Genomic DNA, 55,609 nt, shown 5'->3' with positions numbered 1-55,609 from the left:
GCCCCAGAACCCCTGGTTCGAGACGGTCGCCGAGGCCCAGCGCCGGGCGAGGAAACGCCTGCCCAGCAGCGTCTACGGAGCACTCGTCGCCGGCTCCGAGCACGGCCGTACGATCGACGACAACGCCGCGGCCTTCGTCGACCTCGGCTTCGCCCCGCACGTCGTGGGCCATCATGCCGAACGCGACCTGACCACGACCGTCCTCGGCGTCGAGACGGCGTTCCCCGTGCTGATCTCTCCCACCGGTGTGCAGGCCGTGCACCCGGAAGGAGAGGTCGCCGTGGCGCGGGCCGCGGCGAACCGGGGCGTCATCATGGGGCTGAGCTCCTTCGCGAGCAAACCGGTGGAGGAGGTCGTCGCGGCCAACCCCGACACCTTCTTCCAGCTGTACTGGAGCGGCACCCGGGACAGCATGGTGCAGCGTATGGACAGGGCCAGGTCCGCGGGCGCCAAGGCGCTCATCGCCACCCTCGACTGGTCCTTCTCCCACGGCCGCGACTGGGGAAGCCCGCAGATCCCCGACAAGCTCGACGTGAGGACCATGGCGAAGTTCGCTCCCGACGTGCTGCCCCGCCCCCGGTGGCTGTGGACGTATCTGCGCTCCGGCCGGCTTCCCGACCTCACGGTCCCCAACCTCCGCCCCCCGGGCGGCGAAGCACCCACCTTCTTCGGCGCCTACGGCGAGTGGATGCAGACCACCCCGCCCACCTGGGAGGACGTCGCCTGGCTCCGCAAGGAGTGGGGCGGGCCCTTCCTGCTCAAGGGCGTGACCCGGGTGGACGACGCCAAACGGGCCGTCGACGCCGGGGTGACGGCGATCTCGGTGTCCAACCACGGCGGCAACAACCTCGACACCACCCCCGCCACCGTCCGGGTGCTCCCCTCCGTCGTGGACGCCGTCGGCGATGACATCGAAGTCCTGCTCGACGGCGGCGTCCGGCGCGGCAGCGACGTGGCCAAGGCGCTGGCGCTCGGCGCCCGGGCCGTCCTGGTCGGGCGGGCGTACCTGTGGGGCCTGGCGGCGAACGGCCAGGCCGGTGTCGAGAACGTGCTGGACATCCTGCGCGGCGGCCTCGATTCCGCGGTGCTGGGTCTGGGCCGCTCGTCCGTCCACGAGCTGTCCCCCGACGACCTGGTGATTCCTCCCGGGTTCGCCCTGACCCTCGGCGGCACGAGTGCCCCCGCCCCGGTCGCCGGATGACGACGGCACGGCACGTCCGGCTCGCGCACCGGGCCTGGCCCACCGTTTCCGCCAAGAGTCTGGTCCTGGTGCCGGTCGGCTCGACCGAGCAGCACGGGCCGCATCTGCCGCTGAACACCGACAGCGTCATCGCCGAGTCGGTAGCCGGTCGTGCCGCCGAGGAACTCTCTACCCGTCTCACCCCGCCGCCCCTGGTGGCGCCCACGCTCGCCTACGGCGCCAGCGGCGAGCACGCCGGCTTCCCCGGCACCGTCTCCATCGGACACGAGGCCCTGCACGCCGTGATCGTCGAAACCGTGCGCTCCCTGTCGTTGTGGGCCGGGCGCGTCGTCTTCGTCAACGGCCACGGCGGCAACACCGCCACCCTGGACGCGGCCCTGGGCGCCCTGCGCGCCGAGGGGCACGCCGTCGCCTGGGCCGGGTGCGGCATCACGGGAGGCGACGCGCACGCCGGCCGGACCGAGACCTCGGTCATGCTGTATCTCGCCCCTGATGAGGTACGGATCCTCGAGGCCGTCGCCGGCGACACCCGCCCGCTGGATGTCCTGATGCCTCTGCTGACGGCCCACGGCGTCAAAGCCGTCTCGCCGTCGGGCGTGCTCGGCGACCCGGCCGGCGCATCGGCCGAGGAGGGCCGCCGGCATGTGCGGACCATGGTGTCCCGGCTCGTCGGCCTGATCACTGCCGCAACGACGGACGAGCGCGGCCGCCTCCTGGACCCCGCGGCACGGGACCGACCTGGCACGAAGGCGGCAGGGAGATGACGCTGCCCCTCGGATTCGTCGTGGCGCTCGATCGTGACACCCGCGTCCTGGACGGCGGCCGCACCCTCCTCGGTGGTTCCCCTCTGCGGCTGCTGCGCCTGACCCGGCGGGCACGTCCACTGCTGACCGATCGTACGGTCCACGTACGGGACCGGGCGGGCGCCCTCCTGGCGGACCGGCTCCTGGAGGCGGGGCTGGCGCACCCGGTCGTCCGCGCCCTCCCCCTGCCCGACGACCCCCGGTACACGGTCGTCGTCCCCGTCCGCGACCGCCCGCGCGAGCTCGACCGCCTGCTCACGAGCATCGGGCCGGACACCCCGGTGATCGTGGTCGACGACGCGTCGACTCACCGCGCTCCGGTCGAGGCGGCCGCCGCGCGGTATGGCGCGCGCTTCGTCCCCCTGAGGGTCAACGTCGGTCCCGCCGGAGCCCGGAACGCGGGCCTTCGCCTGGTCGGCACGCCGTATGTGGTCTTCGTCGACTCCGACGTCGTCCTGCCCAAGGACACGGTGCCGACACTGCTGCGGCACTTCTGCGACCCGCGGGTCGCCCTGGCCGTCCCCCGTGTCACCGCTCTCGAAACGCCCGGCTCCTCGACCTGGATCGGACGGTACGAGCGCACACGCTCCTCACTCGACCTGGGCAGCCGTCCCGCCCTGGTACGCCCCGGGACACCCGTCTCCTGGGCCTCCACGGCCTGCGCCGTCGCACGCGTCGACGCCCTGGACGAGGGCTTCGACGAGCGGCTGAGAATCGGCGAGGACGTCGACATCTGCTGGCGCGCCATCAAGAGCGGCCGGCGGGTGCGCTACGAGCCCTCGGTCCACGCCGCCCACGAGCACCGCGGCCGCCTCGGGGACTGGTTTCGACGCAAGGCCGCCTACGGGACGGGAGCGCACCCGCTCGCCGAACGACACCCCGAGTTCATCGCGCCCGCGGTCCTCGCCCCCTGGAGCGGCGCCTTCGTCCTCGCCCTTGTCGCCCAACGCCGTTGGTCGCTCCCGGTGGCCGGCGCCGTCGGCGCGACGACCGTCCTGCGCGTCTGCCGGAAACTGGACGGCACGGAGCACCCGGTACGGCTGGCCTCCTCACTGACGGCCATGGGCGCGCTCGGCGCGCTCGCCCAGACGTCCGCGCTGCTGACCCGGCACTGGTGGCCCCTCACGGTGGCCGGCTGCACGATCTCCCGCCGGGCACGCCGGGCCACCGCGCTGGCCGCGGTGGCCGACGTCGCTCTGGAATACCTGCACCAGGGCGCCGCTGTGGATCCACTGAGGTACGGCATCGCACGCCGCCTCGACGACCTCGCCTACGGCGCTGGTGTGTGGTGGTCCGCCATCAAGGGACGCTCCACTGCGGCTCTGCGGCCTCGGCTGCGGCAGCCGCGGTGACCGTCACCGTTTTCCCGCCCGGCGAAACAGTCGTCCCCTCCATTGTGACCGACGACTGGAGTCGTTACCGTAAGCATCACGGGACTTGCAACAGTAAAAGCGTTGCACGGATACGGGAGCGCGAAGGAGCGACATGGCGCAGACGGAGCAGACCACGAGCGATGCGGATGAGCGGGATGCGCTGATCGCACAGCGATGCCCCTACAGTGACCTGGTGACGACGGGCGGCAGCCGCGAACCGCTCGCCGGTTTCGCGGAACTGGACTCCCTGCGGGACGCCGGACCGGCACACACGCTCGGTACCGGCCAGATCATCTACACCACCTACGACCTGGTGCAGGAGATCGGCCAGCGCGCCGACGTGTTCCACAGCAAGGCCGTCGATCCGGCGACCGGCAAGGAGGCGCCGTTCGTCCTCAAGCCGCAAACGCTCGACGGCCCGATCCACGTGAAGTGGCGCAGGCTGCTCGCCTCGTCCTTCTCACCGGCCGCCGTCGCCCGCCTGGAAGGCTCTCTCCGCGCGCGCGCCAACGAACTCATCGACGGGTTCATCGACCGCGGTCACTGCGATTTCGCCAAGGAGTTCGCGCTCAGGTTCCCGACCACCATCTTCCTCGAGCACATCATCGGCCTGCCGGTCGAGGAACTGGACAAGTTCATCGCATGGGAGACCGACATCATGCACCCGGAGTCGACGGATCCGGCCGAGGCGTTCCGGATCCCGATCCAGGCCCAGACCGAGGTCACCGAATACCTGTCGCAGATCCTGGACGAGCGCAGGAAGACGCCGGCCGGGGAGCGCGGCTCCGACCTCATCTCGCGCGCCATGGACTGGCAGATCGACGGTGAGCCGATCCCGCACGAGGATCTGCTCTCTTTCTATCTCCTGCTGTTCCAGGCCGGTCTGGACACCGTCGCCGCCTCGCTCGGCTACGGCTTCCACCATCTGGCGAGCCATCCGGCCGACCGGGAGCGGATCGCGGCCGACCCGTCGGTGATCCCCAGCGCGGTCGAGGAGATCCTCCGCGTCTACTCGGTCGTGAACATCTCGCGGACGGCGATGACCGACACCGAAGTAGACGGCTGCCCGGTGAAGAAGGGCCAGCACTTCATCCTCAGCCTGCCGGCCGGCAACCGCGACGAGCAGCACTTCCCGGACGCCACGACGGTCGACTTCGACCGCACCGACATCTCGCATCTGGCGTTCGGTGCGGGGCCGCACCGGTGCCTCGGGTCTCACCTCGCGCGACAGGAGCTAGCGATCGCCTATGAGGAGTGGCACAAGCGCATTCCGGTGTACGAGATCGATCCGGACATCCCGTTCGACGAGTCGCGCAGCCTGGTGATGGGGCTGCGCAGCCTCCCCCTGCAATGGGACCCTGCCGCCGTCCGCAGGTAGCGGCCGGCGAGCCGAACCGCGAGGGTCCCGATTCCCGCCCAGGCGGGGTCCGGTTACGTCACGAGCACACGGGCGCCCGGCAGCAGGCTCGTCGCCGCCGGGCGCCGCCACGCTGATGACCGTGCCCAACGAGCGGCCCTGAACCTGCCCTTCAGGTACGGTGCCCAAGGCCCCAGCCCAGCCCTTGGCGACATGCACCGCACGAGAACGCAAACGGCCTGCTGCGCCTGGGAGACTCCAGCCGAGCGCCCGCGTGAACCGGCCTCGATCGGACCGGACCATCCCGGTGTCGCAGCGATCCCCGGAAGCCCTCAGGATCCGGCTTTTTTGCGAGCAGGGGCCTTACGAACGGTCATCGCGCCCCGCGCGGCCGTCGATCCGCGCGACGTCTTGCGAGGCCGCTGGCTCTGCTCGCGAAGGAGGACCTCGAACCCGCAGATCAGGCGCGCAATGCCGAACTCGAAGTCCTCGTCACTCGTCCCGGAGATCGGATGGCGGTCGATCAAGCCGTCCAGGACGGGCAGGTGGGACCAGTCCGTCATGTGACGCTGGCGGGCGGCGTCGATCGTCGGCGCGTCGGCCAGCCGAAGGATGCGCTCGTGGATGATCGAACCGCGGGTGTACACACCGATCGCGCTGTACACCATCATCGCATTGTCGGGCGTGAAACCGTCCGCGACCAGCTTCGCCACCACGGACTCGACCAGTTCCATGGTGCGGCGGGCCGCCTCGCGGCTGTACGTGGAGGTGCGGATGAAGAGCAGATCGGAGAGGACCTCGTCCTCGTGGTGGATCTCGCGCTGCGCGCGGAAGTGCGAGGACAGCGTGTTCTGCCAGGTGTCATCCGCCCGGATCTCCGGCGTCAGCCGCAGGTACTTGTCGACGGCGATGTCCGTCATCGCATTGAGCAGCTCTTCCTTCTTCCGGAAGTACCAGTAGATGCTGGTGACGCCGACACCCAGATGCTCGGCGAGGATCGGCATGCTCAGCTGGTCGAGCGAGGTGCGCCGCGCGACCTCGAAGGCACCTCCGACGATCTCCTCGGCGTTGATCGAGTTACGCTGACGACGCTTACGCGTCCCGGTGGAATCGGCCTTCGTCACGCTGCCTCTCCTCCTTGTCACCACCCACCGGCCCGGCCCGAGCGTAGGCCGAGCCCGCGCTCCGAACTGACTGACACGGTACCAGCCAATGCCTCCCGGCATGGCATACGGTAAGGGATTACCGTAACGCTGCCGCGACGGCTGGTCGACCGCCCCGGACCACGTCGCCGCCTGCTGGTTCTCAGCGCGGTTCTGGTAAACCGGGTCGGAACGGACACCTCACCCGCGATCCGTTCCACCACGCGGCGGACGCTCGACGTGTCGTCGGCGATTCCTGTGAGCAGCCGTCACCGCACCGCACCGCCTCGGCACCGGCCTTCCCCCCGGGGAACGAACAACATCAGCCTGACCCGCGCCCGACCGACGATCTCGAGCAGCACCACGATGGTGTCGGCCCCGCGTCACGCCCCCTCCGGCAGCCGTGCACCGCGCCGTTGTCCCTCCGATCAGCGGGTGGTAGCTTACCGAAAGCGTTCCCGGAAGCTTTACCGGACAGAATACCGGCAGAGTCCGCGCCGGGCGGCCACAGTCCCGCAACCGACTGTGTGCCGACACCACACCACCGGCGGAAGACGGTCGGGCCGCCGGACACCCTTCAGCGAAACACTTACCGGAAGGCGGTCGAGATGGATCTGCTCCGACGTCGTGAAGGCTCTGCCGAGGTCATCACGCTCAACCGCCCGGACCAGCGCAACGCCCTCAGCCCCGGCCTGATCGCCGCACTCTCGCGGGCGCTGCGTGAATGCCTGGACGACGACGCGGTGCGCGCGGTGGTGCTGACCGGTGCCGGCGACCGGGCGTTCTGCGCCGGCATGGACCTCAAGGCGTTCGCCGCCGGTTCCGATTCCTCCGGGCCGGAGTCCGACAACACGCATTTCACGATGTTCAGCCGAGGCGAGTACCCCAAGCCCGTCATCGGTGCCGCCAACGCCACCGCCGTCGCCGGAGGGTTCGAGCTCCTGCTCAACTGCGACATCGTCGTCGCCTCCGACAAGGCCAGGTTCGGCATCCCGGAGGTCAAGCGCGGCCTGTTCGCCGCTGGCGGCGGAACCACGCTGCCCGGCCGCATCCCCCTCGCGATCGCTCTCGAACTCGGGCTGACCGGAGATCTGATCGACGCCGAGCGCGCGTGTGCGCTGGGGCTGGTCAACTGCGTCGTTCCAGCCGGAGACGTGGTCGGCGCCGCGTTGGAGTTCGCCCGCCGTATCGGCGAGAACGGCCCGCTCGGCGTCCTCGCGACGAAGAAGCTCATGCGCGTGGCGCTCACCGAAGGCGTCGCCGCGGCACGCGCGGCACAGGAAGCCGAAAACTCCAAGGTGTTCGAGAGCGAGGACGCGCTCGAAGGAGCTCGCGCCTTCGCGGAGAAGCGCGCACCGCAGTGGAAGGGCCGGTGAGTCACCTCCGGGGGTGACTCACCGCAGGACCGGACGGGTCGCGGAGGCCCAGGACCCGTTGGGTCTGCGCGGTCACACGGTGCCGAGGAATCGCCCTACCTGGTCGATGAACGCGTCGTTGTCGTCGCCGGCCACCATATGCCCGGTGCCGGCGACGTCGACCGCGCGCGAGCCGGGCACAAGCGACAGGAACTCGCGCACCCCCTCCTCACTGAGCACGTCCGACTGAACAGCGCGGACCAAGAGCGTGGGAACGTCGATGCGGCGGGCCGCCTCGCGCAGCCGCTCCGGGTCGGGGTGCCGCCTGGGCTCGTCGGCGTCCGGCCGCACCAGCGCCGGGTCCCAGTGCCAGTACCAGCGGCCGTCTTCGGCCAGGCGCACGTTCTTGCGCAACCCCTCCAGACTCCTCGGACGCCGACGGTGCGGGTTGTACTCGGACACCGCGGCGGCGACGTCCTCCAGCGTGGCGAAGCCGTCGACGTGGCGGCGCATGAACCCGGAGACCCGTGCGGCGCCATCCCGTTCCATGCGCGGGGCGACATCGACAAGCACGAGCGCGCGAGCGTCCACCAGCCCTTCCCCGACGGCCAGCAGCGAGGTCAGGCCGCCCATCGACGCGCCGATCAGCACGGGAGGACGCGGATCGCCCTCACCGGCCCGGGCGGCCACGCCGACGAGATCGGCCACGAGGACGTCCATCGAGTAGTCCCCGTCCGGCGCCCAACCGCTGTCGCCATGACCGCGGGTGTCGAGCGAGAAGGTGCGCCAGCCGCTCCTGGCAAGCGTCCGGGCCGCGCCCTTCCAAGAATGGCGGGTCTGGCCCCCGCCGTGCAGGAACAGCGCGGTGCCCTTCGGCGCGTCCACCGGATACTCCTCGGCGGCCAGTTCCACGCCGGCGGCGGGGATCCGCCTCATGAGTGGCTCGGTCCGGCTCATGCGGTGCACCTTCCCATCTCGCGGGTCACTTCCTCTGCCAGGGCGTCAGCGCCCTCACGTCGTCGATCAGCGCACGCGGCACCTCTCGGCGCAGCGTGCAGGACCCTGACACCCTGTCGGGCGCAATCCAGCGCCTGCTCCTGATCGACGGTCGGGCGACACTCCACCGGAGGCGCCGGCGTGCCCTCGCCGGCGATACAGCCTCGGCACATACGGGCCGACCTGGACGGACCGTCACCGCAGCCCACCGGGACGTCTTCTTCATCACTTGAGCGCAGGGTCAACGTCACACCTCCCCCGCGCCTCTTGACCCCTGTACTATATACCTTACGGTATGGGTGTTGCGTTGCGATGTCCCGTCCAGACGGCCCCGGCCGCTCTGCGGGACGGACGGCATCAGCAGTGCCTGTCGTTGAGGAGGACCATATGAGTTTGCAGGTCGGCACTCGGCTGCGCGGACAGAACTCGACGTGCGAAGTCATCGTCGTCAAGAGTTCCGACACCCCCGCGGTGTTGATGTGCGCCGGCGCGGAGATGCGCCCGACGGCCCCCGATCCCACCGCACCACAGGTGAGCGACGGCCCACCTATCCACCTCGGCAAGCGGTACACCGACGACGACAGCGGCATCGAGGTGCTGTGCACCAAGGCCGGAATCGGCCCTTTGACCTTCGGCAACAGCCAACTCACGCAGAAGGCGGCCAAGGCGCTGCCGGCGTCCGACTGAAACGGACCGCACCCGCGATGAACCTCACGATGCTCCTCGACATGGTGGTCGAGGGGATGCCCGACCGGGTCCTCATCGGTGACCGCGCGGACGGCCTCACCGCCAGCGAACTCGCCCGGCGGGCGCGCTCGGGCTCGGATCTCGTCCGGGCCGCCGATGCCGGCACCGTCGTCTACCTCGGCGGCAACGGTCCCGCGTTTCCGGTCGCCCTGTTCGCCGCGGCCTCCGTCGGCGTGCCCTTCCTGCCGGTCAACTACCGGCTGAGCGCCGAGCAGCTGGACGACGTCCTCGGCCGCCAGGCCAAGCCGCTCGTGATAACCGACTCGCCCGAGCGGGTCCGGGGCATGGCGGCCGTGACGCTGGAGGAGTTCGCCGGGCCGACGGCGGTTGCCGCCGATCACGAGACCGAGCCCGCCGACCCGGACCCCGACTCGATCGCCGTGCTGCTGATGACGAGCGGGACGACCGCCGCCCCGAAGAGCGCGGTACTGCGGCACCGGCACCTGACGTCCTACATCTTCGGCTCCGTCGAGTTCGCGTCGGCCGAGGAGAGCGACGCGACCATCGTCAGCGTGCCGCCCTACCACATCGCCGCCGTCGCGAACCTGCTCTCCAACCTGTACGCCGGTCGCCGGATCGTGTATCTCGACCACTTCAGCGCCGCCGACTGGCTGCATCGCGTCCGGACCCAGGCAGTCACGCACGCGATGGTGGTGCCGACGATGCTCGCGCGCATCGTCAGCGAACTCGTCCACTCCGGCGAGCGGGGCCCCTCGACGCTGCGGTCGATGTCGTACGGCGGCGCGAAGATCGCCGTACCCGTGCTCATGGAGGCGCTGCGGCTCTTTCCCGGCACCGGTTTCGTCAACGCCTACGGCCTCACCGAGACCGCCTCCTCCATCGCGGTGCTGGGACCGGACGACCACCGTACGGCCGCCGCGAGCGACGATCCCACCGTGCGCGCGAGACTGGGGTCGGTGGGCCGTGCGCTGCCCAGCGTGGAGATCGAGGTCCATGATCCGGACGGGCTGCCGTGCCCTCCCGGCGTGGTGGGAGACATCGTCGTACGCGGGCCACAGGTCGCCGGTGAGTACCTGGAGGCCGGCAGCCGGCTGGACAGCGCCGGCTGGTTCCCCACCCGTGACCGCGGCCATATCGACGAGGACGGCTTCATCTTCGTCGAGGGCCGGTCCGACGACACCATCATCCGCGGCGGCGAGAACATCGCCCCCTCGGAGATCGAGAGCGTGCTCACCGAGCACGAATGGGTGGCGGACGTGGCCGTGGCCGGCATCCCGGACGACGAATGGGGGCAGCGCATCGGCGCGTTCGTTGTCGTCAAGCCCGGCGTGCGGCCGGACGCCGGCGTCCTGCGCGAGTTCGTCCGCGGCCGGCTGCGCAGTTCGAAGACCCCCGACGACATCGTCTTCCTGCCGGAACTCCCGACCACGCCGACGGGCAAGGTACTGCGCCGCAAGCTGGTCGCAGACATCGACAAGGACGCCGGGGCCCCCGAGGCCACCAGGACACCCGTGCTCTAGCAGCACCTGAAGACAAGGAGTGCGCGTGGAGTTCAAGACACTCGCGATAGTCGGCCTCGGCACCATGGGGGCCGGTATCGCGCAGACGGCCGTTCCCCTCGGCTTCGACGTGGTCGGCATCGAGCGGGACGAGCAGGCCGTCGGGGCCGGTCGGGCACGGGTCGCCGCCGGGTTGGCGAAGTTCGTCGAGAAGGGGAAGTTCACCGAGGAACAGGCAGCCCAGGCACTGGCCCGCCTGCGCACCTCCACGGACCGGGCGGCCATCGCCGGAGCCGACATCGTGATCGACGCGGCGTTCGAGGACGTCGACCTCAAGCGTGAGCTCTTCCGCGACTTCGAGCGCCACGCCTCTCCCACCGCGGTCCTCGCCTCGAACACCTCGACGATCCCGCTCGTGATCATGGCGGCCGAGACGTCCGCCCCCGAGCGGGTCGTCGGCCTGCACTTCTTCAACCCGGTCCCCCTCATGGACCTGGTGGAGGTCATCCGCACCCCGGCGACGAGCGAGGAGACCATCCGGGCCGCCGTCGATCTGTCGAAGGCCCTCGGCAAGTCCCCGGTGATCATCAAGGACGGGCCCGGCTTCATCGGCAACCTGCTCGTCGTGCCGTTCCTCCTGGACGCCATCCGTGCCTTTGAACGCGGAGTGGCCTCGATGGAGGACATCGACTCGGTCCTCAGGCTCGGCTTCAACCACCCGATGGGACCCTTCGGGCTCAGCGACCTGATCGGCCTGGACATCGTCCACGACATGGCCGCGCGCATGTACGAGGAGTACCACGATCCCAAGTACTGGCCCCCGCCGCTGCTCATGCAGTACGTGCGGATGGGTTGGCTGGGCCGGAAGACCAAGCGCGGTTTCTACACATACGACTGACAATTGACGAGCGCCGGCCGGGCGGTCTTCCCCGGTCGGCGGGGGGCTCGACAAGCCCGGGTTCTTGCCCGTCCCGGCCTGGTCAGGCACGGGTGGGTACCGGCAGCACGGCCACCCCCGCCCGGGCGGCCCGCTCGACGACCGCGGGCGGTGGGGTCTCGTCGCGCACGAGGTAGTCGGTGAGAGGGCCTGTGGCCAAGCCGGTGCGTTCGGCCGCGTTGAGCAGCCCGGCGAGGTGGAAGGCCGTCCCCTCCGCCGACGTCACCCCGTGGCGGTGCACCAGGTGCAGCGCGGCCTGCCTGCAGGCGCTCCATAAAGACCGTGGGTCTTCCGCGAACCATCGCCTGCAGCAGTCCGGCGGGACCCGCCGCGCAGCCGGGCCGCAACGTATTGAGGTGCACCCGATCCCGACGTGCCGTCTGGGCCGGTTGCGAGAGTGTCAGCCCGGCCAGCGGTGAGCGATGGGTGTGCTGGACGCATGCGGGAGTACCGCCGACACCTTCCGTCCAGGCCAGCAGACACACCTGATCCTGATCAGTGCGCGAAGCGGGCTCGACCGGCCGGGGGTTCAGCAGAGTGAACCAGTCCACCGCGTCAGCCGGCACCGCCGCCGCGGGCGATGTGCCCGGCACCGCGACCCGCAGCCGCAGCCGCAGCCGCGGCACTGCGTGCTCGGAACCTCTCGTACGGAGTACGTCGTGCGCCCGCCAGACCGAAGTGATCAGCGCGGTGGCCCCCGTGAGCCGGAGGACCAGCCGGGCCTCCTCTGCGGTGGCCTCCGGCGACACCGGTAGCAGTACTCCCCCGCACAGCAGTACGGCGGCGTACGCGCCCCCGGTCTCGACACGCGCCGGAAGCTGGACCGTCACCACCCCGCCCGCGCCGGCACCGAGCGCCGCCAGGCCCACGGCGATTCGACGGGCGTACAATCCTCAGACTCACTCGTGTTTCTCCTCACATGGCGGGTCAGGACGCGCTCGGCGCCTGCGGGCGATAGAAGAGCGCGAGCAGGGTCCCCGTCCCGAGGATCGCGGCGCCGAGCGCGGCGCCGGTGCCCGGCCAGCCGGTCAGCTCGATGCCGGCGGCCGTGTCCACCGCGTACTCGCCGGGCCCCCAGGCCGCGAGTGCCAGCGACAGCACGGCGAGGACCAGGACGTACTCGTAGCCGTCCTTGAAGACGAAGAAGCCGTTGCGACGGTGCGCGAGCAGACCGGCGACCAGCATCACCGAGATGACGGCGGCGCCGGCGAGCGAGGTGAACAGCCCGGCGGCCAGCAGGACGCCCGCGCCGATCTCGGTGAGCACGCTCAGCCACGCCTGCAGGAGCGGTCGGCGCAGCCCGAGTCCGGCGAACCAGCGCGCGGTGCCCTCGATCCCGCCTCCGCCGCGCCAGTGGTTCCAGCCGTGTACGGCCATCACCGCGCCCACAGTGAGCCGTACCAGCAGCAGAGCGGCGTCGCCCGCCTCACCCATGTCGTTCCTCCTCGGAGGGCAGGGCCCGCACGATGCGCCGGACCACGTCCGCGGCCGGCGGGGTGGTGGCGAGGGAGGGTTCTGCTGTGGTCATGTGCCGTTATGTCCTTCCTGAGGACCTCAGGTGCGTTCGGCCTTCAGCGCCCGTGCCGGACCTGGTTGAAGGGGACGTCGCGGTCGGCGGCGTACTCGCGGGCCATTCCGAGGATCCGTTCGCTGATGATGTTGCGTGCCATCTCGGTGCTGCCGCCGCCGAGCTGGGTGGCCTGGCGGAACAGGAAGGACACGCCCACCTCGCGGGTGTCGGGCCCGTCGGGGGCGGACATCGCGGCGGCCGGGCCGGCGAGTTCGAGTGCGATCTCTGCCTGGCGGGTGGCGCTCTCGCCGTGGAAGAGGCGGATGAGCGAGCCGGCGGTGGGAGGCATCTTCTGCGTGCGCATGCCCGCGGTGACCCGGTCGACGAGGTGCCCGTGGATGACGCCGAGGGCGTGCGCCTCGGCGATCAGCTCCCGCGCGTAGGGGTCGTCCGCCCGGCCGGTGCGGCGGACCAGGTCGATGAGCGCATCGGTCTCCGTGCCGCGCCGCCCTTCGGCCCGCGCGCCGCTGAAGTACGGTGAGCCGCCGCCGACGGCGTTGCGCTCGTGGAACAGCTGGCGCGAGGCGACCGCCCAGCCGCCGCCCACCTCGCCGACCACCGCGGAGGCCGGGACGACGACGTCGTCGAAGAACTCCTGGCAGAACTCGTCGCCGCCGTTGACCTGCTTGATGCGTTCGATGTGCACGCCGGGCTGATGCACCTTCATCAGGAACATCGTCAGTCCCCGGTGCTTGGGCGCGTCCCAGTCGGTGCGGGCCAGGCACAGCGCGTAGTCGGCGGCGTAGGCGCCCGAGCTCCAGATCTTCGAGCCGTTGAGGACGAACACGTCGCCGTCGCGCTCGGCGCGGGTCGTCGCTCCGGCGAGGTCGGAGCCGCTGCCCGGTTCGGACAGGAACTGCACGAGCACCTCGTCGCCGCGGATCGCGGCGGCCAGGTGCTCACGCTTGTGCTCCTCGCTGCCCATGTCGAGGATGGTCGGGCCGCAGATGGTGAACGTCGGCACATTCAGCCGCATCGGCATCTCGTAGCCGGCGACCTCCTCGTTGAAGGCGCGCTGGTGCGCGGAGGTGAGGCCGAGACCGCCGTACTCCTTGGGGTAGCAGATTCCGGCGAAGCCACCCTCGTACAGCGTGCGTTGCAGGGCACGGGCCCGCTGCCAGGCGCTCTCGTCGCTCGACACGTTCCTTTGCGCACCTTCGTCGGCGGGCAGGTCGGCCAGGCGCCGCAGGTTCGCCGGGATCCACTCGCGGGCCCGCAGGCGGAAGCTGTCGACGCTCTCCATGCCGGTGGCGTCTGACACGGCCGTCGTGGTCGCGGTCATCTCGAATCTCCTCAGACGTTCAGCAGATCGGCGATACGGCGGCGGTGCGCGGACGGCGTGCCCCACATGAGCCGGTTCACCGTCGCCCGGCGCAGGTAGATGTGGATGTCGTGCTCCCAGGTGACTCCCAGGCCGCCGTGCAACTGGACGCAGTCCTGGATGATGTCGGTGGCCCGCTGGCCGAGGTAGGACTTCGCGACGCTGACCAGCTCACCGGCGTCGGCCCGGCGCTCCTGCACCGCGCGGGCGGCGGCGGCCATCGTCGCCTGGCCGGACTCCGACCACAGCGTCATGTCCGCCATCCGGTGCTTGAGCTCCTGATAGGAGGCGAGCGGCCGGCCGAAGGAGTAGCGGTCGAACATCCACTGCCGGGTGAACTCCAGCACGCGCTCGACGACACCGACGAGTTCGGCGCACTGCAGCACGACGGCGAGCTGGAACTGGCGCTCGACGGCGGCCGCGGCACCGCCGGCCGCTCCCACGAGCGCGGTGGCCGGGACGCGTACGCCGGCGTAGTCGACGCGTGCGAAGCCGCGCACCATGTCGAGGCTCTCCAGCGGGAGGACGGACACGCCGTCCGCGTCGCGCTCGACGACGAACTGGCTCAGGCCCTCGGGGGTATGGGCGAGTACCAGGAACGCGTCCGCGTCGCCGCCGTGCTCGACGCCGTCGTGCGTGCCGTCAAGGACGTAACCGTCCCCGTCGGGCCGTGCCTCGATCGCGCCCGCTTCGGGGTCCCAGCCCCGTCCCGGCGCACAGCAGGCCCAGGCGGCGACCATCGAGCCGTCGAGCAGCCTGCCGAGGAGTCCGGCGTGCCGGTCCGCGCCGGCCGCCTCGGCGAGGGCGGCGGCGACGACGTTGACCACGGCGAGCGGTCCGGGCGCGCACCCGCGTCCGAACTGCTCGGCGATGACCGTCGCGTCGACGACCCCCTCGCCGGAGACGCTGCCGCCGCCCGTCTCCTCCGGCACGACGAGCGACGTCCACCCGAGTTCCGCCCCACGCCGCCAGGTGTCCCGGTCGAACGTGCGGCCCTCGTCGTGCAACGCGCGGATCACGCCGAGCGGGGCGGACTTCTCCAGGTAGTCCGCTGTCGCCGTCTGCAACAAGCGCTGGTCGGCGGTCAGTTCGAATCTCATGACGGCACCTTGTCCTCCCGACGATGTACTGCGAAGCCGACGGCCATGGCGCCGGAGCTGTTGACCGGCAGTCTACACGCCATTACGGTAATGCATACAGTAAAAGCAACGTGCGGCCGGACGCAGGACTGACGGGTCGGCACGTCACCCCAGGACGGGAGCGCCGCAGATGCCCGACTCGCCGCATTTCGCCTCCTCCCAGCAGGTCGCGGACCGGCTGCGGGGCACCGGTTATGTCCCGAGTCCGCGCATCGCGGGCGTCATCCACCTGGCCGAACGCCTCGGCAAGCCGGTCCTCGTCGAGGGTCCGGCCGGCACGGGCAAGACGCAGCTGGCCAAGAGCGTCGCCGAGTCCTGCGGGCTGCGGCTGATACGGCTGCAGTGCTACGAGGGCCTCGACGAGGCGAAGGCGCTGTACGAGTGGGACTACCGCAAGCAGCTCCTGCACATCGCGCGGGCCGGGACCGCGGGCGGGGACGGCGTGGAGACCGAGTTGTTCCACGAGTGCTTTCTGCTCACCCGTCCGCTGCTGGAGGCGATCCGCTCCGAGGAACCGGTCGTGCTCCTCGTCGACGAGGTCGACCGGCTCGACATCGAGACCGAGGCACTGCTGCTGGAGGTGCTGTCGGAGTATCAGGTGTCCATCCCCGAGCTGGGGACTCTGCGGGCCCGTACCACTCCCCTGGTCTTCCTCACCTCGAACAACAGCCGTGAGCTCTCCGAGGCGCTCAAGCGCCGCTGTCTCTACCTGCACATCGGCTATCCGACCGCGGAGCACGAGCGGGACATCGTGCTGGCGCAGGTCCCCGGCATCGAGGCGGTCCTCGCCGGCAGGGTCGGCCAACTGGTGCGGTCGCTGCGCTCACTGGAACTGCGGAAGAAGCCCTCCGTGGCGGAGACCCTGGACTGGGCGCGCACCCTCGTCCTGCTCGGCGCCGACGACGTCACGACCGAACTGCTCGCCGACACCCTTCCGGTGCTTCTCAAGAACGAGAGCGACATCGCTCTCGCCCTGAAGGAGTTCGGCGAGTGACACCCCGCCCCACAGGGTCAGTCCGCGTCGAGGAAGCGGAGTACGGCATCGACGCATCCGATGTCGCGCGCAATCGCGAAGTGGTCGACACCCTTCAGAATGACCCGCGAGCAGCGCGGTATCGCCGCGGCGACCTGCTCGGACGGGCCGCCGCGGTCGGCGCCACCCTCCACGACCAGGCAGCGAGCGGTGATCGCCGCGAGATCGGCCGTTCCGGCGCGTGGCTGACTCGACCGGGCGAACGCGGCGACCGAGGCCCGGTCGTTGCCCGCCACGTCGACGAGACGGCGGATCAGGCGCGGCACGCCGACGGCCGGTTCCTCGGCGGCGAGGAGAGCGTCCGCGACGGCGTTCATCGCCGCCGGTCCCGCGTGGTTCTCGCGCAGGCCGCTGTCCGGGACACCGAGCAGTGCCACCGAGCCGAAGGCCTCGGGCTTCCTGGCCGCGGCGACCATCAGCGCGTAACCGCCCGCCGAGAATCCCACCGCGTCGACCCGAGCGCTGTCCGATGCGGCGTCGAGCACCACCTGAGCCGCCTCGCGCGTGGGGTCGCCGGTCCGCCCGTCGGCCCCATGGCCGGGCAGTTCCACCCCGACGACCTCACGCCCGCTCTCGCGCAGGAGGTCGGCCCAACCGGGGGCCACCCAGTTGTGCTCGTACGACGAACCCATGCCGTGGATCAGCAACACCGAACGCTTCCGCATGCCTTTACTGTAATGCTTTCGGGGGGGGTTGAGCGGTGTCCCTGATCACGACTCTCGACGCTCTCGTCGACGAACTGCGGGCCCTCGGGGTCCCGGTGTCGGCGTCCGAGAAAGCCGACGCCGCCGCGGCACTGGGCCACGCCGACCTCGCCGACCTCGCCGACCGGGAGGAGGTCAGAAGCGGCCTCGCGGTCACCCTGGTGAAGTCGGCCGGCCATCTGAGCGCCTTCGACAGGGTTTTCGACGTCTGTTTCGGACAGCGCGTGCCGGACCGGGCGACCGGCGGCGTCGGCCTCGGCGAGCCGGACGACGCCACGATCCGCCGCCTCCTCGCCGAGTCGATCGAGGCCGGTGAGAACGGATCCCTGATGCAACGCCACCTCGCGGGCCTGCTCGTCGACCGGCACGCGGGCATCCAGCCGGGCAGGGCCGTCGCCGGCACCTCCTACCTGTTCCGCGCCATGCGCGCCCTGGACGTCGACCGCGTCACCGCCGCCCTCGTGCGGCGAGCCGAGGCGCGCACCCCGGCCGCCCTCGCCGGTCCTCTCCCCCGGCGTCTGTTCCTGGAGGACGTCGAGCGGCGGCTCGCCGCGTTCCGGCTGGAGGTCGAGGCCGAGATCCGGCGCCGGCTCGTGGCCGACCGCGGCGTCGACGCCGTGGCGAAGACCCTGCGCCGGCCGCTGCCGGAGGACGTCGGCTTCCTCACCGCCGCCACTGCGGAACTGCACGAGCTGTGGGACACGATCCAGCCGCTGTCCCGCAAGCTCGCCGCCCGTATGGTCCACCGGCGTCGGCACGGCCATCGCGGCAGGATCGACGTCCGCCGGACCATGCGCGCGTCCCTGTCGACCGGTGGCATACCGGTCGACCTGCGCCACCACACGCCGCGCCCGGCCAAGCCGGAACTCGTCGTGCTCGCCGACATCTCCGGATCGGTCTCGGCCTTCGCCGCTTTCACCCTCCAGCTCACCTACGCGCTGCGCAGCCGGTTCGCCCGCGTGCGGTGCTTCGTGTTCGTCGACGGCCTCGACGAGGTGACCGACCTGATCGAGCGGTCGGCGAACGTGCTGGAGGTGGCGAGCGAGATCAACCGGCTCGGGCTCGGCGTCTGGCTGGACGGCCGCTCGGACTACGGCAACGCCATCGAGACCTTCTGCCGGGATCACGCCGGTGAGCTGCGCGCCCGCACCACGGTCCTGGTCCTGGGCGACGCCCGCTCCAACTACCACGCACCGCGCGCCGACGCGCTCGGCAGGATCGCCGGCCGCTGCGGGCACCTGTTCTGGCTCAACCCCGAGCCACGGGCCGCCTGGGACAGCGGCGACTCCGTGATCGGGCGGTACGCCGGGTACTGCGACGAGGTGGTGGAGTGCCGCAACCTGCGGCAGCTGCGCGCCTTCGTCGAGCGCCTCGCCTGAGCCACCCCATGCCGTCCACACCACAGACCGAAAAGAGGTGACCCGCATGGCAGGTGACGTGCTGGGCCTGCTCCGGCCGACGTACCCCGGCAGCAAGGCCTTCCTGCCGAACGGGCACCGTAACCCCACAGGAGCAGTGCAGTCATGACGGACACCACGAAACCAGCGCAGGCCGAGGTGAGTCACATCTCCGGCGAGATGCTGACGGCCATCGGCCGCACCCTGTCCCGCCGCGTCTCCTTCCGCGTCTCCGAGTCGGACATCCGCCGCTGGGCGCTGGCGGTCTACTACCCCGACGCCCCACCCGAGCGCTTCATCGAGTCGGAGACCGCCGCGAAGTCGCGCCACGGCGGGATCACCGCACCGGAGGACTTCAACCCCTTCGCCTGGCTGGCGGCGCTGCAGAGCGCGGCTCCGTCCGGGGGGAAGGAGAACGATCCCGGCTCCCTCGAGCGCCTGCTCGGTATCACCCCGCCACCGTTGGAGTTCCAGCTGAACGGGGGCCTGGAGGTCGACTACGGCGTGCCGATGCGGCCGGGTGACGTGATCACCTCGGAGAACCGGCTGATGTCGTACGCCGAGCGCCCCGGCAGGCTCGGTCTGATGCTGTTCACCGTCACCGAGGACACCTGGACGAACCAGGACGGCGAGCTCGTCAAGCGCAGCCGTACGACTCTCATCCGCTACTGACCGCGTCGAGGAATCATGACCACCATGCTCAGTCCGGCCGTCGGCGACAGCCTGCCGGAGTTCACCCGCACGACCGATTTCGCCCACTGGAACCGTTACGCCGCCGTGAACGACGAGTTCGTCCCAATCCATATGGACGAGGAGGCCGGGCGGGCCGCCGGCTACTCGGGGGCCTTCGGGATGGGCAATCTGCAGTGGGCCTACCTGCACAACCTGGTGCGCGACTGGCTCGGCGGCGCCGGCCGCATCGTGTCGCTGCGCTGCCAGTTCCGGGCCGTCAACACACGCGGCATGACCGTCTGCGCACGCGGCACGGTCACCGCGGTGCGCGTCGAGGACGGCGTGCGCCTGGTCGACCTCGATGTGTGGACCGAGGACCAGGACGGCAACCAGATCGCTCCCGGGAAGGCCGTCGTCGAGCTCGACTGACGTCGTCACACGGCGGGCCCGTCCCCGGTGACCGGGGACGGGCCCGCCGTGTCCCGCTCCCTGCCCGGTCAGCGCAATAGTGGGTCGCGGGGCAGGCCGAGTATGCGTTCGGCGATGACGTTGCGGGTGATCTCCGAGGTGCCGCCGGCGATCGTCAGGCACCGGTCGAACAGGTACTCCACGGCGATCTCCGGTTCGTCCCCGATGATGGCGGCCGTGCCGCACAGCCGCAGCGCCAGCTCGCTCACGCGCTGGGCGTGCTCGGCCGACAGCAGCTTGGTCACGTTGCCTTCCGCGCTCGGCCCCGCCCCGGTGACGGCACGCGTCGCCTGCCGCAGGTTGATCACCCGCATCGCCTGCGCCTCGACGAGGAGCCGGGCGATCGCCCGCCGGCTTTCGGCGTCGAGCGCGCCGTGCCGCAGCGCGAGGTCGGTCAGTTCGAAGGCCGACAGGCGCTCGGGCGACCCGCCGCCGATCGTCACCCGCTCGTTGCCGAGAGTCGCCCGGGCGACCTTCCAGCCGCCGCCCGGCTCACCGACGATGTCGGCGTCGGGGACGAACACGTCGTCGAAGAAGACCTCGTTGAACAGCGCGTTCCCGGTGATCTCGCGCAGCGGCCGGATCTCGACGCCGGGCGCGGTGAGGTCGACGACCATCGCCGTGATGCCCCGGTGCTTGGGCGCCTCCGGGTCGGTCCGTACCGTCGCGAGGCCCCGGTTGCAGTCCTGCGCGTTGCTGGTCCACACCTTCTGGCCGGTCACCCGCCAGCCGCCCTCGACGCGTTCGGCGCGGGTGCGCACGGCAGCCGCGTCGGAGCCGGCGTCCGGTTCGCTGAACAGCTGGCACCACTGCAGCTCGCCGAGCAGGCTCGGGGTGATCCACCGCTCGACCTGTTCCTGGTCCGCGGTCTGGGTGAGCGTCAGCAGCACCCATCCGCCGATGCCCAGCGAGGGCATCTCGATCCCGGCCAGCTCCTCCTCCAGGACGAGCTGCTCGATCGCGCCCGCCCCGCGTCCGAACGGCTCGGCCCAGTGCGGCACCAGGTATCCCGAGGACACGAGCAGCGCCCGGCGTTCTTCCTCCGGGGCGGCGCGGTACCGGTCGAGGAAGGCGCGGGCCTCGGCACGATAGGTGTCGGCCTCCTCTGGCAGTTCGACCGCGAACTGCCGCCGTACGCCGGCGTGGGTGGCTTCGTAGACGTCGTCCTCGGCCGAGCCCAGGGCGGCCACCACGGCCCGGAGCGCCGCCGCGCGCCTGAGGTGGAGGTGGGCGTCGTGCTCCCAGGTGAAGCCGATGCCGCCGAAGATCTGGACGGCCTTCTGCGCGCACTCCTGGTAGCTGCGCATGGCCAGGCCGGCCGCCGCCGCGGCCGCCAGCTCCGCTTCGGCCGGCGTGGCCGCTCCTCGGGCCGCGTCCCAGGCGAGCGCGGTGGCCAGCTCGACGGCGACCAGCATGTCGGCCAGGTGGTGTTTGACCGCCTGGAAGCTGCCGATGCTCCGGCCGAACTGCTCTCGTACCCGGGCGTATTCCAGCGCGAGGTCCAGGCAGCCCCGCGCCCCGCCGGCGGCCTCGGCGGCGGCCAGCGTCCGGAACACCGCGACCGCCGGGCCGAGGGCGCCGGCGAGGACATGGCCGTCGGCCGGGACCAGCCCGGTGACGGAGACCTTGGCGAGCCCCAGCGACGGATCCAGGCCCTTCACCGGGACCACGTCGACCGCCGCGTCGGTGGTGGGGGCCATCAGCAGGTCGTCGCCGGCCGCGAGGAGCAGCACGTCGGCCCATCGCCCGGCGAGCACCGTCAGCTCGCCGCTGTACGCGCCGTCGTCGTCGCGGGTCAGTCCGGCCGTGAGCCCGAGTCCGGCGACGGCCGAGCCGTTGCCCAGCCGGGTGACGAACTCGTGCAGCGAGTCACCCCCGGTCGCGGACAGCACCGCGGAGGCGGTGGCGGTGGCCAGCAGCGGGCCGGGCGTGATCGCGTGACCCAGTTCGTCGACGACGACGGCGAGTTCAGGAAGGCCGAATCCGGAGCCGCCCGCCTGCTCCGACAGGTGCAGGCTCAGCCAGCCCAGGTCGCCGATCCGCTTCCACGTCTCGGGTACGGCGGGAGCGTCCGCGTCCAGCGCGGCGCGCGCGCCGCTCCTGACCCGCTGATCGGCGGCGAAGGAGCGGACGACGGCCGCGAGCGCCTGGTGTTCCTCGGTGATGGCAAGCCCCATCGGGCGACTCCTCGATGCTGGAACCGGCCGACCCACCGTCGGCCACTTCTTATACTGTATGACTTACAGTAGGAAATTCAGGTGACCGCTCAGCCGATTCAGACCTCGATGAGGACCGCGCCGCCCTGGCCACCACCGGCGCACATGGTCGCGAGCCCGAGACCGCCGCCGCGCCGCCGCAACTCGTGCACGAGCGTGACGACCATGCGGGCACCGGACGCGGCCACCGGGTGGCCGAGGCTGCACCCGCTGCCGCTGAAGTTCACCCGCTCCTCGTCCAGCCCGAACTCCTTGCAGGCGGCGATCGGGACGGAGGCGAACGCCTCGTTGATCTCCCACAGCGTCACATCGGCGTACGTCAGTCCGGCTCGCCGCAGCACCTTGTCGGCCGCGCGCAGCGCCCCGAAGCCCATCAGTGCCGGGTCGACCCCGGCCGCGCCCCAGGCGAGGATCCTCGCCAGTGGCGTGAGCCCCTCGGCCAAGGCCAGCTCCGCGCTGGTCACGGCCACCGCGGCAGCGGCGTCGTTGATGCCGCTGGAGTTGCCCGCGGTGATGGAGAAGCCCGGGATCTCGGGGTGCAGCACCTTCAGCGAGGCCAGCTTCGCCGGCGAGGTGTCGCGCCGCGGGTGCTCGTCCACGGCGAACTCGACCGGGGCGTCGCCCGGGCCGTCCAACTTGAGCGGCACGATCTCGTCGGCGAACTTGCCGGCGTCGATCGCCGCGACCGCGCGCTGGTGCGACCGGCAGGCCCAGGCGTCCTGTTCCTCGCGGGTGATGCCGACGGCCTTGGCGGTGTTCCAGCCGACCGTGATCGACACGTCCAGGTTCGGCGCCGTGGGCGAGTCAGGGTGCGTCGCGGGATACCAGTCGGCGTACTCGTCGGCCGTGCCGGCGACCCGCTGCCTGAGCCGCGGCGCCATCGAGGTCGCCTGCACACCACCGGCCACGAGCGCCGACTCCATGCCGGACTTCACCGACGCGGCCGCCAGGCCGATGGAGGTGAGACTGCCGGCACAGTGCCGGTTGAGCGCGACGCCGGGCACGTCCAGCATGCCGTTCACGACGGCGGCGTAGCGCGCCAGGTCACCGCCTCCGTACTGACTCTCCGCGAGCAGGATGTCGTCGAACCGGTGGGGTTCGAGCCCCGATCGGCACACCGTCTCCTCGACGATCGCCGAGGCGAGGGTCTCGCCGTCGGTGTTGGCAAGGGTGCCCTTGCGGGCGGTGCCGATGGCCGTGCGCACTGCGCTGACGATGACTGGAGCGGACACGTGCACCTCTTCTGGGGTGATGGCCTCGGGTCTGCGGCGCCCTGATGGCCGACGCGAAACAGTAGTCAATACTGTTGTCACAACAGTACAGTACTTTCGGTGAATCGAACCCTGCTGTTTCCAGTCGGGGCATCGACCCGCCGCCGCCCGACGGAACTCCGCCGGAGCGCGTCACCCAAGGAGGAATTGTGGATCTTTCCGGATCGTCCGCACTCGTGACCGGCGGCGCCGGCGGCTTCGGCGAGGCGACCACCCGCCGCCTGGTGGAGGCCGGCGCGAAGGTGGTGGTGGCCGACCTCGCCGAGGACAAGGGCAAGGCCCTGGCCGCCGAACTCGGCGACGCCGTGGTCTTCGTGCCCACCGACGTCACCAAGGACGAGTCGGTGGACCAGGCGGTCACCGCCGCGACCGAGCTGGGCCCGCTGCGCACGGCCGTCGTCGTCCACGGCGGTCCGGCGGCCGGGCGCCGGATGGTCGGCCGGGACGGCACCCCGTACTCGGCCGACGTCTTCGCCCGGACGATGGACATCTTCCTCACCGGCACCTACCGCGTGATGAGCAAGGCCGCCGCGGCGATGACCCACAACGAACCGCTCGACTCCGGCCAGCGCGGCGTCGTCATCTCCACCGCGAGCATCGCCGGCTTCGAGGGCCAGGTGGGGCAGAGCGACTACTCCGCGGCCAAGGGCGGCGTCATCGGGCTCACCCTCACCGCGGCACGGGACCTCAGCCCGGCGGGGGTGCGCGTCATGTGCATCGCCCCCGGCACCTTCTTCACGCCCGCCTACGGCATGGCCGAAGAGGAGGCACAGGCCAAATGGGGGCCCGGGGTGCCCAACCCCAAGCGCATGGGACGCGCCGACGAATACGCCCGGCTCGCCGTGCACATCGCCGAGAACGACTACCTCAACGGCACCGTGATCCGCATCGACGGCGCGCTGCGGTTCAACCTCTGACCCACGCCCGGTCGGCCCGGCGGGTCAGGCCGGCTCGCCCTGCTCGGCGAGCAGCACCTCGAAGCCGCACAGCAACCGGGCGGCCGAGAAGGCGAAGTCCTCGTCCGTGGTGCCGGCGAGCGGATGCCGGTCGAGCAGACTCGCCAGGACCGGCATGGAGGACCAGTCGGTCATGCGCTGTTGCCGCTGGTCCAGGGTGGGCGTGTTCGACCGGCGCAGGATGCGGTCGTGGATGATGTGGCCCCGCGTGTATACCGAGAAGGCGTTGTACGCCAGCATGGCGTTGTCATGGTCGAAACCGGCGTCGACGAGCTTGCCGACCACGGCCTCGATCAGCTCCATGGTCCGCCGCGTCGCCTCGGCGCCGTAGCTGGACGTCCGGGTCAGCAGCAGGTCGGAGAGAACCTCGTCCTCCCGGTGGAGGGTGCGCTGCGCGGTGAAATGCTCAAGCATGGCCCGCTGCCAGCTGTCCTCGGTACGCACCGCGGGCATCCGGGTGAGGAGCCGGTCGACCGCGACGTCCGTCATCGCGCCGAGCAGGTCGGACTTCTTCCGGAAGTACCAGTAGAGGCTGGTCACACCGACGCTCAGATGCTCGGCGAGACGCGGCATGCTCAGTTGGTCCAGGGAGCGCCGACGAGCGACCGCGAAGGCGCCCTCCACTATTTCGTCGGCACTGATCGACCCGCGCTTGCGACGGTGCCGGGTCGTCTGCCGCTTTTCGTTCGGCACGATCTGATCCTCACCGGGGGGACTGAGCGCGAGGCACTCGAGAAGGCGACCAGAGACCTCGACAAGGATACGGCATGGCTTACTGTATGACACGCCAGCAATGCGTTCCCCACCACCGACAGGGAGACCGGGCATGACCGAGTCACCGCCCCTGCTGCCCGCTCCGGACGAGCTGACCAGCTTCTTCTGGGAGGCCGCCCGTCGCCGTGAGCTGATGATCCAGCGCTGTTCGGCCTGCGGCACCTACCAGCATCCGCCCGAGCCGGTGTGCCACTCTTGCCTTTCCTTCGACCTCGGCGGGGCCGAGGTGTCCGGCCGCGGGACCGTCTACAGCTACACGATGGCGACGCAGGCGTTCCACCCCTCCTTCGCCGACAAGCTCCCGTTCTGCATCGCCGTGGTCGAACTCGACGACCAACCGGGGCTGAAGCTCCTGACCAACATCGTCGATCTCCAGGCCGACGGCGTGAACGTGGGTGATCCGGTCGAGGTGTGCTTCCGCGCCCTCAGCGACGCGATCGACCTGCCCGTCTTCCGTCTGGTACGGGCCTGACCGACAACCATCCCCAAAGGACTCCCGTGCCCAAGAAACAGCGCGTCGCGATCGTCGGCGTCGGCTACTCGACGGTGGGCCGCGACACCGGCCTGTCGCTGGACACCCTCACCGCCCAGGCGTCCATCGCCGCGATGGAGGATGCCGGCGTCAAGCCGGCCGACATCGACGGTGTCGTCGTGCACAGCTTTCCGCACCAGTACGTGTCGGCGACACACACCGCGGCGATGCTGGGCATCCCCGACCTGGCGTTCTACTCCGGGTCGGTCGACGGTGCCGCCTACTCGATGGCCGCGCTGCACGCCATCGCCGCCATCGCCTCCGGCAGCGCCGAGACCGTCCTGACCCTGCGCACCGTGCATCGCGCGGGCGCGGCGGGTGGCAGTTCGCTGGTCCCGGGCATGGAACGCGGCGCGCCCGGGCCTTTCCAGTTCACCATGCCCTACGGCTCCTTCACCGGCTCCCACTGGGCCGGGCTGTACATGCAGCGGCACATGGCGATGTACGGCACCAAGGAGGAGGACTTCGGCGCCTTCGCCGTCGCCCAGCGCGAGTACGCGATCGCCAACCCGTCCGAGTCCTTCTTCACCGAACCGCTCACCATCGACGACTACCTGAGCGCGCGCTACATCGCCGCGCCACTGCGGTTGCTGGACTGCGACTACCCGGTCGACTCAAGCTCGGCACTCATTTTCACCACCGAGGAGCGGGCGCGCGACCTGCGCCAGAAGCCGGTGTTCTTCGAGTCCTGGGCGATGGGCACCACCCAGGAGAGCGACTTCAGCCTGGTCGAGGACATGACGCAGTCGTCCCCGTTCCGGGCCGCCCGGCGCATGTGGTCGCGCACGGACCTGAAGCCGTCGGACGTGGGCGTGGCGGGGCTGTACGACGGCTTCTCCTTCATCGCGCTGCAGTGGCTGGAGGCGCTCGGCTTCTGCGGCATCGGCGAGAGCGGTCCGTTCGTGTCGTCCGGGCACACCCGGGCCGACGGGGTCATCCCGACCAACACCGACGGCGGCGCCTGCAACGTCGGACGCCGGCACGGCGCGAACTACTTCATCGAGGTCACCCGTCAACTGCGCGGTACCGCGGGCGAGCGCGCGCTGCCGGGCCGGCCGACGGCCGGCGTGGTGAGCAACGCCGTCGGCCCCTTCTCCGGCTGCGCCCTCATCACCGCCGAATGACGCGCCCTTGCCTACCCGGACACATCGGGCCCGTGAGGAAGGACTCCGCACGGGCCCGACGCATACGCGGGATCACTCCTCGAACGGATCGCCCTCCAGTACGTCCGTGGTGAACAAGTACGGCGCGTTGAAGGTGTCCTGCGGGTCGGCGGCGAGCAGGCCGGGGCGCGGGCGGGAGGTCCTGATGCCCTTGCCGTTCAGCCACTGCTGAGCCGAGTCCAGGTCGTTGACCCGGAAGGTGATCGAGTAGATCATGTTGCCCCACTGAGCGACGTGCCGGCCCAGCGGCGAGTGAGGCCCGAGCGGTTCGGCGAGCTGGAGCAGGCAGTCGCCGAGGTGGAGGGTCGCGAACTTGTACTGCCCGCCGTCGTCGACGCCCTCGGCGATCGGCATGGCCTGCATGACGTCGACGTAGGTCTTCACCGCCGATTCGAGGTCCTTCACCCCGAGGGTCACGTACAGCATGCGCTTGATGCCGAGCGGGTGGCTGGTCTCCCAGAACTTGCGCTGTGAGGACCAGGTTCCGAGCTCGCGCGGGTCGTTCTGCATGTGGACCTTGCACAGCTCGACCATGAGGCCCGCGGTGTCGCGTGGGCTCGGGTAGAAGTACTGCGTGTCGGGGTCCATCTCCTCGATCTTGCCGCCGCCCGGCCTGCCCATGTAAACGCCCTTGTCGATCATCCGGTTGCCCAGCCCGACCAGGTCGTCCACCAGGTAGCCGACCGAGTGAAGGTGCTGACCGAACTTGGTGTAGAACTTCCCGACCGGCTTGGTCGCATCGACCGGTGTATTGGGCGCCATCGTCTCGATGCACAGGTCGCTGATCATGATCAGACCGGCCCACCTGTCCTCCGGCGGGAGGAAGTTGGGCTCGTCGACGCCCATGTAGACCAGGCCGCCGAACACGTCCTCGTAGAACTGGTTGAGCTTCGTGACGTCATCGGTCATGTGGACCGCGTGGATCATCATGCCGATGCCGAAGTCACCGGTCTTCTTCGCCTGCTTCCGCACGACCGTCCTTCCGACGGGTAACCCTTCCGTATTGCTTATCGTAAGGCTTACAGTCTCGTCTTGCCAGCGCCCGGACATGTCAGCGCGGCACATCGGACCGAGGGGTCAGTCGACCGGGACGAGGAACTGGAGGTCGGGTGGCGCGGTGGTCGTGTCCATCGCCGGGGACATGTCGAACCGGCCGTTGTCGAAGGCCGCGGCCAGCGCCTGCGCCGCGCTCGCCGCATCGGCGTCACTCAGCTCGTAGCAGCACAGGTACCGCCGGGGCCCGGACTCCTCACCGGCGCCCAGGACGGCATAGCGGCGCACGGCCGTGACGGCCGGGACGGCCTCGCGCACCTGCGGGACATGCGTGTTGACGTACCAGTCGTTGAACTCGTCCTCCGCCTCGGGGCCCGCCGGGCTGCTCCAGGCCAGGAACATCGCAGTGCTCATCCCACCATTCCTTTCACGGTGTGCCGGGTGTGCTCTGTCCGCCCGGACTCACTCCGGGCGGCACATCATCGCGGGCCTTCGCAGGTGGCTGCGGGCGAGCCTGTCCATGCGTGCGTCCCGCTCGCCGGGGTGCGCCTCGCGCAGGGCCGCGAGGACCGCGGACCGGACCGCGTCCACGTCACCGTCCGGGAGCACGTCGTCGACCACGCCCAGCCGTGCGAGCTCCACGGCGGTCAGCCGGAACGACCGCGCCAGCTCTGCCGCCCGGGACGCGTCGCGAAAGAGGACCGCGGCTCCCGGCTCCGGACCGATGACGGAGAACACCGATCCCTCCAGCAGGAACAGGCGGTCGGTGTACGCGAAGGCCATGGCTCCTCCGCTGCCGCCCTCCCCGACGCACACGGCCACCGTGGGCACGGTCAGGCCGGACATCGCCAGCAGCGTCCGGGCGATCTCACCGGCCACACCGTCGGCCTCGGCCGCCGGTCCGGGCTCGGCGCCGGGAGTGTCGATCAGGGTGAGCACCGGCAGCCGCAACCGTTCGGCGAGGTCGAACGCGCGCTGGGCCAGGCGGAATCCGGCCGGGAGTACGCGCGCGGCCGCGTCAGGTCGGCTGTGCCGGTCCATCGCCACGACGACGAGGCGTTCGCCCGCCATGACGGCCAGGCCGGCCCGGACGGCCGGGTCGCCTCCCCGCAGCTCCACCCAGCCCTCGGTCAGCAGGGCACTCCACTCCAGCCCCGAGGGGCGGCGGGGATCCCGCGCGTGCAGGACGGCGGCCCAGGGGTCGCGGGGCACCGGCTTGCGGGGAGCCGGCAGCGGACGCCCGGGCGGGAGTCGCAGCGCCGGCCCGGGACCGTACAGCGCGTTGCCCAGCCATACCCAGTGGGCCTCGGGTCCGACGAGTGCGTCGACCCGCCCCTGCGTGTAGGCGGCCTCCGCGGTGTGCGAGTCGGCGGGCGGGAAGGAGCCGGTCACCTGCGCGACCACCCGGGGACCGGCGAATCCGATCGTGGCCCCAGGCTCGGCGGCGAGGACGTCGGCGAGGGAGGCCCAGGACGCGTAGACGCCGCCGGTCGTATGCGGCCGCAGCACCGCGGCGAACGGCAGGCCGGCGCGGCGAAGGCGCCCGACAGCGCCGGCGGTGCGCGCCATCTGGGTCAGCGAGACCAGGCCCTCCTGCAGCCGCGCACCGCCGCTGGCCACGAACGCGGCGACCGGCAGCCGCTCCTCTCGGGCTCTGTCGAAAGCGCGCACGATGCGCTCACCGGCGGCCACACCCATCGTGCCGCCGTGCCGGTCGAACCGGCACTCGATCACCACGAGGGGACCACGGGGATGCTCGGTGACACCCGTACGGACGGACTCGTCCTGCGGGGCCGGAGCGTCGTAGCCGGGAAATCGGAGCGGGTTCGCCGAGGCCAGATCGACATCCCACTCGTGCGTCAGCGGAGGCATGGACAGGCACACATGATTGCGCTCGACGGTCATGGTGGAGTTCCCATCGAAGGGGTGCCATCGAGCGTGGGGCTCGGGCGAACAGATTGATGGTCCACCAACCATCTCAATTCCCGAGCCGCCCGACAACGCGGCAAACGTCACACCCGCGACATCCGAAAATGCTGGTCAAACGCACTGACAAGGCATCCCGAAAGGTATACCGTAAAGCCCATACGACTACCAACTGGAGGCCCGCTCCATGACTGCCGAGAACTCCGCCCGGTCGACCTCCGCGGCCACGCTGTACATCGACGGAGCGTGGCGGGCAGCCGCCTTGGGCCGGGAGTTCGACGTGTTCAACCCCGCCGACGGGTCCGTGCTGGGCGCGGCCTCGGACGGATCGGCGTCCGAGGCGCGGAGCGCGGTCGACTCCGCCGCGGCGGCGTTCGCCTGGTGGTCGCGCACGACCGCCTACGAGCGGGCGGCGTACCTGGAGCGCGCGCACGCGTTGATGCTGGAGCGCGCGGAGGACCTCGCCGTCCTCATGACCAAGGAGCAGGGCAAGCCGCTGAAGGCGGCCCGCAACGAGGTGCGCTACGCCGCGGACTTCCTGAGCTGGTACGCCGAGGAGGCCAAGCGGGTCTATGGCGCGACCATCCCGAGTTCGCGGGCCGGCCACCGCTTCATGACGATGCGTCAGCCGGTCGGCGTGGTCGCCGCGATCACGCCGTGGAACTATCCGGTCTCCATGATCACACGCAAGGTGGCACCGGCGATCGCCGCCGGATGCACGATCGTGCTCAAGCCGGCGGAGCAGACCCCGCTCTGCGCCGTCGCGGTCTTCCAGGTGCTGCACGACGCAGGCCTGCCCGCGGGTGTCGTCAACCTGGTCACCACGAGCGACCCGGCGCCGGTCGGCGACGCCCTGCTGGACAGCCCGGCCGTCCGCAAGCTGACGTTCACCGGGTCGACCGAGGTCGGCATGATGCTGGGCGCCAAGGCCGCGCACACCGTAAAGCGGGTGTCGCTCGAACTCGGCGGCCACGCCCCGTTCCTGGTCTTCGGCGACGCCGACCCGCGGCGCGCCGCGAAGGGACTCGGCCTGGTGAAATTCCTCAACACCGGTCAGGCGTGCATCTGCCCCAACCGGGTGTTCGTCCAGCGGGAGTTGGTCGACGACTTCCTCAACGTCCTGGTCCAGCGGGTGAGCGCGATGAAGGCCGGCAACGGCCTCGACCAGGACGTCACCATCGGCCCGCTGATCGACGAGGCCGCCATGACGAAGATGCGGCGGCAGGTGACGAACGCCGTCGACCACGGAGCGAAGGTACTGACCGGCGGCGAACGGCTCACCGACCCGCGCCTGCCAGGCGGCCGGTTCTTCGCCCCCACCGTCCTGACCGACGTGACACCGGAGATGGACATCTACCACGAGGAGACCTTCGGCCCGATCGCCCCGGTCATCGCCTTCGACGACGAGGACGAGGCCATCGCCATGGCCAATGACACGGCCTACGGTCTCGCGGCGTACGTCTACACCGAGAACCTCTCGCGCGCCCTCCGGGTCACCGAGGCGCTGCGCTTCGGCATCGTGGGGATCAACGACATCAACCCGACGAGCTCCGCCGCGCCGTTCGGCGGCACGGGGCACAGCGGGCTGGGTCGCGAGGGCGGACCGCAGGGCATCGACGAGTACCTCGACACCAAGCTGGTCGGCATCACGCTGTGACTCCTCGCGGACGTGCCTTTCCGGTGCGTGCACGGCGCATCCGCCGGCCCGCGCTGCTCTTCAAGTACGGCGCAGCCGCGGGCGTCAGACGCAGCCCCGCCCGGCCACCGACACTGTCCCCTCACATGTCGGTGGCCGGGCGGGGCTGTGCTGTGCCTCAGGCGTCGGAGCGCGGGAAGTTGTACAGACGGCGGGCGTTGAGTTCCACCATCAGGCGGACCTCGTCGTCCGGAACGTCGAGCATGACGTTCTCGAGCAACTTGCGGGTCTGGGGCCAGTTGCTGTCGGAGTGCGGGTAATCGCTCTCGAACATGATGTTCTCCACGCCGATCAGATGGCGCGTGAACACACCGGCCCGGTCGGAGATGAAGCACCCGTAGACGTGGTCCTTGAACAGTTCCGAGGGACGGACGTCCCTGTTGACCTCGTTGTACCAGCGGTGCCGCTCCCACACCGTGTCGATGCGCTCGAGCATGTACGGCATCCAGCCGATCCCGCCCTCGGACAGCGCGACCTTGAGGTTCGGGTGCTTGTGGAAGACGGGCGAGAGCAGCAGTTCCGCGGTCGCGGACATCGAGTTGAGGCCGAACAGCGAGATGGCCACGGTGAAGTTCGTGGTCATCGCCTCCGGTGAGGCCTGCGGGTTACCGCCCGACCCGAAGTGCAGCGAGAGCGGCAGGTCGTGGGCGGCGGCGGCCGCGAGCACCGGGTCCCAGTGGTCGCTGTGCCATGACGGCAGATCGCGCCGGTCGGGCAGTTCCGGGAAGGTCACGCTCTTGGCACCCTTGGCCGCGGTCCGCTCGATCTCGGCCACGGTCTGCTCGACGTTCCAGTACGGCACCATCACCAGCGGAATCTGACGTTCGGGATAGGCCGCGCACCACTCGTCCAGGATGAAGTCGTTGTAGGCCCGGACGCACGCGGCCGCAAGGTCGACATCCTTCGACCCCGCGAATCCGCTGCCGGCGAATCCGCCCATGTTCGGGAAGCACATCTGGGCCCAGACGCCCTCGAGGTCCATGTCCCGGATGCGGTCGTGGATGTCGTGGCAGCCCGGAAGCATGTCGTCGAAGCTGCGCGGATCGAGCCCGAAGTCCTTGGGATCCTTGCCGGCGACCGCGTTGAGGGCCAGGGTGCCGGCGAGCTCGCCCTCGTAGATCCATACGTCGCTGCCGTCCGGTCGGTGCTCGATCCGAGGGCCGGCCTCCTGGTACTTCTTGGGCAGGCGGTCGGTCCAGACGTTCGGGTGCTCGATGACGTGGTCGTCCACGGAGACGATCTGGGCATCAGGTGGCAGCATGCGGTCCTCCAATTCCAGTCAGCAAGGTGTCGCCCACCTCGCCGGAACTCCGCGATCGCACGCGGAGGCGGCTCAGTCGGTGTCGGTGATCTCGATGCGCGCTCCCCCGGCGTCGACCGGGGCGAGGAGGAGGCTGTGCCGGCCGAACTGCTGGAACCGCACATCCCTTCCCACCAGGAACGTCCGCGCCGCGAGCAGATCCCGCACAGTGAAGGTCAGGCAGAAGATCCGCTCCCCGCGCTCGACGAGGTGGCCACCGGCAAGGTCCGCCCGCGAGCCGGTCGCCGAGCCGACGTACTCGACGGCATGGTCGTCGAACCGCACTCCGTGCCCGGCCATGTTCAGGTGCCGTCGCTCGACGGCGTATGCCTCCCGGCCCACCAGCGCGGCGAGATCGGCCGCGGCCTTCTCCGGCTGTGCCGCGACCACCTTGACGGTCGCGCCGCCCACGAGCCCGAGGGCATGTTCGTCCGACCGGAAGGTGGGTTTGCGGTCCACGAGATCGCGGTCGTGGCTCTCGGCGCGGCGGTCGGTGAGCCCGATCGCCAGGCCGTGCATGTCCTGCGGCCGCACGAAGGCACGGCCGGCGGCGTCTTCGCCGACCCGGACGCCGTGCTCTCGAAGCGCCGTGACGGCGTCGCCCAGGGAGGACACCTGCCACTGCAGCGATTCCCAGCCGGGGCCGTTGCCGTCGGACCGGAGTGCGACGGCCCCGCCCGGCGTGGTCGGGGCGAACGTCTCGACACCGGTGCGATGGATCAGGACCAGGGCATGCCTGCTGCCCGCCGGCCCGTCCCCCCACCGCCGGAGAACCCGTGCGCCGAAAACGTCCTGCTGCAGATTCAGCTCCGCGTCCAAGGACTGCGCGAACAGGTTCACCTGCCCGAGACGTTCGACCGCGAGAGGCCTCCGCATGGCGGCCCTCCGTCCTCATCGACGATACCGATAACCCTACTGTAACCACCTCGTCGAACCGGGGCAAGGAGTGGGAGCCCTCTGCGTCAACACGCCCGAACTTCGGCCGACAGCACTGCGACCACCGCTTGAGGGAGCTTCCCGTAATTGATACGGTATGGTGCTCCACAGCCCCTTCGAGGCCCGGAACGGATCAGGTTCCGCTCGACGTCGTCGCCGGAAAGGTCCGAGACGTGGCCCAGACTCCCCCGCCCCGAATCGCCGTCATAGGCGCCGGCCCTTCAGGGTTCTACGCGACCGACCACCTGGTGCGCGCGGGCATGGCCGTCGATCTCTTCGACTGCCTGCCGACCCCCTACGGGCTGGTGCGAGCCGGCGTCGCACCCGACCATCCCAAGATCAAGTCTGTGGCCCGCGTCTTCGAGCGCACGGCCGCACACCCCGCTGTCCGCTTCTTCGGCGGCGTCGAGTTCGGCGAGGCGATCACCCGCGCCGAGATGCTCGAACGGTTCACGGCGGTCGTGTACGCGATGGGCACCGAACTCGACGCACGGCTGGGCATCCCCGGCGAGGACCTGTCCGGATCGCATCCGGCCACGCACTTCGTCTGCTGGTACAACGGCCACCCGGCCCACGCGCACCGGAAGTTCGACCTGGGCGGCGCCCATGCCGTGGTCGTGGGAAACGGCAATGTCGCGCTCGATGTTGCACGCATGCTCGTACTGCCCGAGAAGACCCTTCGCACAACCGACGCCTCTGACCAGGCGATCGACGTGCTCGCCGCCTCATCGCTGCGCCGGGTGAGCGTGCTCGGCCGGCGCGGCCCGGTCCAGTCCGCCTTCAGCACACCGGAGTTGCTGGAGCTGGGCCGGCTCGACGGCGTGGATGTCGTCGTCGATCCGGCCGAGCTCCGGCTCGACCCGCACAGTGCCCGGGAGCTGGCCGCTCACGGGGCCAACTCACCGGCGGCACGGCGGCTGGCGCTGCTCACCGAGTTCTCCCGGCGCCCGGCCTCGCCGGGCAACCGGCGCATCGAACTCCGCTTCCTGCGCTCGCCCGTCGAACTCCTGGGTGATCCTGCCGGCGAGCGTGTGAGCGCGGTCCGCACCGCGCACAACGTGCTGGAAGCCGATCTGGACGGGCGCGTCGTCGCGCGGCCGACCCACCGGCACGAGGTGCAGTCATGCGACCTCGTCATACGCGCGGTCGGTTATCGCGCGCGCCCGGTCGAGGGCCTTCCGCTGGATCCCCGCACCGGCGTCCTGCGCAACGTCGCCGGCCGGCTCGTGGGCCGCGACAGCGTGGCCCTGACCGGTGAATACGTCGTCGGCTGGGCCAAACGCGGGCCTTCGGGGGTGATCGGCACGAACAAGTCGGACGCCGAGAACACCGTCACGGCCCTTCTCGACGACCTGCGCCGGGGACGGCTCAACGGGCGTCCAAGTGCCGCGCCGGACGAGGTGCGGGCATGGATCCGCCGTGGTGTTCCGGCCTCCTTCGGCTGGGACGCGTGGCTGTCGATCGACCGTCACGAGCGGGCGAGCGGCGAACCGCTCGGGCGACCGCGCGTCAAGCTCACCTCGCTCGCGCAGATGCACGCCGTCGTCGACCGGGCGCGCGCCGACGCGGTTTCGGATTCGGCGCGGCTCGCGCCACGAACGTGAGGAGGCAGTCCGTCATGCCGTATGTCATCACCACCAGGTGCGTCGACCTCAAGGATCGCGCGTGTGTGCGCGAGTGTCCGGTCGACTGCATCTACGAGGGCGCCCGAGCCCTGTACGTCAATCCGGAGGAATGCATCGACTGCGGCGCCTGCGCACCGGTGTGCCCGAACGACGCCATCTACTTCGATCAGGAAGTGCCAGGGGCCCTTCAGGCGTCGATCGCCGACAACGCCGCCTTCTTCTCCCTTCCGCTGGTCGACGGGGCGCCGCTCGGCAATCCCGGCGGAGCGCGATCCGTGGGTCCGGTCGGCGCCGACACCCCGCTCGTCGCGGCGCAGCCACCGCAGGTCGGCGCCGGGGCCTGATCCACTCGATATCACCCGGCGCGGGTCCGACACACGCCCGGCCGCCCCCAGGAAAGGACACAGCACATGAAAGCATCCGTCGACTCAGCCAAGTGCACCGGTCACGCGCGCTGCAACGCGGTCGCCCCGCAGGTCTTCACCGTGGACGACGACGGCTACTGCAGCATCGGCACCGACAAGGCGGTGCCCCCGGAGCTGGAGGCCGCGGCGCGCGCCGGGGCCGCCAACTGCCCGGAGCGCGCCATCACGCTCAGCTCCTGAGCACGCAATCACGCGGCCGCCGGCGTCGTCCTTCAGTCGTCGGCGGCCGTGTCGAACGCGGCGATCGCCGCTCGGGCTGCCGAGAGCAGAAGCCCGCCCTCGCTGTCGGACACCATCGAGTCGGCCAGCAGTGCGACGTCCTTGCCGAGCGTCGGCCGGGCCTGGGACCGGGCGACGGCCGCCAGTCCGCCGACACGAGCGTACATTTCGACGCCGAAGCTCCGGCCCGATCCGCCCGCGAGCACCTTTCCGAAGGCCACGGGATCGAGCCCGTGGCCTTCGGCGATCCGGAAGGCGTCCGCCGCGAGGGCGAGGTGCGCGGCAAGCATGGCGTTGTTCAGCAGTTTGGCGTGCTGGCCCGCACCCACGGGTCCCACGTGCACGACCTCGGCGGAGAACGTCCGCAGCAGCGGATCGAAGCGAGCGAACGTGCTCTGCTCGCCGCCGACCATCGTGATGAGTTCGCCCGCCTCCGCGCGGATCCGGCCACCGCTCACCGGGGCGTCCAGCAGGTGCAGACCGTACGTCGCGGCCTCGCGGGCCAGTGCCCGCACCTCGTCGGGCGAGATCGTGCTGTGCACCGCGATCGTCGCGCCGGCCGGCATCGCCGGTGCGACACCGGCCGGCCCGAAAAGGACCTCCCATGTGCCGACCGCGTCGAACAGGCAGGTCCCGAGCAGGTCGACGCCCTCGCCTACGTCGGCGAGGGCGTCGACCACCCGGGCCGGGCCGGCGCGGAATGGGTCGAGCGTCTCGGGGCGGCGGGCCCACACCGTGCAGTCGACCCCCGCCGCCGCGATGCGCGCGGCGATGGGCGCGCCCTGGTCGCCCAGCCCGACAAAACCGACGCGCATCAGTCCTCCTCCGCGCTGTCCAGCCGGATACCGCTCGATCAGACCTTGAGATGTCCTCCGGCGTCGCAGTTGATGAACTGCCCGGTGATGTAGCGCGACTCGTCCGAGGCCAGAAAGACGATCACCTGGCTGACGTCCGCGGGTTCCACCCACGGCACCGGTATGGCATGCAGCACCGGGAACGCCTCGGTCGCGTCCTCGCGCGTGGGGTGCTCCAGATCCGGCCGGAACGTCTGGTACATGGCCTCGTGGTGCAGCATGTCCGTGTTGCAGTTGGACGGGTGCACCCCGTTGAGGCGAATGGAGTGAGGAGCCAGCACGACGGCGAGGTCGTGGACCAGCGAGACGAGCGTCCGTTTGGCCCAGGTGTAGGCCACGCCGCCTGGCTCCGAGCTCGGGCCGTCCTTGCTCAGGGCGGCGAGGGAACCGGTGACCACCAGCGAGGCACCGGCGCCGAGGTGCGGAATCGCCGCGTTGAGGGTGTTGAGCACGCCGCCGAGATTGACGCCGCTGACGTCCACCCACGCCTGCAGGGGCTGGTCCTTCGCTATCGCGCAGATACCGGCGTTGGCCACCACGACGTCGATCTTGCCGAACTCCGCGACGCCGTCGGCCACCGCCTGCCGCATGGCGGCCTCGTCGCGGACATCGGCCTGGATGGTGAGGATCCGCCGGCCGAGCGCCTCGACCTCCTTCACCGTCTGTCGCTGATCCTCCTGCGTCGCCATCGGGTAGCTGACGGTGTCGAAGGAGGTGAGGTAGTCGACCGCGATGATGTCCGCGCCCTCGCGGGCGAGCTGGACGGCGTGACTGCGTCCCTGCCCGCGTGCGGCACCGGTGATCAGTGCGACCTTGCCCGTAACCCGACCTGTCATGTCGTTTCTCCTCGCCGGCGGGGCCTCACCTGGACGGTGACGCTCCGTCTTCCTCATGTTGGTGAATTCGTCCGTGACGGTGCCTGCGGGTGCAGTCCGTCGACCATGTCCAGGGCGTCCCCGAGTGCCGCCCGTTCCGCGACCAGCGCCCGCAGCCGCGTCACGACGCGGGCGAGACCGAATCCGAGGACGCCGGTCAGCTCGCCGTGGCGGCTGTAGAGGTACAGCGGCCGGTCGCCGCCCGCACCGGTCATCCGTACGGTGATGTCGGCGCCTGCGTCCGGTTCGCCGACGCACTGGATCTTCGTGCCGTACTGGTCGCTCCAGAAGTACGGCACCTCGTCGAGCACCCGGCGCTGGTGCCCGGCGATGCCGCTCGCCACGATCGCCGCCTGCTCGGTCGTGGTGGTCCAGTGCTCGATCCGCCGGTGCCGGCCGGTGCGCGCGTTGACCCAGCGCGCGGCGTCGCCGACGGCGTAGACGTCCTCGTGGGACGTCCGCCCGGACGCGTCGCACACGACGCCGTTGTCGACCGCGATCCCCGAGCCCTCGACCCACTCGGTGTCCGGGACGACGCCGAGGCCGACCACCAACGCGTCGAGCGCGACACTCCTGCCGTCGGAGAGCCGGACCGCGGAAAGGATCTCACCGTCCAGGACGACCTCGTCGATCGTCACCCCGCACCGCAAGTCGACCCCGGCCGCCCGGTGGCGTCTGGCGATCTCGGCTCCGGCTTCCGGACCGAGCGCGTGTGCCAGTGGCGCCGACCGCACCTCTACGAGGGTCACATCGCAGCCCGTCTCCCGGGCACTGGCCGCCACCTCGCACCCGATGAAGCCGGCACCGAGCACGCCGATGCGGCCCCGGCCCGCGACGGTCGCAGCGATGTGGGCGGCGTCCTGTGCGGTGCGCAGGGTCCAGACGTTCGCCGCGGCCCCGGCGGCTTCCCACCGGCGGGCCCGCGCGCCGGTCGCGATGACGAGCACGTCGTAGGGCAGCTCTCCGCCGCCCTGCAGGTGGACTCGGCGAGCCGTGGTATCCACGCCTCTCGCCACGGTGCCCAGCCGCAGATCCAGCCCGAGGGCGTCCAGTTCCTTCGGCTCCCGCAGCAGTGGCGGGTTGGCGCGCGTGCCCTTCAGCACCTCCTTCGACAGCGGCGGCCGGTCGTAGGGCGGCTCGGCCTCCGCGCCGACCACGACGACGGACCCGCCGAAGCCGAGCCTGCGCAGTTCCTCGGCCACGGTCAGACCACCGAGGCCGGCGCCCACGACCACCACCTGTCGCATGTCGGCCATCACGTGCTCCACTCTCCGCGGCACGCCCCGCCGTGGCCGGTGCTCGGTGCGCTCACGTGACCGCACCGAGGAGTTTCAGATCGATGATCTCCTCCTCGGACTTGCCGAGGTCACGCAGTACGTCATCGGTGTGCTCGGCGAACTGCGGAGCCCGTCGGCTCCTCACGGGTGTCTCGTCGAACTGGACCGGGTTGGCGACGAGCTCCCGCTCCACCCCGTCGGCGTCGACGACCTTGGTGATGAAGCCGTTCTCGCGCAGCGCCGGGTCCATGCCGACCTCGTAGGCGTTCTGCACGAGTGCCCACTGTCCCTGCGCGCCCTCCATCCGCCGGCACCACTCGTCGAGGGTGATACCGCCGATGATCTCCGCGACAATGTCACCGCCCTCGGCGCCGTGCTCCAGGACGGCGTCGCCCGCGAAGCGCGGATCGGTCACCAGTTCCGGCCGTCCCATGCGCTCGCAGAACTCGGGCCAGTACCTGGTGGGCTGGAGCATGACCAGCAGCAGCCAGCGGCCGTCGGCCGTGCGGAAGGACCCGGCCAGCGGGTTCGACGACGAGCCGTGCCGCGGCTCCTCCACCTTGGGCAATGGGCCGCCGACGAGCAGGGCCTGGTTGACGGAGTACTGGGTCGCCCAGGCGCCGAGGCCCAGCAGGGACACGTCCACGACCGACGGCTCGCCGGTCACCTTGCGGGCGTACAGCGCGGCCGCGATGCCGCCGGCGATGGTCAGGCCGCCCATCGAGTCGCCGTACGCTCCCGACGGCATCCTGGCCGGCCGGTCGGCGCCGCCCGGCGTGACGCCGTCGGCGCTGCCGCCCCTGCCCCAGAACGCCGTGCCGTCGTATCCGCCCTTGCCCGCGTCCTCGCCCCGGGCGCCGAAGCCGGTGCCGCGGACGTAGATGATGTCGGGATTGACCACGCGGACGTCGTCGACGTTGATGCGCAGCTTCTCCCGCGCGCCCGGCAGGAAGTTCGTGACGAACACGTCGGCCGAGCGGATCAGCTCGTCCAGCAGGGCTCGGCCTTCCGGCACCTCCAGAGCGATGCCGACACTGCGCTTGCCCCGGTTCGGGCCCTCCATGATCGGGAAGAAAGATGTCGTCGGCACGACGTCGAGGCCGAGCAGTTTCACCAGGCCACGCTGCGCGTCGCCGCGGACCGCGTGCTCGATCTTGATGACCTCGGCCCCCCACTCGGCGAGGACCCCGCCGGACGCCGGCACGAACGTGTACTGGGCGACCTCGACGATCCGTACGCCTTCCATGGGACGTTTCACAGGTACTCCTTGCTTGTCCGGGGCCTTGCTTGTCCGGTGCTGAACGCGGGTTCTGCGGCGCGACGGTCGAGGACCGCTCAGCCGATGTACCCGACGAGCTTGGTCTCGAGGTAGGTCTCGAACCCCTCGACGCCGTTCTGCCGTCCGATACCGCTGGTCTTGTAGCCCCCGTACGGTCCGTCGGCGCCGTACCACATGCCGCCGTTCACCGAGATCGACCCGGTGCGGATGCGGTGCGCGATGGCCATGGCCCGCTCGGGCGAGGCCGAGAAGACTCCGCCGGACAGCCCGTAGCTGCTGTCGTTGGCGATGCGGATCGCGTCCTCGTCGTCGTCGTAGGGGATCACTGCGAGCACTGGGCCGAAGATCTCCTCCTGCGCGATGGTCATGGAGTTGTCGACGTCCACGAAGAGCGTGGGCTCGACGAAGAAGCCCTTGTCGAGGTGGGACGGCCGGCCTCCGCCGACGATCAGCTCGGCGCCCTCGTCGATGCCCTTCCGGATGTACGACATCACCCGGTCGCGCTGCTTAGCGCTCACCTGCGGGCCCTGCATGGTGGCCGGATCGGTCGGATCGCCGTACGGGATGTTCTCCATGACCGCCTTCAGGATCTCGACGCCCTCGGCATACCGCGACCGGGGCAGCAGGACGCGGCTCTGCACCGCGCACCCCTGTCCGGCGTGATAGCAGACGCCTCCGGCGGCCGGCAGCACCTGGGCCAGGTCGGCGTCGTCACAGACGATCATCGCGGATTTGCCGCCGAGTTCGAGGAACACGCGCTTGAGCGTGGCGGCGCCCTTCTCCATGATCCGCTTGCCCGTGACCGTCGAGCCGGTGAACGAGATCAGGTCCACCCGCGGGTCAAGGGTGAGGGCCTCGCCGACCAGGTGGTCGGAGGACGGAACGATGTTCACCACACCGGCGGGGATGTCGGTGTGCTCGGCGATGAGCCGGCCCAGGCGGGTGGCGTTCCAGGGGGTGTCCGGTGCGGGCTTCACGACGACCGTGTTGCCCGTGGCGAGGATCGGGCCGAGCTTGTTGGCGGTCACCTCGAACGGGTAGTTCCACGGGATGATCGCGCCGACGACACCCTGCGGTTCCTTCACCACCTTCCGCTTGCTGGCCACCCCGAAGAGGTTCCCGTCGGGCAGTTGCCGCTCCCATGGGAACTGCTCGATGTGCTCGGCGGGCCAGCGGAGGGCGTCCTCCAGAGGGGAGTCCAACTGCAGCATGGTGACCGCCACCGGGGTGCCGGCCTCGGCGACGAGCTCGGCGCGCATCTGCTCGCGGTCCGACTCCAGGGCCACCTGCAGCTGTTCGAGGCAGCGTCGGCGGAAGGCGTGGTCGGTCGCCCAGTCGGTCTCGTCGAACGCCCGCCGGGCCGCGGCGATGGCCTGTGCCATGTCCTCGTGCCCGGCGTCGGCGACGCTGCCGAGCACTTCCTCGGTCGCGGGGTTGATGTTGTCGAAGAGCTTGCCGGACGCCGCTTCGACGAGCTTGCCGTCGATGAGCATGCGGCGTTCCGGTGTGAACGGACCGACGTTGGTCTCGATCATCTGCGCTACCCCTCCGTGGGTGCGGACATCGCGGTGACGTCACGGTCGGCAACGGCGGGGGCGGCGCTTGACCGTGGGTACGCGGCGGCGGTCCCCGGCAGGGCTCGGCCGACGCCCGGTTCCTGCGGTGACACCGCAGGTCGCAAGGGCGCCAGCCCCTCCGTCCACGCTAACGAAAGGCTTTCTGGAAGCCATATCGTATGGCTTCCAGGCAAGGGGTGTCGAGATCCGTGCGCGCCTCAGCTCGGCGCGTGTTCCGTGTTCCGGGTCAGGCGCCGGTCGGGCCGGACGGGCTCAGTTCGTCGACCAGACCCCAGTCCAGGGCGCGTTCGGCGGTGAGCGGGCAGCCGGTCAGCACGAGATGGAGGGTGCGCCAGCGGCCGATGCGGCGCGGAACGCTGACCGTTCCGCCGGCGCCGGGGATCAGGCCCATGCCCAGCTCGGGCAGGCGGAAGACGGCTCCCGGGTCGGCGACGACCCGGGAGGCGAAGGCGGGCAGCTCGATCCCGGCGCCGATGCAGTTGCCGTGGAGGCGGACGGTGACGCGGTCGCGCAGCTTGTGCAGGGGAAGGGCGGCGCCGGCGCGGGTGCGGATCAGATGTGCGGTGTCCAGGTCGCGGGAGACTCCGAATTCGCCGAGGTCGCCGCCGGAGCAGAAGGAGGGCCCGTTGCCGCTCAGGACGACCTCGGTGAGGGTGTCGTCCAGCAGTGCGAGGTCGAGCGCGGCGACGAGAGCGTCGCGCAGTTCCCGGCCATAGGCGTTGTGCCGTTCCGGCCGGTTGAGGGTCACCCGCAGGACGTCCCCGTCCCGGCACACGAGCACGGGATCGGCCGGGGCGGGCGGCGGCGGCCGGTGGGGAGCGCGGGCGGCCTGCCAGCGGGCGAAGCGACGGCCCGCCAGCAGTGTGGAGTAGGCGAGCGACTCGGCGTCGAGGGCCTGTCCTACGGTCAGCCGCGGGCCGGTGTGCAGCAGACGGCCCAGGATGACGGCCGCCTGAGGGCTGTCCGCGGCCGCGCGCACCAGGGTGCGGGCTGTCGCCTCGGGGTCGTCGACGGCCACCAGACGCCGATCGGCGCTGTCGACGGGCACGAGTGTCAGGTCCAGCGCGTCCAGCAGCGGTGGGAAGAGGTGGCCTGTGCCGTCGGTCGTGCGGGTGAGGCCCACCAGCAGTCGGTCGCACTCCGCGGCCCGCCGCACCGCCCGGCGCAGCACTGTCTGGTCGGCGACCGGCCGGTCCAGGTCGACGACGACCAGCGGATCCTCCACGGTCCCGTCCGCACCGAGCAGCTCCGCCTGTGCCGCGCCCGCGGCCAGGTCCTCGACACGCATCATGGTTGGGGCAACCACCTCCCCGTTCTACCATCCGGGCATGGTCACTGGGTCACCGCAGTCAGCAACTGCCGCGGCAGACGCCTGGGCACGCAGCGGAGTGATGTGGCTGACCGGGCACGCCGGCGGGACTCCGCTGGTGCCCATGGGCGAGGCGGCCGGTCTCGCCGCGCGCCTGGCTACGCACATCGGGCGGGCCGGGGTGGAGGCGGGCCGTCCGGTACGGGTGGACGGAGGGCGGCTGCTGGCCGAGCGGGCGGCGCTGACCGGCGCCACTCGCAGGGGGCGGGTCTCGGTGGGCGGCGGGTGCCGGTTGCTGCCCACGGCGGACGGCTGGGCGGCGGTCTCCTGCGTACGCCCGGACGACCCGCTGCTGTGGAGCGCGCTGATCGGGCATGAGCTGGACGAGCGGCTGCCGCGGCGACTGGCCGCCTGGCTCGCCGCGCACAGCACGGCCGAGCTGGAGGAGCGGGTGGCGCTGCTGGGACTTGCGGCCGGGGCGGTACGCGGGTGGCCGGGCGGGGGGCTGGAGGCGGACGCCGTACGCGCACCGCGCCCTGGCCGACCCCGCTCGGTACGCGGCATGCTGGTCGTGGACTTCAGCGCACTGTGGGCCGGTCCGCTGTGCGCGCACCTGCTGGGGCTGGCCGGGGCGGAGGTGGTCAAGGTCGAGGTGCCCTCACGTCCGGACGGGGCGAGGTTCGGCAACCATGCCTTCTACGACCTGCTGCACGCCGGGCACCGCGCGGTGGCACTGGACCCGGCCGACCGGGCCGGCCGAGCGGCGCTGCACGCGCTGGTGCGCGCCGCGGACGTGGTCGTCGAGGCCTCCCGCCCCCGGGCGCTGGCCCGGTTCGGCCTGGACGCAGCGGCCGAGGTGGAGCGCGGCTGCACCTGGGTGTCGATCACCGCCTACGGCCGGTCCGTGGACCGGGTGGGGTTCGGCGACGACGTGGCCGCGGCAGGCGGCCTGCTGGCCACCGACGGCCAGGCAACGCCGGTCTTCTGCGGGGACGCGATCGCCGACCCGCTGACCGGTCTGACGGCCGCCGCGCTGGCGATGTCCGAACCCGAGGGCGGGGGCGGAGTGCTGTGGGAGGTGGCGATGGCCGATGTGGTGGCGGCGACGGTACGCGCGCATACGGCCCCCACGGCGCGCGCGCTGCCCTCCGACGGCGGGGACGGCTGGCAGGTGGACACCGGCGCGGGCCTGGTCCCGGTGGCGGCGCCGGTGGCCCGGACGCCGGCCGGCGCCGCGCCCATGCTGGGCGCGGACACCGGTGCGGTGCTGCGCCGGCTCGGGATCGCCGTACCATGACCGGCCTGCTCATCCGCGGCGCGGAGATCGACGGAGAGCTCCTGGATGTGCGGATCGGACGCGGCCGAGTGCTGGAGACGGGCCACGCCCTGCCGCGCGCGGGCCGTGCGGAGCACGAGCTCCAGGCGCACGGTGGAGCCCTGCTGCCCGGGTTGACGGACCATCACCTGCACCTGTTCGCCACCGCGGCGGACCTCGCCTCCGCCGCATGCGACCCTGCCACGGTCCACGACGCGCAGGGGCTGACGCGGGCCCTGCACCGCGCCGGCCCCGACCGGCACGGCTGGGTCCGGGGGGTGCGCTACCACGAATCCGTGGCGGGCGAGTTGGACGCGTCCCGGCTGGACGCGCTGCGCGGTGACGTGCCGGTGAGGGTGCAGCACCGCAGCGGCGCGCTGTGGATGCTCAACTCCCGTGCTGTCGCGGCCGTCGGCCTGGCCACGGCCGATCACGCCGGGGTGGAACGGGACGCCGACGGCCGCCCGACCGGACGGCTGTGGCGGGCGGACGCCTGGCTGCGCGATCGCCTGCCGCCCGGTGCCCCGCCCTCGCTGGCCGACCTGGGCCGACGACTGGCCGGATACGGCATCACCACGGTCACCGACGCCACGCCCGGCCTGGACGCCGCCACGGTCGCGGCCGTGTCCGAGGCGATGGCCCGCGCAGAACTGCCGCAACGGGTGCACCTGCTCGGCGCACCGCTCACCGGCAGCCCGCCCGGACGGTCCGGTCCGCAAGCCGGCCCGTGGAAGATCGTCATCGCCGACTCGGCGCTGCCCGGCTACGACGAACTCGCCGAAGCCGTCGAGGCGGCGCACCGGACCGGCCGGCCGGTCGCCGTGCACTGCGTGACCCGCGAAGCGATCCTGCTGCTCCTGGCGGTACTGGAGGAAGTGGGTACGCTCCCCGGCGACCGGCTGGAACACGCGTCCCTGACTCCTTGCGAAGTGCTGCCGGCCATACGGCGCCTGGGCCTGCGAGTGGTGACCCAGCCGGGCTTCCTCGCCGACCGCGGCGACGACTACCGCCGCGGCACACCCGCCGACGAGCACGGCGACCTGTACCGCTGCGCGTCGCTGCGTGCGGCCGGGATCCCGGTGGGCCTGTCAAGCGACTCCCCCTACGGGCCCATCGACCCCTGGGCGGTCATGCGCGCCGCCGTGCAGCGGCGCACCGGCTCGGGCACCGTCCTCGGACCCGGCGAACGGCTCACTCCCGCCCAGGCACTGGAGGGCTACCTCTCCACCGCCCGGCGGCCGGGCGACTCGCCGCAGCGGATCCACCCCGGGACGCCCGCCGATCTGGTGCTGTTGCGCGCCCCCATGCCCCAGGCACTGCTCCTCTTGGACGCCGAGCTGGTACGGCTGGTGCTGATCGGCGGTCGCCCCGTGGCCGGCGATGACACCGGACCTGCACAGGACGCGTGAACAGCTGCGCGGTTCACCGGCGCCGTGGGCTTGATCCGCTTTGACGGACATCCGAGATCAGGGGTTCAGCCCCGGGAGGATGTCCATCATGGAGAGCATGGGGAAGAAGAAGCCTCGCCCTCGCCGCTCGTTCACGCCGGAGTTCAAGGCCGAGATCGTTGAGCTGTGCCGACGCGGTGACCGCGGTCTCGGTCAGATCGCCAAGGACTTCGATCTGACCGAGACCGCGGCGCGTGACTGGGTGAAGCAGGCCGAGATCGACCCGGGCGAGCGCTCACTCCTGACCCGGGCCGCCGTCACACCGTTCGAGCAGTTCACGAGCTGACACAGCCGAACCGCACCACTGGGCACGCCCAAGCGACCCCGAGCACACCGACGTAACGACTACGAAAGGCCGTCCGCCGAGAAGTCATGGATCACATTCCGGACCCGGTCCGCGCTGGTGAACGAGACCTCGGCGATCTTCGCTACGGGCATGCCCTGCACGGGTAACAGCACCAGGAGGCTGCCCGGCTCCCGCGGTGACTGCAGCCCTGGGCACCCGAGCCCTCCATGGTGGCGAGGAGGTCGGCGGCCACTCCCTGGGGAATGAAACGGGTGTCGTAGGCAGTGGCCGGGTCGGCTGCCATTGCGCCGCCGTCCGAGCCCATCGGTACCCGCGACATGGACTCCACCCCGCCGCCGATGACCAGCTCGTCCCAGCCCGACCGGATCTTCTGAGCCGATGTGTTCACCGCCTCCAGGCCGGAGGCGCAGAACCTGTTGAGCTGTACCCCGGCCACGCTGTCGGGCAGGCCCGCCACCAGCGCGGCGGTGCGCGCGATGTCCTGGCCCTGTTCCCCGACCGGAGTGACGACACCGAGCACGATGTCCGAGATCCGCTCAGGGTCCAGACCCGGGTTCCGCTTCTGCAGCTCGTCGATCAGTCCGACCACCAGCGACACGGGCTTGGTGGCGTGCAGCGATCCTGTCTTCTTGCCGCGGCCTCGCGGCGTGCGGATCGCGTCGTAGACGAAGGCTTCAGTGGTCACGGTCGGACGGTCCTTCCTCACAGTGCTGTATTCCGGCTGCCGCGACGGCACAACGCGGTCGGCGGACGACACGCTCACTGTTCAGTCGATGCGAATGGTGATGGACATTGCAGGCAGGACAGCTGCCGCTCGGTTCCGACGAGCGGGGTCCGCCCCTTGAAACCGTCCTTGTGTGCGCCTCGACCCCGCACGGGTCCGCCGACGGGACTCCCTCGACCGCCCGGTGTTCGCGGCGCATCACCGCTCCAGCCCCAGCGCCTCGGTCGGGCAGCCGGCGATGGCTTCCTCGACCTGCGCCAGGCAGCCGTCGGGCACCGCGTCCGTGAGCAGGACGAGGTCTCCCGCGCTATTGACCTCGAACACCTCGGGAGCCAACGACTCGCAGATGCCCAGCCCGGTGCATTTGTTCCGATCAACGGTGATCTTCATGGTGGCTCCTGGATGCCGTCCGGTCAGGCGGGGGTGCAGGCCGGGTCCCGCTGCTCGATCCGCCCTAGGGCGGGCTTCGTCATCTCGACACGGGCTGTCGTGCCGCCGTCGGCGTGCTCCTTGGCTGCGTCACCGGCGTTCCAACCATTCGGGGTGCACATCGCGACACGACACCCTCGCCCATCAATCTAATATAGATTAAATAGATGGGATCGTGTCAAGCACCATCCGGGTTGTCGAGGACGGCAGGCACTACGACCTGCCGCGCGGTGTGCGACTGACAGGACTGGCGGGAATCGTGACCGATCCGGCCGAGGTGCTCCGGATCGGGTCCCTGGCGGTCGCCAGTCCGCCCGCGGAGGCACCGACGACCACGACACGTGCGGTCACTTCTCCTCCAGCCGGATGGCCGCGGCGGGGCAGACGGCGGCGGACTCGCGTACCCCGTCGTGGAGTTCGGGCGCGGGGTGCTCGCCGAGGAGGACGGCCATGCCGTCCTCGTCCCGCTGGTCGAAGACCTCCGGAGCGATCAGGACACACTGACCCGAGGCCACACACTTAGGCGCCCTTGGCCTCCAGGGCCTTGGCCGTCGAAAAGTCGGCGTCAACAGGTCAGCGCACCGTGCGCCGCTGGATGGCCGCATCCAACGTCCGGCGGTCAGTCGGACGGCGGCAGCAGTCTCCTCATCAACGCCTCCTCAAGCTCGCGCAGGATGGTGTCGTCATCGACAAAGGAATGCGGCAGGGTGTGCCAGAGGGCGAACTGACCGTGCAGGCCGGTCCACAGCAGGACCCCCAGCGTGTCGGCCTCCTCGCGTTGCTCGGGACAGGCTGCGGCGAGGTACTGGTCAACGGCATCGGTCCACGCGATCAGCACCCGGTCGAGCGGATGCCCGGTGGCGCGCCGGTCCTCCGCCGAAGTCTGCTGCTCCAGGCTGAACATGAGCCGATAGCGGCGGGGATTGTCGACGGCGAACCCGCGGTAGGTGCCCACGATGGCGCGCAGGACACCCCATGCGTCGGCACCGGCCTCGGCGGCCGCGCTTCCGGCCTCGCGCATGGTCGACGCCAGCGCGGCGTACCGGGCATCGAGCACCGTCCGCACCAGGTCGGTCTTGTCGTTGAAGTGCAGGTAGATACTGGGCGCGGCGATGCCCAGCTCGCGGGCGATGCCACGCAGAGACAGGGCGTCCTCGCGACCGGACTCCTCCAGGATGCGCGCCGCCGTGTCCAGGATGTGTAGGGCACACGCCGCCTCTGGGCTGCCAAGTCCACGCTTCCTCCTCCGTACCCCGCCGGTTGCGACTGGGCTTTCATCATCGGCCATCCACGGCTTGCCACCCGTCTGGAACGGGCCTCGCCAAAACCACCTAACCGCGTTAGGCTCACCTCGACAACCACCTAACGGCGTTAGTAAACCTAACGCCGTTAGGTCGATGAGAGGAGCCCTCGTGCCCCCTGGCCCCACGCCCGAATTCGTCCTCGCCCGGCCGAGGACCGCACCCCTGGATCCGCCTCCCGCTTACTCCCGCCTGTGTGAGGAGGCACAGCCGCGTCACCATCTGGGACGGCCGGCGATGCGGGTCGCCGTGTCCAGGATGTCCTGCCGGAGGCGCTCCCCTTCACCCTGCCGGTAGGGCACACGCCGCTTCTGGGCTGCCGAGTCCACGCTTCCTCCTCCGAGTCCACGCTTCCTCCTCCGTACCCCGCCGGTTGCGACTGGGCTTTCATCATCGGCCATCCACGGCTTGCTACAGTTTTTACTGTATGTATTACCGTAAGGGCGTGTAGACTGCCGGTCAAGGCAGCTCCGGCACCGTCGAGCACGGAGCGAAGGTGCTGACCGAAGTTGCGTACCAAGACCAGCCACGCTATTTATTTTACGTTAAATTCAACACTTCGAGGGGCGCGTTATGAACCTGAGAATGCAGCGGCTGTGCGTATGGTGCGGACCCGGACTGATACTGATCTTTATGATCGGCTTCTTGTTCGTCGCGGGTCTGGTTCCGCCGCCATCACCGAACCTGGGCGCATCCGAGGTGGCGCGCTTCTACACCGAGCACCAGACGCGGATACAGATCGGCCTCATCATCTCCATGATCGGCTCCGGGCTCGCCTTCCCGTGGGCGGCTGTCATCAGCGTGCAGATGCGGCGCATCGAGGGCCGGCGGTCGCCTCTCGCAGCCATACAGCTCACCGCTGGTGGAGTCCTGTGCCTGCTCCTCGTGTTCCCGATGTTCGCCCTGTCCGCGGCGGCGTACCGGCCGGCGGACCGCTCGCCCGAGATCACCCAGGCCCTCAACGACCTCGGCTGGCTTCCCTTGGTCGGCTTTGTGGCCCCGCCGGTAGTCCAGGTCATCGCCATCGCGCTCGCCGTATTCAGCGACAAGAGCGCCGAGCCCGTCTTCCCCCGGTGGGTGGGCTACTTCAGCCTGTGGTGCGCGATACTGCTCGCGCCCGGCATCCTCGTCATCGTCTTCCACACCGGACCTTTCGCGTGGAACGGCATCTTCGCCTTCTGGCTGCCCCTCACCGTACTCGGGACCTGGTTCTTCGTGATGACCGTGCCGCTGCTCCAGGCCATCAAACAGCAGGAACGCGAGCAAGAGAGCAAACAATCGGCTGCTTCGGCGCCGCTCAGCCCGGCGGGCACGTGACAGCCGGATGCCCCGCACTACGACCTGTTCGGCGACCCAGCCCCGCGCCCCACGTCATGTCCCCGGCGAGGAAGGACTGTGGTTCTTGCTCCTGGGCGACATGGTGGTCTTCGCCGTGTTCTTCGGGTCCTACCTCGTCCAGCTGGGCAAACACCCACAGATGTTCGCCACCTCCCAGCAGGAATTGAGTCAGTCCTACGGCGTCCTGAACACGCTCGTTCTACTGGCCAGTTCCCTGCTGGTCGCCCTCGGCGTCCGAGCCGTGCGCGCCGGTGCCACGGCCGTCGCACCGTGGTTGTTCGCAGGCGCCATCAGTTGCGGCCTCACCTTTGCGGCAATCAAGTTCCTTGAGTACAGAGACAAGTTTACGTCCGGAATCGGGCCCAATACCAACGACTTCTTCATGTACTACTTCGTCCTCACCGGAGTGCACTTCTTCCATGTCGTGCTCGGGCTGGGCGTACTCACCGTCATTGCCGTGAAGTCGCGGGGACGCCAGATCTCGTCCGGCCGGTTCACGTTCATTGAAGGCGGCTCCTGTTTCTGGCACGTGGTCGATCTGCTGTGGATCGTCCTGTTCTCCCTGCTGTACCTCGTGAAGTGAGGGAATCCCGATGAGCAGACCGCGCCTCACCCGGCTTACCGTTGTCTGGCTCGTCCTGGTCGCCGCGACACTGCTTTCATGGTACTTCGGCGCCGGCCACGGCATCGGTTCCTCCCCTACCGCAACCGCCCTCGTCCTCGTCATCGCTTTCGCCAAGGTGCGCCTGATCGGCTTGGATTTCATGGAGCTCCGAGCCGCTCCGATCTGGCTGCGCGCCACATTCGAGGGCTACTGCGCCCTGGTGTGCGGAACTCTCCTCGCGCTGTATTTCATGGCGTGATCCCTGGGGAGGTACAGGCTCAATCAGGTGAAGGTCCTCATGCGATGACCGTACCGACCGATGTTCGGGCGAGCGCCTCCGTCGAGAGCTGATGGCGGTCGGGTTCGACACGCGGCCTGCGAATTGTCCGGCCCGGCCTGACAGACATGGCCGTGTTCGTAGCTTCGCGGCCGCGCAGCAGTTCTACGAATGCGAACAGCATGCCGCGCAAACACACCGCCACCGACGGCGATGGCGATGGCGATGGCGAAGAGCAGCACATTGGTCTCGGCGCAGGATCAGCAACCAGCGCACCCGAGCAACCTCACTGCCGCCGGACAGGTGGAACAGCTGTCGAAGAATCGGGATGCAGCGGTCATAACGATGCGGCAGAACGTCACTCAGGGCCTTCGGGCTCGATCTGCCCGGTGGGGGAGGGTGAGGGTCGCGCTGACCAGCATCTCAAGCCCTGGGCGCCGCTGCGCCGCTGCGCCGGGCCACCACTTTCCAAGCTGGGGCGCCTTCAGCCACAGGTTCCTCGACCACTGGCACGAGGAGGCGCGCCGCGCTCCACGGCGGCCGGCTCTCCGTGCACGTCGAGGCTCGCTCGCGCTGCTGCGCTGCTGTCGAAGGCCAGGAGGGGCACATTTAATTTAATGTAAGCTAAAATCTACTCTGTCGACTGCGGTGCAGGAGCAAGGTCTTGGTGCTACCCCTGTTGGAACAGCCCGACGACTGGACCGAACCCGGCGCCCACGCCGTCGTGGACCATGTGTACCGCATCCCCCTGGCACTGCCCGTGGACGGATTGGCGGCGGTCAACGTCTATGTGATCGAGGATCCCGGCGGGCTGATACTGATCGACTCGGGCTGGGCCAGGCCCGAGACCGAGAAGGCACTGGTCGAGGCGTTGCAGAGTCTCGGACACCGGCTCGGGGACATTGACCAGATCATCGTGACGCACGCCCACTGGGACCACTACACCCAGGCACTGGCGCTCCGCGAGTCGCTCGGCACCCGCGTGCGGATCGGCTGGGAGGAACGTCATTCGATCGAGGACTTCGACCTGGCGGACGGGAGCTACCCCCGGCAGGCCGTCCTGCTGCGCGCGTGCGGCGCCCCCGAACTGGCGGCCCGAGTGGAGGCGATGACGGCCGAGCCGCACGAGCTGGACATGCCGTTCGGCCCTCCGGACGCGTGGCTGAAGGACGGCGAGCGGATCGTCCTGGCTGACCGCCGCCTGGACGTGCTGGCCACACCCGGCCACACCCGCGGTCATGTGGTGCTCAGAGATCCCTTGGGCGGTCTGCTGTTCTCCGGGGACCATGTGCTGCCGTACATCACGCCGTCCCTGGGGTTCGAGCGGTCGCCGGAGAGGCATCCCCTGCGGTCCTATCTCGCCTCTCTGCGCCTGGTGCGAGGGATGCCGGACGCCCTGCTGCTGCCCGCCCACGGGCCGGTGACAAGAAGTGTCCACACCAGGGTGGACGAACTGATCGCGCATCATGAGGAACGCCTGGACGAGGTGGTACGCCAGGTGGCGTCCGGGGCCGACACGGCCTACGCGGTGGCGCGCGCGCTGCCATGGACCCGTCGTCTGCGCCGGCTCGACGACCTGCCGCTCGTCCACCAGATGACAGCCGTACTGGAGATCGACGCCCACCTGGACGTACTGGCCGGGCAGGGCGCGGTCACATGGCGGGACGTTGAGGGAACTCGGCGGTTCGCCCCGGCCGGTTGAGCAACCGTCCGGGGCGGGCTGACCTCTCGGTCAGGCCAGTACGACGACGTACCGCCAGTCCAGGACGTCGCGCGGCGGCTCGTCGGCGAGGGTGGCGTGGACCTTCGACCGCAGGTGCACCAGCCCGCCGTGGCCGTCCAGCGCGTGCTTGCGCTCGACGGTGACGGTGCTGTGCAGGGTGTCGCTCTCGTGCACGGGGCCCAGGTGGTCGCAGCCGTGCCAGCCGGCCACGGTGACGATGGACGGCAGAGCCCGGGCGGCCTGCGCGAGGGCCACGCCGATCGTGTGGCCGCCGTAGACCAGCCTTTGCCCGCCCGCCGCGCGCCGGTCATGATGCGCCTTGGCCACGTTGAGCGTGAGCCGGGCGAGCTCAGGGGCGCTCGACACGACGTCTCCGCCACCGACTTCCCAGACGCTGCCCTCGGTGATCTCGCCGAACCGGGGTCCGGCGACGCGCTCCGCGAACCGGTCGAGCCGCCACCCCGCCGGGACCGCGGCGAGCGCGTCACTGTCGGGCGGGTCGCCGACGGCGTCCAGGTCGGCGGCGTGGCCGGTGCGCGCGTCCGGGTCGCGGAGGGGCAGCATGGCGCACCGCCAGAAGTCCAGTACCGGGCGGCCGTGCTGGTCCGTGGTGATGATGCGAAGGGCCGCCAGGCCGGTCGGCCGGCGGCCTTCGCGGCTGCTGTTCTGGCGCAGCGCCACCACGTGGGTGGAGGTACTCAGGGTGTCGCCGATGAGGGGTGCGCGCCGCAGCACCAGCCCGCGGTAGAAGAGATTTGCCTTCACATGGTGGGTCGCCACCGTGGACTGGCCGATCGCCACATCCCAGACCAGGGCCGGATGCGCGAGGGGAGCCTGCCCGGTCACCGCCAGGCTCAGCTCCGCGTCCAACGGTAGAGCGAGCTGGTCCCCCACGATCGCCTGATGGGCCGCCGCGTGGCCGGCGGTGAGCGTCATCGCCGGTGCCCCGCCGAAGACCTGGCCGACCGTCAGCTCGTCGAAGTACGGCCCCTCGGCCGTGTGTGCCACGCTCATACCCGCGATCCTCCCGCTTTCGCCAGCACACGTCGTGCCGCCAACGCCACGGCCTCGTCGATCATCCGGCCGTCGAGGGTGACCGCTCCCTGGGCTCGGTCATGGCCCTCCTGCAGGGCGGCCAGAACCGCCCGCGCCCGCGTCACCTCGTCCGCCGAGGGCGTGAACACCTCGTTCACTGCCTGGATCTGGCACGGGTGGATGACCCACTTGCCGTCGAAGCCCAGTTGTGCGGCGCGGCGCACGCTCTCGGTGAACCGCTCGTCGGCCGCCACCGCGAGGTACGGCCCGTCCACGGCCGCCAGGCCGGCACTGCGGGCGGCTGTCAAGACGGTGTCCTGCGCCCACAGCCAGGTCTCGGCCGGGATGTCGGCCGCGCGGCCGAGCGAGGCCGCCAGGTCGGCATAGCCGATGATCAGGGTGGTCAGCCGGGAGGTCACCGCCACGATCTCGCGCAGGTTGGCCAGGCCGGCCGCCGTCTCGATCAGCGCCTGTACGGTGACCGGCTCGACGCATCCGGCGGCAGCCTCCGCCCCGTCCAGCAGCCGGTCCACGAAGGCCAGGTCCCCGGCCGATTCCACCTTGGGCAGCACGATCGACGCCGTGCCACCCTGACGCACGCAGGCGATCACGTCAGCGTGGCACCACGGAGTCCGCGGCGGGTTGACCCGTACCGCGATCCGCGGGCCGATCTCCGCCCTCCGGCCCAACCAGGAGGCCACGAGGGCCCGCGCGCCGTCCTTGCCGGCCGGAGGCACCGCGTCCTCAAGGTCGAGTACGATCTCGTCCGCGCCGGATCCGGCCGCCTTCGCGATCTTGCGGCCGTCCGACCCCGGCACCGACAGACACGACCTGAGCGCTCCCGCCGGATTGTCCTCAGCCATCCGAGCCCCTCTCTCTTTTAATTTAATTTCGACTATAATCCGGTTGGACGCCAGACCGGTAGCCGAGCGAGGAGAGCCGCATGTCCATCCTTTCCGACGAGGAACAGGCCGTCGTCGACATCGTCAGGGAGTTCGTCGACCGGGATGTGCGGCCGGTGGTGCGGGAGCTCGAGCACGCCAACGAGTACCCCGAGAAGCTGATCGACCAGATGAAGGCACTCGGCGTCTACGGCCTCGCCATCCCCGAGCCCTACGGCGAAGCACCCGTGTCCACCTCCTGCTATGTCGGAGTGACCGAACAACTGGCCCGGGGCTGGATGAGCCTGGCCGGGGCCATGGGCGGCCACACGGTGGTCGCCAAGCTGCTTCTGGCCTTCGGCACCGACGAGCAGAAGGACCGCTACCTGCCGAGGATGGCGACCGGCGAAATCCGGGCCACGATGGCCCTGACCGAGCCCGGCGGCGGCTCCGACCTCCAGGCGATGGGCACCACCGCCCGCCGCCGGCCGGACGGCGGCTATGTCATCAGCGGCACCAAGACCTGGATCAGCAACGCCCGCCGCTCGCAGCTCATCGCGCTGCTGTGCAAGACCGACCCCGGCGCGTCACCCCGGCACAAGGGCATCAGCATCCTGCTGGTCGAGCACGGCCCTGGGCTCACCGTCTCCCGGGACCTGCCCAAGCTCGGCTACAAGGGAGTGGAGAGCTGCGAACTCTCCTTCGACGGCTACCACGCGCCCGCCGACGCGGTACTGGGCGCAGTGGAGGGAGACGGCTTCGCCCAGATGATGAAGGGCCTGGAGATCGGCCGGATTCAGGTGGCCTCCCGGGCGCTCGGAGTCGGGCAGGCGGCCTTCGACGACGCGCTGGCTTACGCCCAGGAGCGCGAGAGTTTCGGCAAGCCGATCTGGAAGCACCAGTCGATCGGCAACTACCTCGCAGACATGGCCACCAAGCTCACCGCGGCCCGCCAGTTGGTGTTGCATGCCGCAGAACGGTTCGACTCCGGGCGCCGCTGCGACATGGAGGCCGGGATGGCGAAACTCTTCGCCTCCGAGACCGCGATGGAGATCGCACTCAACGCCGTACGGATCCACGGCGGTTACGGATACTCCACGGAGTACGACGTCGAACGTTACTTCCGGGACGCGCCCTTGATGATCGTCGGCGAGGGCACCAACGAGATCCAGCGCAATGTCATCGCCGCCCAGCTGATCAGCCGGGGAGGCCTGGTGTAGGGGCTGTGTACGCCCCTGACTGCTGCAAGAACGACGAGGCGTTCGTTCAACAACACGCTGGAGAACACCCTTGGCGTCAAGAGCCGGTACGCGAAGCGCCGGACCGGCCGGGGATCCCGACTGGAGGAC

Annotated in this window: 54 protein-coding genes and 3 pseudogenes (1 of these 57 running past the window's edge); 27 read left to right on the top strand and 30 right to left on the bottom strand. The window is 70.4% G+C overall.

The window, feature by feature from the left end; translation table 11 throughout:
* The 4 genes from mftD to ADL01_RS23880 form a co-directional block, all read left to right on the top strand.
* Window positions 1-1,201, top strand: the 3' portion of a protein-coding gene (gene mftD, locus ADL01_RS23895; RefSeq protein WP_053744071.1) for a pre-mycofactocin synthase MftD. 2 nt of this gene lie to the left of the window's left edge; 1,201 of the gene's 1,203 nt are visible here — the last part of the coding sequence; its start codon straddles the left edge of the window (only 1 of its three bases is visible, at window position 1); its stop codon occupies window positions 1,199-1,201.
* On the top strand, window positions 1,198-1,965 hold the full coding sequence (gene mftE / locus ADL01_RS23890; RefSeq protein WP_053744070.1) for a mycofactocin biosynthesis peptidyl-dipeptidase MftE: 768 nt from the start codon (window positions 1,198-1,200) through the stop codon (window positions 1,963-1,965). Before mftD ends, mftE begins: the two co-directional genes overlap by 4 nt.
* A complete protein-coding gene (mftF, locus tag ADL01_RS23885) occupies window positions 1,962-3,356 on the top strand; it encodes a mycofactocin biosynthesis glycosyltransferase MftF (protein ID WP_053744069.1) in 1,395 nt (464 codons plus the stop codon). The genes mftE and mftF overlap by 4 nt, the downstream gene beginning before the upstream one ends.
* Before the next feature lie 133 nt (window positions 3,357-3,489).
* Window positions 3,490-4,755: a cytochrome P450 gene (locus ADL01_RS23880; protein ID WP_053744068.1), complete on the top strand. Its 1,266-nt coding sequence runs from the start codon at window positions 3,490-3,492 to the stop codon at window positions 4,753-4,755.
* Between the two features lie 311 nt (window positions 4,756-5,066).
* Here ADL01_RS23880 and ADL01_RS23875 read toward each other — a convergent pair whose 3' ends face one another.
* Window positions 5,067-5,858 (bottom strand): TetR/AcrR family transcriptional regulator, encoded by a 792-nt coding sequence (locus ADL01_RS23875; protein ID WP_053744067.1) that lies wholly within the window; start codon window positions 5,856-5,858, stop codon window positions 5,067-5,069.
* 626 nt (window positions 5,859-6,484) lie between these two features.
* On the opposite strand from ADL01_RS23875, the gene ADL01_RS23870 reads away from it, so the two are divergent.
* On the top strand, window positions 6,485-7,252 hold the full coding sequence (locus tag ADL01_RS23870) for an enoyl-CoA hydratase-related protein (RefSeq protein WP_053744066.1): 768 nt from the start codon (window positions 6,485-6,487) through the stop codon (window positions 7,250-7,252).
* A 72-nt stretch (window positions 7,253-7,324) separates the two neighbouring features.
* On the opposite strand, the gene ADL01_RS23865 is transcribed toward ADL01_RS23870, so the two are convergent.
* Window positions 7,325-8,188, bottom strand: a complete 864-nt coding sequence (locus ADL01_RS23865; protein WP_053744065.1) for an alpha/beta fold hydrolase — start codon at window positions 8,186-8,188, stop codon at window positions 7,325-7,327.
* Between the two features lie 426 nt (window positions 8,189-8,614).
* On the opposite strand from ADL01_RS23865, the gene ADL01_RS23860 reads away from it, so the two are divergent.
* Genes ADL01_RS23860 through ADL01_RS23850 form a run of 3 tightly spaced genes read left to right on the top strand, consistent with a single transcriptional unit; the run spans window position 8,615 to window position 11,332 of the window.
* A complete protein-coding gene (locus ADL01_RS23860; RefSeq protein ID WP_053744064.1) occupies window positions 8,615-8,914 on the top strand; it encodes a hypothetical protein in 300 nt (99 codons plus the stop codon).
* A gap of 17 nt (window positions 8,915-8,931) precedes the next feature.
* The gene (locus tag ADL01_RS23855; protein WP_053744063.1) at window positions 8,932-10,455 is read left to right on the top strand and encodes a class I adenylate-forming enzyme family protein; all 1,524 of its coding nucleotides are present in this window, start codon (window positions 8,932-8,934) and stop codon (window positions 10,453-10,455) included.
* A 25-nt stretch (window positions 10,456-10,480) separates the two neighbouring features.
* Window positions 10,481-11,332, top strand: a complete 852-nt coding sequence (locus tag ADL01_RS23850; protein ID WP_053744062.1) for a 3-hydroxyacyl-CoA dehydrogenase family protein — start codon at window positions 10,481-10,483, stop codon at window positions 11,330-11,332.
* Between the two features lie 82 nt (window positions 11,333-11,414).
* Here the strand turns inward: ADL01_RS23850 and ADL01_RS46505 are convergent, their stop codons facing one another.
* The 5 genes and pseudogenes from ADL01_RS46505 to ADL01_RS23830 all read right to left on the bottom strand — a co-directional run bounded on the left by ADL01_RS46505 (window position 11,415) and on the right by ADL01_RS23830 (window position 15,362).
* Window positions 11,415-11,612, bottom strand: a complete 198-nt coding sequence (locus tag ADL01_RS46505; RefSeq protein ID WP_053744061.1) for a hypothetical protein — start codon at window positions 11,610-11,612, stop codon at window positions 11,415-11,417.
* 31 nt (window positions 11,613-11,643) lie between these two features.
* Window positions 11,644-12,261, bottom strand: a pseudogene (locus ADL01_RS47870) (AMP-binding protein); the annotation flags it as partial.
* A 37-nt stretch (window positions 12,262-12,298) separates the two neighbouring features.
* On the bottom strand, window positions 12,299-12,805 hold the full coding sequence (locus tag ADL01_RS23840; protein WP_053744060.1) for a DoxX family protein: 507 nt from the start codon (window positions 12,803-12,805) through the stop codon (window positions 12,299-12,301).
* Between the two features lie 137 nt (window positions 12,806-12,942).
* Complete coding sequence (locus ADL01_RS23835; RefSeq protein WP_053744059.1) at window positions 12,943-14,223, bottom strand: acyl-CoA dehydrogenase family protein; 1,281 nt, start codon at window positions 14,221-14,223, stop codon at window positions 12,943-12,945.
* Between the two features lie 11 nt (window positions 14,224-14,234).
* Window positions 14,235-15,362: an acyl-CoA dehydrogenase family protein gene (locus ADL01_RS23830; protein WP_053744058.1), complete on the bottom strand. Its 1,128-nt coding sequence runs from the start codon at window positions 15,360-15,362 to the stop codon at window positions 14,235-14,237.
* A gap of 169 nt (window positions 15,363-15,531) precedes the next feature.
* On the opposite strand from ADL01_RS23830, the gene ADL01_RS23825 reads away from it, so the two are divergent.
* Window positions 15,532-16,395, top strand: coding sequence for an AAA family ATPase (locus ADL01_RS23825; RefSeq protein ID WP_053744057.1), 864 nt, complete (start codon window positions 15,532-15,534; stop codon window positions 16,393-16,395).
* 17 nt (window positions 16,396-16,412) lie between these two features.
* Here the strand turns inward: ADL01_RS23825 and ADL01_RS23820 are convergent, their stop codons facing one another.
* Window positions 16,413-17,099, bottom strand: a complete 687-nt coding sequence (locus ADL01_RS23820) for an alpha/beta fold hydrolase (RefSeq protein ID WP_063783569.1) — start codon at window positions 17,097-17,099, stop codon at window positions 16,413-16,415.
* A gap of 35 nt (window positions 17,100-17,134) precedes the next feature.
* On the opposite strand from ADL01_RS23820, the gene ADL01_RS23815 reads away from it, so the two are divergent.
* From ADL01_RS23815 to ADL01_RS23805, 3 genes are all read left to right on the top strand, one after another.
* Window positions 17,135-18,517, top strand: a complete 1,383-nt coding sequence (locus ADL01_RS23815; protein WP_053744055.1) for a VWA domain-containing protein — start codon at window positions 17,135-17,137, stop codon at window positions 18,515-18,517.
* A gap of 144 nt (window positions 18,518-18,661) precedes the next feature.
* Entirely contained in the window at window positions 18,662-19,207 is a 546-nt protein-coding gene (locus ADL01_RS23810) for an FAS1-like dehydratase domain-containing protein (RefSeq protein WP_063783568.1), read from the top strand.
* A 15-nt stretch (window positions 19,208-19,222) separates the two neighbouring features.
* Window positions 19,223-19,636 carry a MaoC/PaaZ C-terminal domain-containing protein gene (locus tag ADL01_RS23805; protein ID WP_053744054.1) on the top strand — a complete coding sequence of 138 codons (414 nt, stop codon included), beginning with the start codon at window positions 19,223-19,225 and terminating at the stop codon, window positions 19,634-19,636.
* Between the two features lie 68 nt (window positions 19,637-19,704).
* Here ADL01_RS23805 and ADL01_RS23800 read toward each other — a convergent pair whose 3' ends face one another.
* Both ADL01_RS23800 and ADL01_RS23795 read right to left on the bottom strand, forming a co-directional pair.
* Complete coding sequence (locus ADL01_RS23800; RefSeq protein ID WP_053744053.1) at window positions 19,705-21,852, bottom strand: acyl-CoA dehydrogenase; 2,148 nt, start codon at window positions 21,850-21,852, stop codon at window positions 19,705-19,707.
* Window positions 21,853-21,950: 98 nt separating this feature from the next.
* The gene (locus tag ADL01_RS23795; protein ID WP_053744052.1) at window positions 21,951-23,123 is read right to left on the bottom strand and encodes a thiolase family protein; all 1,173 of its coding nucleotides are present in this window, start codon (window positions 23,121-23,123) and stop codon (window positions 21,951-21,953) included.
* A gap of 188 nt (window positions 23,124-23,311) precedes the next feature.
* Between ADL01_RS23795 and ADL01_RS23790 the strand changes: the two genes are divergently transcribed.
* A complete protein-coding gene (locus tag ADL01_RS23790) occupies window positions 23,312-24,079 on the top strand; it encodes an SDR family NAD(P)-dependent oxidoreductase (protein WP_053744051.1) in 768 nt (255 codons plus the stop codon).
* A gap of 24 nt (window positions 24,080-24,103) precedes the next feature.
* Here ADL01_RS23790 and ADL01_RS23785 read toward each other — a convergent pair whose 3' ends face one another.
* Window positions 24,104-24,811, bottom strand: a complete 708-nt coding sequence (locus ADL01_RS23785; RefSeq protein ID WP_159049611.1) for a TetR/AcrR family transcriptional regulator — start codon at window positions 24,809-24,811, stop codon at window positions 24,104-24,106.
* 133 nt (window positions 24,812-24,944) lie between these two features.
* On the opposite strand from ADL01_RS23785, the gene ADL01_RS23775 reads away from it, so the two are divergent.
* Both ADL01_RS23775 and ADL01_RS23770 read left to right on the top strand, forming a co-directional pair.
* Window positions 24,945-25,364, top strand: a complete 420-nt coding sequence (locus ADL01_RS23775; RefSeq protein ID WP_053744048.1) for a Zn-ribbon domain-containing OB-fold protein — start codon at window positions 24,945-24,947, stop codon at window positions 25,362-25,364.
* 26 nt (window positions 25,365-25,390) lie between these two features.
* The gene (locus tag ADL01_RS23770; RefSeq protein WP_053744047.1) at window positions 25,391-26,548 is read left to right on the top strand and encodes a thiolase family protein; all 1,158 of its coding nucleotides are present in this window, start codon (window positions 25,391-25,393) and stop codon (window positions 26,546-26,548) included.
* Between the two features lie 72 nt (window positions 26,549-26,620).
* Here ADL01_RS23770 and ADL01_RS23765 read toward each other — a convergent pair whose 3' ends face one another.
* From ADL01_RS23765 to ADL01_RS23755, 3 genes are all read right to left on the bottom strand, one after another.
* Window positions 26,621-27,559: a VOC family protein gene (locus tag ADL01_RS23765; protein ID WP_053744046.1), complete on the bottom strand. Its 939-nt coding sequence runs from the start codon at window positions 27,557-27,559 to the stop codon at window positions 26,621-26,623.
* Between the two features lie 105 nt (window positions 27,560-27,664).
* Entirely contained in the window at window positions 27,665-27,994 is a 330-nt protein-coding gene (locus ADL01_RS23760) for a DUF4286 family protein (RefSeq protein ID WP_053744045.1), read from the bottom strand.
* A gap of 48 nt (window positions 27,995-28,042) precedes the next feature.
* The gene (locus ADL01_RS23755; protein WP_053744044.1) at window positions 28,043-29,485 is read right to left on the bottom strand and encodes a carboxyl transferase domain-containing protein; all 1,443 of its coding nucleotides are present in this window, start codon (window positions 29,483-29,485) and stop codon (window positions 28,043-28,045) included.
* A 208-nt stretch (window positions 29,486-29,693) separates the two neighbouring features.
* Between ADL01_RS23755 and ADL01_RS23750 the strand changes: the two genes are divergently transcribed.
* Window positions 29,694-31,163 carry an NAD-dependent succinate-semialdehyde dehydrogenase gene (locus ADL01_RS23750; protein ID WP_053744043.1) on the top strand — a complete coding sequence of 490 codons (1,470 nt, stop codon included), beginning with the start codon at window positions 29,694-29,696 and terminating at the stop codon, window positions 31,161-31,163.
* Between the two features lie 157 nt (window positions 31,164-31,320).
* Here ADL01_RS23750 and ADL01_RS23745 read toward each other — a convergent pair whose 3' ends face one another.
* Together ADL01_RS23745 and ADL01_RS23740 are read right to left on the bottom strand one after the other, a co-directional pair.
* Window positions 31,321-32,463 carry an amidohydrolase family protein gene (locus tag ADL01_RS23745; RefSeq protein ID WP_053744042.1) on the bottom strand — a complete coding sequence of 381 codons (1,143 nt, stop codon included), beginning with the start codon at window positions 32,461-32,463 and terminating at the stop codon, window positions 31,321-31,323.
* Window positions 32,464-32,535: 72 nt separating this feature from the next.
* Window positions 32,536-33,378 (bottom strand): hypothetical protein, encoded by an 843-nt coding sequence (locus ADL01_RS23740; RefSeq protein ID WP_053744041.1) that lies wholly within the window; start codon window positions 33,376-33,378, stop codon window positions 32,536-32,538.
* Between the two features lie 233 nt (window positions 33,379-33,611).
* Between ADL01_RS23740 and ADL01_RS23735 the strand changes: the two genes are divergently transcribed.
* The 3 genes from ADL01_RS23735 (at window position 33,612) to ADL01_RS23725 (ending at window position 35,668) form a co-directional block, all read left to right on the top strand.
* A complete protein-coding gene (locus ADL01_RS23735) occupies window positions 33,612-35,042 on the top strand; it encodes an FAD-dependent oxidoreductase (protein WP_063783567.1) in 1,431 nt (476 codons plus the stop codon).
* A gap of 14 nt (window positions 35,043-35,056) precedes the next feature.
* Complete coding sequence (fdxA, locus tag ADL01_RS23730; RefSeq protein WP_053744040.1) at window positions 35,057-35,407, top strand: ferredoxin; 351 nt, start codon at window positions 35,057-35,059, stop codon at window positions 35,405-35,407.
* Between the two features lie 66 nt (window positions 35,408-35,473).
* A complete protein-coding gene (locus ADL01_RS23725; RefSeq protein WP_053744039.1) occupies window positions 35,474-35,668 on the top strand; it encodes a ferredoxin in 195 nt (64 codons plus the stop codon).
* Window positions 35,669-35,700: 32 nt separating this feature from the next.
* On the opposite strand, the gene ADL01_RS23720 is transcribed toward ADL01_RS23725, so the two are convergent.
* The 6 genes from ADL01_RS23720 to ADL01_RS23695 all read right to left on the bottom strand — a co-directional run bounded on the left by ADL01_RS23720 (window position 35,701) and on the right by ADL01_RS23695 (window position 42,860).
* Window positions 35,701-36,522 carry an NAD(P)-dependent oxidoreductase gene (locus tag ADL01_RS23720; protein WP_053744038.1) on the bottom strand — a complete coding sequence of 274 codons (822 nt, stop codon included), beginning with the start codon at window positions 36,520-36,522 and terminating at the stop codon, window positions 35,701-35,703.
* Window positions 36,523-36,560: 38 nt separating this feature from the next.
* Entirely contained in the window at window positions 36,561-37,397 is an 837-nt protein-coding gene (locus tag ADL01_RS23715) for a mycofactocin-coupled SDR family oxidoreductase (RefSeq protein WP_053744037.1), read from the bottom strand.
* A 53-nt stretch (window positions 37,398-37,450) separates the two neighbouring features.
* Entirely contained in the window at window positions 37,451-38,692 is a 1,242-nt protein-coding gene (locus ADL01_RS23710) for an NAD(P)/FAD-dependent oxidoreductase (protein WP_053744036.1), read from the bottom strand.
* 52 nt (window positions 38,693-38,744) lie between these two features.
* Window positions 38,745-39,971 (bottom strand): CaiB/BaiF CoA transferase family protein, encoded by a 1,227-nt coding sequence (locus tag ADL01_RS23705; RefSeq protein WP_053744035.1) that lies wholly within the window; start codon window positions 39,969-39,971, stop codon window positions 38,745-38,747.
* A 77-nt stretch (window positions 39,972-40,048) separates the two neighbouring features.
* The gene (locus ADL01_RS23700; RefSeq protein WP_053744034.1) at window positions 40,049-41,527 is read right to left on the bottom strand and encodes an aldehyde dehydrogenase family protein; all 1,479 of its coding nucleotides are present in this window, start codon (window positions 41,525-41,527) and stop codon (window positions 40,049-40,051) included.
* Between the two features lie 268 nt (window positions 41,528-41,795).
* The gene (locus ADL01_RS23695) at window positions 41,796-42,860 is read right to left on the bottom strand and encodes an enoyl-CoA hydratase/isomerase family protein (protein ID WP_199834910.1); all 1,065 of its coding nucleotides are present in this window, start codon (window positions 42,858-42,860) and stop codon (window positions 41,796-41,798) included.
* 37 nt (window positions 42,861-42,897) lie between these two features.
* Between ADL01_RS23695 and ADL01_RS23690 the strand changes: the two genes are divergently transcribed.
* The 3 genes from ADL01_RS23690 to ADL01_RS23680 all read left to right on the top strand — a co-directional run bounded on the left by ADL01_RS23690 (window position 42,898) and on the right by ADL01_RS23680 (window position 45,927).
* The gene (locus tag ADL01_RS23690; RefSeq protein ID WP_053744083.1) at window positions 42,898-44,175 is read left to right on the top strand and encodes a CoA transferase; all 1,278 of its coding nucleotides are present in this window, start codon (window positions 42,898-42,900) and stop codon (window positions 44,173-44,175) included.
* Window positions 44,172-45,602 carry an amidohydrolase family protein gene (locus tag ADL01_RS23685; RefSeq protein WP_053744032.1) on the top strand — a complete coding sequence of 477 codons (1,431 nt, stop codon included), beginning with the start codon at window positions 44,172-44,174 and terminating at the stop codon, window positions 45,600-45,602. Before ADL01_RS23690 ends, ADL01_RS23685 begins: the two co-directional genes overlap by 4 nt.
* 88 nt (window positions 45,603-45,690) lie before the next feature.
* A complete protein-coding gene (locus ADL01_RS23680) occupies window positions 45,691-45,927 on the top strand; it encodes a transposase (RefSeq protein WP_159049610.1) in 237 nt (78 codons plus the stop codon).
* A gap of 68 nt (window positions 45,928-45,995) precedes the next feature.
* Here the strand turns inward: ADL01_RS23680 and ADL01_RS47865 are convergent.
* The 6 genes and pseudogenes from ADL01_RS47865 to ADL01_RS23660 form a co-directional block, all read right to left on the bottom strand.
* Window positions 45,996-46,103, bottom strand: a pseudogene (locus ADL01_RS47865) (helix-turn-helix domain-containing protein); the annotation flags it as partial.
* 44 nt (window positions 46,104-46,147) lie between these two features.
* Window positions 46,148-46,633 (bottom strand): annotated as a pseudogene (locus tag ADL01_RS23675) (acetyl-CoA C-acyltransferase); the annotation flags it as partial.
* 237 nt (window positions 46,634-46,870) lie between these two features.
* Entirely contained in the window at window positions 46,871-47,062 is a 192-nt protein-coding gene (locus tag ADL01_RS23670; RefSeq protein ID WP_053744031.1) for a ferredoxin, read from the bottom strand.
* Window positions 47,063-47,085: 23 nt separating this feature from the next.
* Entirely contained in the window at window positions 47,086-47,223 is a 138-nt protein-coding gene (locus ADL01_RS44865) for a hypothetical protein (protein WP_159049609.1), read from the bottom strand.
* Window positions 47,224-47,448: 225 nt separating this feature from the next.
* Window positions 47,449-47,616 carry a ferredoxin gene (locus tag ADL01_RS23665; protein WP_229878594.1) on the bottom strand — a complete coding sequence of 56 codons (168 nt, stop codon included), beginning with the start codon at window positions 47,614-47,616 and terminating at the stop codon, window positions 47,449-47,451.
* 104 nt (window positions 47,617-47,720) lie between these two features.
* The gene (locus tag ADL01_RS23660; RefSeq protein ID WP_078960716.1) at window positions 47,721-48,389 is read right to left on the bottom strand and encodes a TetR/AcrR family transcriptional regulator; all 669 of its coding nucleotides are present in this window, start codon (window positions 48,387-48,389) and stop codon (window positions 47,721-47,723) included.
* A 598-nt stretch (window positions 48,390-48,987) separates the two neighbouring features.
* Here ADL01_RS23660 and ADL01_RS23655 point away from each other — a divergent pair.
* From ADL01_RS23655 to ADL01_RS23640, 4 genes are all read left to right on the top strand, one after another.
* On the top strand, window positions 48,988-49,719 hold the full coding sequence (locus tag ADL01_RS23655) for a hypothetical protein (protein ID WP_159049608.1): 732 nt from the start codon (window positions 48,988-48,990) through the stop codon (window positions 49,717-49,719).
* 85 nt (window positions 49,720-49,804) lie between these two features.
* Window positions 49,805-50,323 carry a cytochrome c oxidase subunit 3 gene (locus tag ADL01_RS23650; RefSeq protein WP_199834909.1) on the top strand — a complete coding sequence of 173 codons (519 nt, stop codon included), beginning with the start codon at window positions 49,805-49,807 and terminating at the stop codon, window positions 50,321-50,323.
* Window positions 50,324-50,333: 10 nt separating this feature from the next.
* Window positions 50,334-50,603, top strand: a complete 270-nt coding sequence (locus tag ADL01_RS23645; protein WP_053744028.1) for a cytochrome C oxidase subunit IV family protein — start codon at window positions 50,334-50,336, stop codon at window positions 50,601-50,603.
* Window positions 50,604-51,288: 685 nt separating this feature from the next.
* Window positions 51,289-52,323 carry an MBL fold metallo-hydrolase gene (locus ADL01_RS23640; protein ID WP_053744027.1) on the top strand — a complete coding sequence of 345 codons (1,035 nt, stop codon included), beginning with the start codon at window positions 51,289-51,291 and terminating at the stop codon, window positions 52,321-52,323.
* 30 nt (window positions 52,324-52,353) lie between these two features.
* On the opposite strand, the gene ADL01_RS23635 is transcribed toward ADL01_RS23640, so the two are convergent.
* A complete protein-coding gene (locus tag ADL01_RS23635; RefSeq protein WP_053744026.1) occupies window positions 52,354-53,358 on the bottom strand; it encodes a MaoC family dehydratase in 1,005 nt (334 codons plus the stop codon).
* Window positions 53,355-54,242, bottom strand: coding sequence for an HpcH/HpaI aldolase/citrate lyase family protein (locus tag ADL01_RS23630; protein WP_053744025.1), 888 nt, complete (start codon window positions 54,240-54,242; stop codon window positions 53,355-53,357). The genes ADL01_RS23635 and ADL01_RS23630 overlap by 4 nt, the downstream gene beginning before the upstream one ends.
* An 80-nt stretch (window positions 54,243-54,322) precedes the next feature.
* Between ADL01_RS23630 and ADL01_RS23625 the strand changes: the two genes are divergently transcribed.
* Window positions 54,323-55,480: an acyl-CoA dehydrogenase family protein gene (locus tag ADL01_RS23625; protein ID WP_053744024.1), complete on the top strand. Its 1,158-nt coding sequence runs from the start codon at window positions 54,323-54,325 to the stop codon at window positions 55,478-55,480.
* The last annotated feature ends 129 nt before the right edge of the window (window positions 55,481-55,609 follow it).

Source organism: Streptomyces sp. NRRL WC-3618 (genome assembly GCF_001280005.1).
GTDB lineage: Bacteria > Actinomycetota > Actinomycetes > Streptomycetales > Streptomycetaceae > Streptomyces.
This window is presented reverse-complemented; position numbering and strand designations above follow the sequence as displayed.

Excerpts from the sequence above, each read along its gene's own strand:
- mftE (WP_053744070.1), top strand. The coding sequence starts at position 1,198 with ATGACGACGGCACGGCACGTCCGGCTCGCGCACCGGGCCTGGCCCACC.
- mftF (WP_053744069.1), top strand. The coding sequence starts at position 1,962 with ATGACGCTGCCCCTCGGATTCGTCGTGGCGCTCGATCGTGACACCCGC.
- ADL01_RS23880 (WP_053744068.1), top strand. The coding sequence starts at position 3,490 with ATGGCGCAGACGGAGCAGACCACGAGCGATGCGGATGAGCGGGATGCG.
- ADL01_RS23870 (WP_053744066.1), top strand. The coding sequence starts at position 6,485 with ATGGATCTGCTCCGACGTCGTGAAGGCTCTGCCGAGGTCATCACGCTC.
- ADL01_RS23865 (WP_053744065.1), bottom strand. The coding sequence starts at position 8,188 with ATGAGCCGGACCGAGCCACTCATGAGGCGGATCCCCGCCGCCGGCGTG.
- ADL01_RS23860 (WP_053744064.1), top strand. The coding sequence starts at position 8,615 with ATGAGTTTGCAGGTCGGCACTCGGCTGCGCGGACAGAACTCGACGTGC.
- ADL01_RS23855 (WP_053744063.1), top strand. The coding sequence starts at position 8,932 with ATGAACCTCACGATGCTCCTCGACATGGTGGTCGAGGGGATGCCCGAC.
- ADL01_RS23840 (WP_053744060.1), bottom strand. The coding sequence starts at position 12,805 with ATGGGTGAGGCGGGCGACGCCGCTCTGCTGCTGGTACGGCTCACTGTG.
- ADL01_RS23835 (WP_053744059.1), bottom strand. The coding sequence starts at position 14,223 with ATGACCGCGACCACGACGGCCGTGTCAGACGCCACCGGCATGGAGAGC.
- ADL01_RS23830 (WP_053744058.1), bottom strand. The coding sequence starts at position 15,362 with ATGAGATTCGAACTGACCGCCGACCAGCGCTTGTTGCAGACGGCGACA.
- ADL01_RS23825 (WP_053744057.1), top strand. The coding sequence starts at position 15,532 with ATGCCCGACTCGCCGCATTTCGCCTCCTCCCAGCAGGTCGCGGACCGG.
- ADL01_RS23820 (WP_063783569.1), bottom strand. The coding sequence starts at position 17,099 with ATGCGGAAGCGTTCGGTGTTGCTGATCCACGGCATGGGTTCGTCGTAC.
- ADL01_RS23810 (WP_063783568.1), top strand. The coding sequence starts at position 18,662 with ATGACGGACACCACGAAACCAGCGCAGGCCGAGGTGAGTCACATCTCC.
- ADL01_RS23805 (WP_053744054.1), top strand. The coding sequence starts at position 19,223 with ATGACCACCATGCTCAGTCCGGCCGTCGGCGACAGCCTGCCGGAGTTC.
- ADL01_RS23800 (WP_053744053.1), bottom strand. The coding sequence starts at position 21,852 with ATGGGGCTTGCCATCACCGAGGAACACCAGGCGCTCGCGGCCGTCGTC.
- ADL01_RS23775 (WP_053744048.1), top strand. The coding sequence starts at position 24,945 with ATGACCGAGTCACCGCCCCTGCTGCCCGCTCCGGACGAGCTGACCAGC.
- ADL01_RS23760 (WP_053744045.1), bottom strand. The coding sequence starts at position 27,994 with ATGAGCACTGCGATGTTCCTGGCCTGGAGCAGCCCGGCGGGCCCCGAG.
- ADL01_RS23755 (WP_053744044.1), bottom strand. The coding sequence starts at position 29,485 with ATGACCGTCGAGCGCAATCATGTGTGCCTGTCCATGCCTCCGCTGACG.
- ADL01_RS23750 (WP_053744043.1), top strand. The coding sequence starts at position 29,694 with ATGACTGCCGAGAACTCCGCCCGGTCGACCTCCGCGGCCACGCTGTAC.
- ADL01_RS23745 (WP_053744042.1), bottom strand. The coding sequence starts at position 32,463 with ATGCTGCCACCTGATGCCCAGATCGTCTCCGTGGACGACCACGTCATC.
- ADL01_RS23740 (WP_053744041.1), bottom strand. The coding sequence starts at position 33,378 with ATGCGGAGGCCTCTCGCGGTCGAACGTCTCGGGCAGGTGAACCTGTTC.
- fdxA (WP_053744040.1), top strand. The coding sequence starts at position 35,057 with ATGCCGTATGTCATCACCACCAGGTGCGTCGACCTCAAGGATCGCGCG.
- ADL01_RS23725 (WP_053744039.1), top strand. The coding sequence starts at position 35,474 with ATGAAAGCATCCGTCGACTCAGCCAAGTGCACCGGTCACGCGCGCTGC.
- ADL01_RS23720 (WP_053744038.1), bottom strand. The coding sequence starts at position 36,522 with ATGCGCGTCGGTTTTGTCGGGCTGGGCGACCAGGGCGCGCCCATCGCC.
- ADL01_RS23715 (WP_053744037.1), bottom strand. The coding sequence starts at position 37,397 with ATGACAGGTCGGGTTACGGGCAAGGTCGCACTGATCACCGGTGCCGCA.
- ADL01_RS23710 (WP_053744036.1), bottom strand. The coding sequence starts at position 38,692 with ATGGCCGACATGCGACAGGTGGTGGTCGTGGGCGCCGGCCTCGGTGGT.
- ADL01_RS23700 (WP_053744034.1), bottom strand. The coding sequence starts at position 41,527 with ATGATCGAGACCAACGTCGGTCCGTTCACACCGGAACGCCGCATGCTC.
- ADL01_RS23695 (WP_199834910.1), bottom strand. The coding sequence starts at position 42,860 with ATGATGCGTGTCGAGGACCTGGCCGCGGGCGCGGCACAGGCGGAGCTG.
- ADL01_RS23690 (WP_053744083.1), top strand. The coding sequence starts at position 42,898 with ATGGTCACTGGGTCACCGCAGTCAGCAACTGCCGCGGCAGACGCCTGG.
- ADL01_RS23685 (WP_053744032.1), top strand. The coding sequence starts at position 44,172 with ATGACCGGCCTGCTCATCCGCGGCGCGGAGATCGACGGAGAGCTCCTG.
- ADL01_RS23680 (WP_159049610.1), top strand. The coding sequence starts at position 45,691 with ATGGAGAGCATGGGGAAGAAGAAGCCTCGCCCTCGCCGCTCGTTCACG.
- ADL01_RS23670 (WP_053744031.1), bottom strand. The coding sequence starts at position 47,062 with ATGAAGATCACCGTTGATCGGAACAAATGCACCGGGCTGGGCATCTGC.
- ADL01_RS44865 (WP_159049609.1), bottom strand. The coding sequence starts at position 47,223 with ATGTGCACCCCGAATGGTTGGAACGCCGGTGACGCAGCCAAGGAGCAC.
- ADL01_RS23660 (WP_078960716.1), bottom strand. The coding sequence starts at position 48,389 with ATGGCCGATGATGAAAGCCCAGTCGCAACCGGCGGGGTACGGAGGAGG.
- ADL01_RS23655 (WP_159049608.1), top strand. The coding sequence starts at position 48,988 with ATGCAGCGGCTGTGCGTATGGTGCGGACCCGGACTGATACTGATCTTT.
- ADL01_RS23645 (WP_053744028.1), top strand. The coding sequence starts at position 50,334 with ATGAGCAGACCGCGCCTCACCCGGCTTACCGTTGTCTGGCTCGTCCTG.
- ADL01_RS23635 (WP_053744026.1), bottom strand. The coding sequence starts at position 53,358 with ATGAGCGTGGCACACACGGCCGAGGGGCCGTACTTCGACGAGCTGACG.
- ADL01_RS23630 (WP_053744025.1), bottom strand. The coding sequence starts at position 54,242 with ATGGCTGAGGACAATCCGGCGGGAGCGCTCAGGTCGTGTCTGTCGGTG.
- ADL01_RS23625 (WP_053744024.1), top strand. The coding sequence starts at position 54,323 with ATGTCCATCCTTTCCGACGAGGAACAGGCCGTCGTCGACATCGTCAGG.